This window comes from Anaerobacillus sp. MEB173, assembly GCF_052119505.1.
Taxonomy (GTDB): Bacteria; Bacillota; Bacilli; order Bacillales; family JBJMAU01; genus JBJMAU01.
In genome coordinates, this window is sequence record NZ_JBJMAU010000006.1 from 173,015 (window position 1) to 230,685 (window position 57,671).

Genomic DNA, 57,671 nt, shown 5'->3' on the forward strand with positions numbered 1-57,671 from the left:
GGGTTGCATTGAATAAATGCCGCACTGTCACTATAGAGCAACTATAGTGGAGGACTACTTTACTTGATGAGACACTTTAACGTTACTTGTTTAAGGTAATGGTAGGTCTTGTGCTACTATTACCTTTTTTAGTGAGCAGAGAGAGAAAGAGAAACAGAAAGAGATAAGAAGAGAGAAAAAATGTTAGGGAATTAGCATCTAGCTTATTAGCGATTAGAATGTAGTTAAAAGTTAAAAGTTAATGGCTAAAAGCTAACCGCTAACCGCTAAATAAATCAGGGGGTCGATTATGGAACATTCAGCTTTATCATTAATACCACCAGTACTCGCTTTACTGATGGTTATCGTTACAAGGAGAGTATTGCTGTCACTCGGTGTTGGAATTATTGTCGGGGCATTAATGGTCAATGGCTTTAGTATTACGGAAAGCCTTTCGCAAATCTTTAGTATTGTCGGAGGAATTTTTGTTGCAGATGGGGGATTGAATACGTGGGAACTATATATTCTCTTTTTCCTGCTTGCGCTAGGAATGATCGCGTCACTTGTCTCACTATCTGGAGGAAGCAGAGCCTTTGGAGAATGGGCAATGAAGCGCGTGAAGACGAGAGTCGGTGCGCAGCTAGTTACGATTTTATTAGGGTTTATCATTTTTATTGATGACTATTTTAATAGTTTAACAGTTGGTAATGTTAGTCGTCCTTTAACGGATCGTCATCGTATCTCCCGTTCTAAGCTTGCATATTTGGTCGATTCAACAGCAGCTCCTATCTGTATCGTTGCACCTGTTTCAAGCTGGGGTGCGTATATCATTACAATTATTGGGGGAATATTAGTTACACATAATGTGACCCAATATGAAGCGCTTCAAGCATTTTTACTGATGGTACCAATGAATTTTTATGCAATTCTTGCACTATTAATGGTTTTTGCAGTTGTCATTTTTAAGCTGGATATTGGATTAATGAAGAAGCAGGAAATTCATGCGATGAATACAGGTGAACTTGTTGACTTAACAAAAGGACCGGTTCCTGGAGATCAACAAAACGTAACTGTTTCTGATAAAGGAAAAGTTGGCGACTTATTATGGCCAATTGCTACGTTAATTTCTGCGACTGTTTTCTTTATGATTTTTACTGGAATTCAAGGAACAGAAGGCGAAGTTACAATACTGTCGATTTTTGAAAATACCGATGTTGCTGCAGCACTTGTTTACGGAGGACTTTTAGGTCTGGCCGTTGCTATTGTTCTTGTATTAGTAAAAGGCGTATCAGGTCGTCAATTTGGAAGTGGATTATGGGCTGGTATAAAATCAATGCTTCCAGCGATTTATATTCTAATTTTTGCTTGGACAATCATTGAAATTATTAGTGAATTAGGAACTGGAAAGTATTTAGCCGGTTTAGTTGATGCGCATATGAATATTGCTTATTTACCAGTTGTATTGTTTATAATTGCTGGATTTATGGCATTTTCAACAGGAACGTCGTGGGGTACATTTGGAATTATGCTTCCGATTGCTGGTGAAATTGCAGCTGCGACAGATGTTACAATGATGTTGCCAGTACTTGCAGCAGTATTAGCTGGAGCGATATTTGGTGATCATTGTTCACCAATTTCTGATACAACGATTCTTTCATCAACAGGAGCAGGAAGTCATCATATTGATCACGTGATGACACAATTGCCTTATGCGTTAATTGTTGCGGCGATAACGATCATAGGTTATTTAGTATTAGGTTTTACAGGAAGTGTTCTGTTCGGTTTACTCGTTTCCATTGCAACTTTCGTGTTAACGGTATTTGTGTTGAAAAAAGTGGCATCAGCCAATTGATTGTAATAAAATAGAAAATGCTTGGAAAGTTTAATTTTCCAAGCATTTTTTGTTTGTATTTAGAGTCACTTTTGATAAAAAAATTTTCGACAAAATCCTGCATTTTTCGAAAAATATTTTGACTTTAACGTTGAAATTAATTATAATAAAATAGTGAATTGTCAGAAAATTGGGCGATTTGATAGGTGTTTTATACGTTTGGAAAGGACAAACTATCTTTTTTACTTTGGTACTTTAGCGTTAGACCGCGTTAAAATGTATATTCCACATGGAAATGACAAAAATATACTTTTGACAAAGACAAGCTAAAACTATATACTAAAACCAAAATATTCAGAATAAAATAAATAGTAAGACGAGTGCTTACTATTTAAAGAGAGAAAGGGGTTAAAAAAATGAATAATCGCGAGCAATGGGGGACGCGAGCCGGCTTTATATTAGCAGCAGTGGGCTCGGCAGTAGGATTAGGGAATATTTGGAGATTTCCATATGTTGCCTATGAAAATGGAGGAGGGGCATTCTTCCTGCCATATTTATTTGCACTTTTAACGGCGGGTATTCCGCTACTTATTATGGAGTTCACGTTAGGTCATAAGTATCGCGGCTCAGCACCATTAGCCTATGCAAGATTAAATCGAAAATCTGAATGGATTGGCTGGTGGCAAGTAGCAATTTCGTTTGTTATTGCTACATACTATGCTGTAATTATCGCTTGGGCCATTTCGTATACGTATTTTGCAGTGGGACAACAGTGGGGAACAGATACAGCAGGATTCTTATTCGGAGAGTATTTACAATTATCAGTTGATCCTGGTCAAACAGGTAGTTTAGTACCAGGCGTATTTATTCCGTTAATTTTAGTTTGGATTATTGCGTTAGGTGTTTTATTTAAGGGTGTTAAGCGTGGAATTGAAGTAGCAAACCGTATCTTCATTCCAACACTTGTTGTTGTCTTTTTAATTATCGTTATTCGTGCTTTAACACTTGAAGGCGCGTCAGTTGGTTTAAATGCGTTCTTTAAACCAAACTGGGAGACGATTATGGATGGAAAAGTTTGGGTGGCGGCATACGGTCAAATTTTCTTTAGTTTATCAATCGCCTTTGCCATTATGATTACGTACTCAAGTTACTTACCAAAGAAATCGGATATAAATAACAACGCATTTATCGCAGGTTTTTCTAACTCGAGCTTTGAGTTATTAGCGGGTATCGGGGTTTTCGCAGCGATTGGTTTTATGGCAACATCAACAGGTGTAGGTGTAGATGAAATTGCTGGTGCTGGTGTAGGATTTGCTTTCGTTGTCTTCCCTGAAATCATTAATACATTCCCTGGAATGAACGGATTGTTTGGGGTACTATTCTTTGGATCCTTAGTATTAGCGGGACTTTCATCACTTATCTCGATCGTTCAAACGTATATAGCAGCCCTGCAAGATAAGTTTGGGATTTCTCGTACGAAGGCGGTTGCATTTGGTGGCGGTCTATCAGCTCTTATCTCGATTCTTTTTGCAACACAAGGTGGTTTATTCTTCTTAGATGCAGTGGATTATTTTATTAACAGCTTTGGGGTAGCCTTTGCAGGGTTAGTAAGTGTAGTTGTTGTTTCTTGGTTCCTTAAGCAGCTTACACCATTACAAAAACATGCTAATGATATTTCAGATATTCGAACAGGTACATGGTGGAAAGTATGTCTAGGTGTAATTACGCCAATCGTCCTAGGTTATATGATGTTCGATAATATTAAAAAGAATCTAACAGAGAACTACGAAGGGTATGCAACGAGCTTCATCATTCCATGGGGCTGGATGGTTGCCATAGGAGTGATTGTTGTTGGGATTATCTTCTCAATGATCAGTTGGAAACCTGGAATGTTAGAGGAAGAGCAAACGGAAGCTAATAAGGAGGTTGGTCAGTAATGGAAGCAAGTGCTATCGCAATGATGGTCATCGGAATCGCAATTATTTGGGGTGGTTTGGGAGCAAGTATAATCCATGCTGTCCGTGTCGCAAAGCAAAATAAGTAATAAGAAAAGCGCAGGTGCGACCGTGCTCCTGCGTCTACGAGTAACGCTTCGAAGCAAGCTTCCTCGTCGCAAAGCAGCAAAGAGGTATTGCAAGTAGTCGCTTCACTGGAGGGCCGCCAATAAGTGTCTTGCTTTTTGGACACGTTTGTCGGACCGAAGTGACCTCGAGCGACTAGGCGCCGGAGCTAGACAATAAGAAAAGGCAAAGAGAATTATCTTCTCTTTGCCTTTCTTCTTTCTTGACGATCTTTCTTTTCCCAATTTTTCAACGATGGATAAGGATCAAATGACCATTCTGTAAAGCCGTTGTCACGATACATGCCATAATGCAAGTGGGGAGGGAATTTGCCTTGGGTCCCAGGCTTTCCATACCCAGAGCTTCCTACATAGCCAATGACTGTACCTGGTTCTACAACCTTACCAACCTCAATATCCTTTTCAAAACCGGATAAATGAGCAAAATAGTGGTAGATATTGTCTATATCCCGGATGCCAACACGCCATCCGCCATATTTATTCCAGCCCTTCAATTCAATGATCCCGTATTTTGTAGCACGAACCGGAGTGCCATGTCCGGCGAAAATATCAGTTCCTTCATGAATGCGACGGCCACCCCAACCTCTGGCATCTCCCCATGTGTTTTTGTAGCTGTAATTAAAACGGAGAGGAACAGGGAAAGCTGTTTTTGTTAAATGGATCGTGTCATAGGTTTTAAATACCTTTGCATGGCCTATGATTAAGCCAACTGCTTTATCTCGTTGATAGTACTTCCATAAGCCGATTTTGATATTTTCTTCATCGAATCCATACGTTTGTAAGTAATTCGCAAATGTATAAAGAACATCCTCACTATCATTGCGACTAGCAATACCGTCACCATTCCCATCTAGCCCTATTCCTCCAAAAAGACTAATGGAAACCGGATTATCGTCCTCTAAATTCGGATTAAGGGCACCTACCCATTGCTTTGGAGAATAGTAAATTCCAATAAAACCATCTTCTTTGGGAAGGTCTCTGCGTGCTCTTCGTAAACCTCTTTCATAATAATCAATGCCGGCTAAATAATACCAAGGTATGTTCGTTAATGTTTCAGTTTTCTTGTATAAATCCATTCTCTTTTCCAAAATTTGTTCGTATGTTAGTTCACCTGTTGATTCAGCAGCGGCTGGAATCGCAGTAAAGACGATACTTAAAATAGTAAGCAGTATCATCATTTTTTTTATTCCCATGAAGCTAACCCCTTTCTACATGCTCATAACTATAGTTTGTTGCGATTAACTAAAAACATATATGTTAATTGATGGAAATGTTCAAGAGTATTTGTTCAATTTGGATAACGGATCTAAACATGATACATTAAACTAAAGAATTAAATTTTATTAATATAAAAAAAGAGCTCAGTACGTTATAATATAATTGGCTATTTTTGATTGGAGTGGTACTATGTCGAATAAAGAGCAATATATACGAAAACCTGACTGGTTAAAAATAAAGTTAAACACAAATGAATCGTATACTGGTCTGAAAAAATTAATGAGAGAGAACAATCTTCATACGGTTTGTGAAGAAGCAAAATGTCCGAATATCCATGAATGCTGGGCTGAAAGAAAAACAGCTACATTTATGATCTTGGGTGGGACGTGTACAAGAGCATGCCGTTTTTGTGCGGTAAATTCTGGCCTGCCGACTGAATTAGATTTGCAGGAGCCGGAACGCGTGGCTGAATCCGTCGCCTTAATGGGACTCAAGCATGCAGTTATTACAGCGGTTGCCCGTGATGATTTAAAGGACGGCGGGGCAGCAGTATTTGCGGATACAGTTCGTAAAGTTCGTAAGCGTAATCCATTCTGTTCAATTGAAGTTTTGCCTTCGGACATGATGGGTGTGTATGAAAACTTAAAGACATTAATGGATGCCCGTCCGAATATTCTTAATCACAATATTGAGACAGTCCGTCGCTTAACACCAACAGTACGTGCAAGAGCGACATATGAACGTTCTCTGGAGTTTTTACGTCGTGCAAAAGAAATGCAGCCTGACATTCCTACAAAATCAAGTATCATGGTTGGGTTAGGTGAGACGAAGGAAGAATTATTGGAAACAATGGATGACCTACGCGCAAATGACGTCAATATTTTAACTATCGGTCAATACTTGCAACCAACAAAAAAACACATCAAACTAGAAAAGTATTACACACCGGAAGAGTTTGCTGAGCTAAAAGACATTGCGATGTCCAAAGGCTTCAGTCACTGTGAATCAGGGCCACTCGTGCGTTCTTCATACCACGCTGATGAACAAGTCAACTCAGCCCAAGCTGAAGAAGCGAGGAGAGCGAATTAATTCATTTTTAGTTTAGAGTTTAGAGTGTAGAGTTGTTTTTGTGAAGATTGTAAAGAGAAGTTAATTAATTAAGAATTTAGAATGTAGAATTTAGAATTGTATGTTAGGGTTTCAAGGAAGAATTCTTCTTTGATTAGCCCTCAATAATTCTAAATTATTAATTCTAAATTCAAAGAAGAGACTTGCCTCTGGCTAGTCTCTTTTTGCGTTGTCAGCGATTTCCCGTTTCATTTGACGGGATTCGTTGTCTCGGTCTCCTAGGTTCCGTCCTTGTGGGGACTTCTTCATTTCTTTGATCGTTTCGTCTAGGTCGCCTTTAATTGTGTGATCATTACTGTTGCTTAATCCACTGTAGCGTTCAATGCTTTGAATCATACCTTGTTTATCGGAAACATGTACATTATAAAATCTTGGGACTAGTGAGAAGGCTGTTTGTTTCACTTGATCTGCTGTATCTGCACGGTCTTTAGTATTCGCGAGATAGGCAACTAAGACTTCACTATCTGTCACTAATGTGGCCACGTCATAAACACCTGGAACATTTAAAGCTAATCGGCTAATTTCATCGGCAATTAATTCGCGGTCGTAGATCATTGTTTCATTACTGCGCTCGGCTAATGCGGTAGTTCCACTTTGATAACGTACATACCCAAAACGCTGCCGGTGATTTTGTCCATGCTCAGAGTAGTTAAGGATGTTATAATTTTCATTATCTTCGCGAACATTATAGTGATCGTGATTTTCAACAGCTAATGGTGATTGATTGTCCATTTGACAACCAGTAAGTATACTTATCACACTTAATCCTAAAGCAAGGCCTAATTTTTTCATCTGCTAAAACCTCCTTATGCTTAGAATCACCAAAAAGGAAAGATGTTTGCTTAGAAATTGTTGGATCACAATTGGTTTAAAATCACATCGATGTGTCATTTATGGTAAAATACGAATAAGTCCATTGGGTATAAATAATTGTTAAATAAGGTGGGGCTGAAGATGATTCGCGTACAAGGAGTAAGTTTTGAAGTAGTTGAAGATGTAAAAAGTGCCTGGAATGAAGAAGAATTTAAAGCACGTTATAGTGATGTTTTGAATAAATATGATTATATTGTTGGAGACTGGGGATATAGTCAGCTTAGATTACGTGGATTTTTTAACGATGAAAACCGTAAATCAACGTATGACACCAAAATCAGTACATTGCCTGAATATATTTATGAATATTGTAATTTTGGCTGTGCCTACTTTGTATTGCGAAAAGTAAAGGACATTCAGTCTAAACAGAAGAAGGCCAGCGAGTAATAAAAAGGAAGTTTACAGATGAAAACTCTGTATCAATGATGATACAGAGTTTTTTTGTCTAGCTCCAGCGCCTAGCCGCTCGAGGTCACTTCGGTCCGTCAAACGTGTCCAAAAGGCGAGACACTTATTGTCGGCCCTCCAGTGAAGCTGCTCCCTTGTAGCTTTGCTCCTGTGTCTACAAGTAAAGCTACGTAGAGAATTCCTCGTCGCAAGCCAGCATAGAAGAGAATCACAGGATGTAGGCTGGCTTAGCAAGGCGCTTGCGCTTTTCTTTGTTATGGTCGCTGATATGGAGGGACACGGTCGGCATCAGGGTCATCATGGGGTTGATGAGCACCTGGGAATTGACGTGGAATATCCTCATGAAAGGATTTGAATTCATAGTTGAAAGCACTGTATGGACGTTGTCCTTCCTCCCAGTTGCTTTTCCCTAATTCATGATTAACTGGTGATCCATATGGTCCATCAGAAAATTCCTCAGGAATGAAGAAGTTATGCATAGTCTCAGCATTTGAAAAATCACCATACAGATCTCGACCTTCATGATCTTTTTTTCGATTCATGAAAAACACCTCCTGAACGTATTTTGTCCGTTGGAGGTGCTGTTCATGCTAGTAAGTGATTGTTAATCAAGAAAGTTCAGAAAATGTCCACAATTCCATCCGTTCACACTTGGATAGGTTTATACGATTTCCCGTAAATAGGATCGAAGTTCTTCCGCATCCTCTTCATCGAGTTTATAGACATATTCTAAGTAACCTGGTTCATCAAGGTCATCCGTACCAATAATTGCAAAACGGTTTGATTGCATATCTAAGATGAGATGTTTACCGTAATGACGAGATGTTGATGTGATCGCTAAGTCAAAGCGTTGTTTTTCACCCATAAAACTGACAAAGCGAGTTCTCGTGTCTTCGGTATCGTCATATAAATAAAAACGATCAGTCATGATACCATCCTTCCTTTTACAGTCATTTTTTAAGCATTGAACATAATAAAATACAATTATAGTATAAGTGCTCCTTCAAGTCATGTAACATGCTCACAGTACAGTGATATTATTCCATGACGAGGTGAGGTTTATGTTCAAGATGATGGTGTGCTTTAATATATCTGACTGTTTTTGTCTTTGCCCGCATCACAATTGAATCGGTTTGAGCAACATCCCCGCCTAGGAAACGGACTCCTTCTAATAACTCACCTGAGGAAACCCCTGTAGCTGCAAAGATAGCATCGTCCCCACGCACGAGGTCATCTAAATATAAGATTTGTCTAGGGTCTTCAAGCCCCATCTTCTTACACCGTTCAAATTCTTCATCTGTATATGGGACGAGACGTGCTTGCATGTCACCACCTAGGCATTTCAGTGCTGCTGCAGAAATAACCCCTTCAGGAGCTCCGCCAGTACCGATAAAAAGGTCAACTCCGGTATGAGGAAGGGCAGTTGCAATTGCTGCACCAACATCGCCATCTCCAAATAATTTCACTCGCGCTCCCTTGGCACGAATGCGCTCGATTAATTCCTGATGACGCTCACGTTCTTGAATAATCACGGTCACATCGTTCACACGTTTGTTTGTCATCTTTGCTACAATATCAATGGTTTTTTCAATTGGATCATCAAGACGAACTAAACCAGCTGCTTCCGGCCCAACAGCTATTTTTTCCATATACATATCCGGAGCATGCAATAATGTTCCGCGATCGGCAACAGCTACAACTGCCATAGCATTTGGATGTCCTTTGGCAACAATACTTGTACCTTCTAATGGATCTACGGCAATATCAACATCTGGACCATTACCGATCCCTAATTTCTCACCAATATATAGCATAGGAGCTTCATCAAGCTCACCTTCACCAATAACAACAGTTCCTTTCATATTGACCGAGTCAAACATCGCTCGCATCGCACTTGTCGCAGCTTGATCTGCTTCATTCTTAAGACCTCTTCCCATCCATTGTGCAGATGCAAGAGCTGCTGCTTCAGTTACTCGAACAATCTCTAAGGCTAATTCACGTTCCAAAACTCTTCTCCTCCAGTTCATGTTGTGTAATAATGTAATAAGTTAAGAGTTGAGTTAAGTGTAGAGTGTAGAGTTTAGAGTATAGAGTTATTTTTGGGTACTCTGTGAGGTTTAAAAAGATCTTCTTAGAAAAGCCTTCAAACAACTCTACACTCTACACTTTAAACTCTAAACTAATTCCAACCTACTATATCATAACAAAGTTAAGCACATTAGGGAATTAACTATAATTAGTAAATCTGATTTCTAAATAAAAACCCTGAATGTGTTATACTAATTAAAACTAATTGGAGCAGGTGATGACCATGTATTTTGTTGATCGAAAAAAAATTGAAAGTTCTCTTACATATATGGAAAAATGTTTGCAAATTTATGCGGAGCAGAGCAGTTGGTCAACGGAAGTAGAAAAATTAGGGTTAGAGCGTTTAATTCATTCTGTCATTGAGTCGATCATTGATGTCGGCAATAGCATGATTGATGGTTTTATCATGCGCGATCCAGGAAGTTATGAGGATATTATTGAAATATTACAGGATGAAAAAGTGTTGGCAGAAAATGAGGCTGAAGGAATTAAGGCGGTTGTTCGTTATCGAAAAGCCCTCGTACAATCGTATACAGAAATGGAACATGAACAATTAAACGAAGTATTAAAGAATCAATTTGAGCAATTGCAGCAATTCCCTGTGTCTGTTAGAAAATACCTGGAGGATGAGTTAGGACCTGTGTCAGCATTTTTACCGTAAACATCTCAGTTTATGAGGTGTTTTTTCTTTTGATCAAGTTTAGAAAAATTCGAACTTAAACTACTTAATAAACATATTTAATGATAAAATATAATAAAGAAGATAATTTAAGTAAGGATGGTCATTTAAATGAGCAAACAAACCACCTCTACTCGAGATGAAATTCTAGGCCTATTGAAAATGAATAAGCAAATGACGGTTGCTGAAATGGCTGAGAACCTGGGGATTACTGAAATGGCAATCCGTCGTCATTTAAATTCGTTGGAACGTGACCATGTAGTTGAAACAACATTAGTAAGGCAAGCAATGGGTAGACCTTCGAATGTATATAGCCTCTCAAAAAAAGGTGAGGAGCTGTTCCCGCGTAATTACGCGACGCTGACAGTTGATTTCCTTAAAGATATTGAAGAGTTAAACGGTCCAGAAATGGTGGAGGCGTTATTCGAACGACGAAAAGAGCGCTTTAAAGAACAATATTCAAAGCGAATTGAAAACAAGTCATTTGAAGAAAAAATAGAAGAACTTGCTAAAATCCAAAATGAACATGGGTATATGGTTGAATGGGAAAAGGAAGAGGATGGAACGTATATTTTTAAAGAATACAATTGTCCGATCTCACAAATTGCTGAAGAATACCCAGTTGCATGTAAGTGTGAGCTTTCATTGTTTCGAGAAATGCTAGGTACAGATGAAATTGAATGTAGTTCAAGCCTAGCCATCGGTGACGGTCCTAACTGTTTTTACCGAATTAAAAAACCGAAAGATACGTGAAAGACTGCCATCCTGCATTTTGTTGGGTGGCACTTTTTTTGAGTGTAGAATTTAGAGTGTAGAGTTTAGAGTGATTTGAAAGGAGTGCTTCGAAGATTTTCCCACAGCCCTTAACTCTAAACTCTACATTCTAAACTCTAAACTAAAACAGGTTTTTAGAATTGTTTAGTAAGATTCAGGGAAGTTTTTAGTTAGGACAATTAATTCTTGGGGTGATTTTTTGAAAAAGTATGAGGGATTTTTAATTGATTTGGATGGGACGATGTTTCGGGGGACTGAGGTTATACAGGAAGCGGCAGATTTTGTTCATCAGTTGGAGGAGCGGAAGCTGTCATATTTATATGTAACAAATAATTCGTCGAGAACGAGAGAGGAAGTATCTGATAAGCTTGTACAAATGGGAATACCGTCAACGCCTGATCATGTGTTTACAACGAGCATTGCTACCGCTAATTATATTGCCGAAGAAAAGGAAGGAGCTTCAGTATATGTCATTGGTGAGAACGGGATTAGAACAGCACTTGCAGAAAAGGGTCTTACATTTCAGGATGAGAATCCGGATTATGTTGTAATGGGAATTGATCGTGATATTAATTATGAGAAATTAACTCTCGCTTGTTTGGCAGTCAGAAATGGTGCTACCTTCATTTCAACAAATGGTGATATCGCTTTGCCAACAGAACGAGGACTGCTTCCGGGAAACGGTTCACTGACATCAGTAGTGGCTGTTTCAACAGGTGTTAAACCAACATTTATCGGTAAGCCCGAAGCTGTTATCATTAATCAGGCACTGGATGTTATTGGCACACCAAAGGAAAAGACGTTAATGATTGGTGATAATTATGACACCGATATTTTAGCGGGAATTCACGCAAATATGGACACACTTATGGTACATACAGGTGTGACGTCAAAGGAACAATTAAAAACGTATTCAAAACAACCGACATATGTGTTGGATTCTCTAGCACAGTGGGAGTTTGAATAGAACAATTACAAGTTTTAATAAAATAAAGGCCTAGATGTCCGCTACTTAATAATCGGATATCCGGGCCTTATTTTTTTATCTAGTTTCAGTCAACATTGACATTTGCTGCACTATGAGCAAGTCGGCTTGATGCTGCTGCGGCAATCGCTCCGACAATGTCATCAAGAAAAGTATGACATGTATTAGAAGATTTTTTATTTAATTGCTCCAAGACGCCTGGTTTCTGTTTGTCAATATAACCGTAGTTTGTAAAGCCGATCGATCCATACACGTTGACGATGGAGAGAGCGATAATTTCATCAACCCCATACAAACCTTCATCACGCATGAGCATGTCTTGAAGTGGCTCTTCTAATAAACCTTTTTCGGCAAGGATATCTAATTGTATGCCAGTCAAAATGGCGTTTTGTACTTCTCTTTTCGATAAAACCTTCTCAATATTTTCCTTGCATTGTTCAATTTCCAAATCAGGGTAATATTTTACTTGTAAATAATAAACAAGATCGGCAATATGATCAATTGTCACCCCTCGATCAGCTAGCCATTTACGTGCAGTTTCTTCAACAATATCTATTTTCCGTTCAGTCATCTATATCACCTTCTCCTTCAATTTAACGTATTAGGGCATCTGCTTGTTCAAAAAAAGTGATCTTTTTAAAATTTATGCGGTCAAAGTAGTAAATATGTTCTGCTCCTACAACAGTTTTTGTACCTTTTTAATAAATTATTCCTGACAAATTGCTGTTACGTTGAACGTACACCTTTCTATATAACGGTCATAGACTATAGTGGAGAAAGGATGTGGATGTACTGTGTTTGAACGGCATTTGTTTGAACATTACCGTTTATTTTGTAATGAAAGAGCAATGATTGGTGATTATGAGGGTTTTGTCACAGAGGATGGTATGTATATAACGGTTCCTTGTGATGAGATTGAACAAGAAAGCATTGCGGAAGTGACAAATTATGCAAGGCACTTAGCGGCAATGGGAGAGACAGGTATTCCACAGCTTGTTTCAACAATTAATGGACAGATGAGTGCATCAATTGATGGCCAAGAGGTATTTTTATTTAAGGTGCCTGAAAATATTGAGATGGATAGACTATATAATGAAGATGAAACAATAGGAATGAAACTGGCTCATTTTCATAATCGCGGTAAAAATTTGGCAGCGCAAACGAAACAGCAGAATTATTTAGGGCAGTGGAAAGTATTCTGGGAACGAAGACTAGAACAAATGGAACAGTGGTATGACTATATTTTACGGCAGAAAAAAAAGTCACCATTTGATGAGTCTTTCTTGCTAACTTATCCTTATTATATGGGATTAACCGAAAATGCAATTCAATATGTTGTTGATAGTGAAATCGATGAACAAAATGCAAAGTTTGAGCGAGGAACAATATGTCATAAACGGTTTACAAATGCAACATGGCTAACACTCAATGAGAGGACATTATCGAATTTGAAACTGCCAACAACTTTTGTCTATGATCATCCAAGCAGAGATCTGTCTGAATGGATACGGCAGACCGTAAGAGACGATGGATTTCAAAATGATAAGATTATGACCTTTATCTTGGACTATCACAATACAGCCCCTTTAACCAAGTATGCGTGCCGATTGATCTATGGACGGTTGCTGTTTCCCCTTTCCTATTATGAGAGTGTGGAAGGATATTATCGTAGTAAGACCGACTGGGGGAAACAACAATATCATGAGTTGTACTTACGAGTGCTGGAAACTGAAAAAGAAAATACGAGAGGTTTAACAGAGTTGTCAAAGGATTTAATGATCCCGCCTGTAGATTGGCTAATTTAGACATTTAAAATTTTAGGAATGTTCACGCATTTTGTGGTAATATTAAAATATTGTTTAAAGATGTGCAAAATTTTGATAAATCAAAGCAAGGTGTTGAAATGGGTAATAAAGTAGAGTGTTGTCAAATGAATCGTTGGAATGGGTCAGACCACGTGTTTGAACAGTTAGAAAAAGAAGCAGAAATACAGGTTGTCACATTTACCTGCATTGGTAATTGCCATGTATGTAAGGATCAGTTCCACGGTGTGGTGAATAATCGACGGATAGCATGTTCTACACCGGAGCATCTTTTAGAAACGATTTACTCGATGACAGGCCTTGGATAACCTCCTTCCGTAATAAGGATTTGGAGGCTTTTTCGCTATAAAAGGACAAGCTTATTTTATTTTTGTTACCTTTTTTATAAAAATAGGCGGCTAACAACAATGAATAGTAAAAATAATCCTTGTAAATAACGGAGATTCATTCTATAATGTCCTTTATAGAAAGACAGATGTATTCTCAGGGAGTACATATAACTTTAAGGCTATTGAGGGAGTGGAAGCTATGAATAAAGGAATTTCAGTAGGATTATTAGGATTGGGGACAGTGGGCACTGGAGTTATTCAAATTATTCAAGCTCACCAGCAAGAATTACAGCATCAAGTCGGTTGCCCTGTATCAATTGGAAAAGTTCTCGTTAAAAATCTCCAAAAAGAACGTGATATAGATATAGATGCTTCATTGTTAACTGATCAGCCAGATGATGTTGTTTTAAATCCCGATATTGATGTCATCATTGAGGTAATGGGTGGCGTTGAAGAGGCAAAAGGGCATATTGTGAAAGCTCTTCATAATAAAAAGCATGTGGTTACGGCGAACAAAGATTTAATGGCGTTATATGGTGCAGAACTTATCACAGTTGCCTCTAAAAATGAGTGCGATTTATTTTATGAAGCAAGTGTAGCTGGAGGAATTCCAATTATCCGGAGTCTTGTCGAAGGACTATCTTCAGACCGGATTACGAAGATGATGGGAATTGTCAATGGAACGACGAATTACATTCTTACTAAAATGAGTAAGTATGGCAGCTCTTATGCAGATGTACTAAAAGAAGCGCAACAGTTAGGTTACGCTGAAAGTGATCCGACTGCCGATGTAGAAGGTTTGGATGCAGCTAGAAAAATGGCAATTCTGGCAACATTAGGATTTTCAATGAGTGTTGCGTTAGAAGATGTTTCGGTTCGCGGAATTTCAAGTGTCAGCGATGATGATTTGAAATATGCGAGTCAAATGGGCTATACAATGAAATTAATTGGGCTTGCTCAGCGTGATGAAGGCCGTGTTGAAATCAGTGTCCAACCAACATTATTACCAAATGAGCATCCATTATCATCAGTAAATGATGAATATAATGCTGTATATGTATACGGTGAGGCGGTTGGAGAAACGATGTTTTACGGACCGGGTGCCGGCTCATTACCGACAGCAACAGCTGTTGTTTCTGATTTAGTAACTGTAATGAAACATATGCGGTTAGGTGTAACGGGTCGAAGTGCATTGCCGCCGCTTTATGATAAACAGTTAAAGACGGATGAGGAGATGGAATCAAAGTATTTCCTGCGCCTTCATGTTGAAGACCGAGCAGGGTCATTTTCAGCGATTACGTCTTTATTTGCGGATCATCTAGTCAGCTTTGAAAAGTTACTGCAGCTTCCAATTAAAGGCGAAAATGATATGGCGGAAATCGTTATGATTACACACAAAACAAACAAAAAAACGTACGAAGAGATTTCTCAAAAGTTACGTGACTTAGATGTAGTTAAAGAAGTAAAGAGTAGTTACCGAGTTGAGGGAGGACAATCGAAATGAGCAGTTGGAAAGGATTATTACATCAATATAAAGAGTACTTACCAATCAATGATAACACACCAATGTTATCACTGAATGAGGGGAATACACCGCTTATTCCATTAGAACATCTTTCAAATGAGTGGGGAGTAGACATTCACGTTAAGGTCGAAGGAGCTAACCCTACAGGATCATTTAAAGATCGCGGGATGGTTATGGCTGTCGCTAAAGCAAAGGAAGAAGGAAGCAACACAATCATTTGTGCATCAACTGGAAATACATCAGCAGCAGCGGCTGCTTACGGAACGCGTGCAGGTATGCGTTGTATCGTTGTTATACCGGAAGGAAAGATTGCTCTTGGTAAATTAGCTCAAGCGGTAATGTACGGAGCAGAGATCTTTGAAATTAAAGGAAACTTTGATAATGCATTATCCATCGTTCGCAGTATTGCTGAGAAAGAGCCAATTGCTCTCGTAAACTCTGTCAATCCATATCGTATTGAAGGGCAAAAAACAGCAGCATTCGAAATTTGTGATGCGCTTGGTAAAGCGCCGGATGTCCTTGCGATTCCAGTTGGGAATGCAGGTAACATTACTGCGTACTGGAAAGGCTTCAAAGAATACAATGAGAAGCACCAAACAGGCTTACCGCAAATGCGAGGTTTTGAAGCGGAAGGAGCAGCAGCAATTGTAAAAGGGGAAGTGATTGAAAATCCTGAAACGATTGCAACAGCAATCCGTATCGGAAATCCGGCAAGCTGGGATTATGCTGTAAATGCAGCAAATGAATCAAACGGAAAAATTGATTATGTAACAGATGAAGAAATCGTTTCAGCTTACAAACTATTGGCAAGCCGCGAAGGTATTTTTGCTGAACCGGGTTCATGTGCATCAATTGCCGGCTTGAAAAAGCAAATTGAATCAGGAGAAATTGCCAAAGGTTCTAAAGTTGTTTGTGTACTCACTGGAAATGGATTGAAAGATCCAAATACGGCGATGGATTCAATTACAGTGAAGCCAATTGTTTTACCAAATAACGAGGAGGCATTTTTAGAACACATTAAAGGTGGTGTTCGCTAGTGCTTACGGAGAAAGTGGTCATTTCAGTACCGGGAAGCTCAGCAAACCTGGGACCAGGATTTGATTCAATTGGGCTTGCTGTGAATCGTTATTTAACGATCACAGTAACGCCAGCAGAGAAGTGGACTTTTCATATTGACGAGTCGAAAGAATTAGAAGGAATTACAGGTGATGTTGAAGATAATTTGATTTATCAAGTAGCCACACATATAGCGGGGGAGTATGGGAAAGAGTTGCCGCCGTGTGATGTTGCAATGGAAAGTACAATCCCATTATCAAGAGGATTAGGAAGTAGTGCAGCAGCCATTATTGCCGGAATTGAACTAGCCAATCAAGTGCTTGGGTTACAGCTAACTGATGATGAGAAGCTTCGTCATTCCAGTCTATGGGAAGGTCACCCTGATAATGTATCAGCATCGTTGTTCGGTGGTTTAGTCATTGGAAGTCATCGTGAAGACGCTACGGATGTGATTCGTGGTGGTGTTCCTGAAATTGATATCGTAATGATGGTTCCACAGCAGGAATTAAAGACAAAGAAAGCGCGTGGAGTGCTTCCGGAAACGATTTCTTTTAAGGAAGCAGTGAAAGGAAGCAGTATTAGTAATGTTCTTACAGCAGCCATTTTGCAAGGAAACTGGGAATTGGCGGGGAAAATGATGGTTGAAGATATTTTCCACCAGCCGTACCGGTTTGAACTTGTTCCTGGACTTGAGAAGGCGTTAAAAGAAGTGCGTGATCTTGGGGCATATGGAGTCGCTTTAAGCGGAGCAGGACCAACGGTTATTTGTTTTACAGCGATCGGGCAAGGTGAGTCATTACGGGAAAAACTTGCCGAACGTTTTCCTGAGTTTTCTTTTCAAATTGTTAAACCGGATAGTAATGGGGTTACTGTTTCAAAAGTAACAATTGAAGCCAATGTATAAACGGGAAAGTTGAAAGTTGATGGTTACAAAAAAAAGCAAAGGTCGGTGACCTTTGCTTTTTTGGTACTGTAATGTTTAAACAAACGTTTAATTAAAAAACTTGTTCTAATTCTTTTACACCAGGAACTTCTTCAAGTAAAGCTCTTTCAATTCCTGCTTTCAGTGTAATTGTAGAACTTGGGCAAGATCCGCAAGCACCCATTAGGCGCACCTTCACAATACCGTCTTCAATATCTACAAGCTCAACGTCGCCGCCATCACGAAGTAAGAACGGACGTAGCTTATCTAATACTTCTTGTACTTGCTCTTGCATAGTTACATCTGCCATGAAAAAACACTCCTTTCTTTACTTTCATTATAATATCCTAAAATTAAAAAATCCATTATTGGAACTCGCAATTTCTAATGATAACCGATGCAATGGAAACACTATACTTAAAAAAATGTTGATTTAAAGGCTTTTTTTAAAAAACTTTAATGTATAAAAAGTTAAAAAATAGTAAAATAACCTAAGTAAATGAATACAAAATAATTGCTAATCCTAAGAAAGAATAATAAGATGTAAACAGCTAGATATTTGTTTTTATGGCAGATTAGCAATGTGGAGGAACTTAAGATGGAACATGGGATAACAATAAAAGTATATGGAGCTGAAGAGAAATGTGCGAGTTGTATTCACTTGCCTTCAGCATTAGATACGAAGGAATGGCTTGAGGCTGCTGTTCAGAGAAAGTATCCTGATAGACAATTCCGGTTTGATTATGTCGATATACATCAGCCACAAACAGAAGAGGAGAAGCAATTTTCCCAACGGGTGATTGAGGAAGACTTGTTTTATCCTGTTGTTGTTATAGATGGAGAAATTGTTGCGGAAGGGAATCCAAAGCTTAAGGATCTTTATGATAAAATCGAGCGTATGAATTGATCAATAAAAATAGTGTGTAAGTGATAACAGAGGTGAATATGATTGAAGCCGATTATCGAGTTTTGTTTAAGTAATTTGGCGAGCGGTACACAAAGGGTTAAAGAACAATTAGAAAATGATCCTAACCTTGATGTGATTGAATATGGGTGCTTAGGACATTGCGGGAAATGTTACTCAGAACCATTTGCCCTTGTAAATGGTGAGTATGTTTCAGGACAGACAAATGAGGAACTGCTTGAAAACATTTATACATTTCTAGAAGAAAATCCGATGTTTTAATTTGGACAAGTTATTTTACACTCCCGAGTCTTTCGGGAGTTTTTTTTGTGTTAGGATAGCGCAATACGATGATAGTGTATTATACTGTAAAAAATTGCGTTTGAGAATTTACGAAGCATTCACCAAGGAAGAGAGGGGATTCTGTGATTCCATTTGAAAACACTTGGCCTTATGAGCGAGTGGTAAATGATATTTATATTGATCAATGCCCTTATTGTGAACAGGAAAGTATTCTGACACCAATGAAAAAAAGTGACTTAGAAAGGGCAAAGGAAGGGATCAAAACAATATTAATTATGCCGTGTTGCCATCATAGGATGACTATTCTAGAAGCAGATGATGATTATTTTTGGACGGATGAAAAACTACGGAAGTAAGGAGTATGGCGATGAAGTTTACAAAAATGCATGGACTAGGAAATACGTATATTTATATTAACTTATTTGAAGAGAATCTTGCTGAAGAACAATTATCTGATTTAGCTGTAAAAGTGTCAAACGTGAATACCGGAATCGGTTCAGATGGAATGATCCTCATCTGCCCTTCAGAACAAGCCCCGGTTAAGATGAGAATTTTTAATAATGATGGATCTGAAGGGAAGAACTGTGGCAATGGACTGCGCTGTGTTGCCAAATATGCATATGAGCATGGAATTGTTAAAGAAGAGGTTTTTAAAATTGAAACATTAGCTGGTCTTGTCGAGGCCAAAGTTCATGTTACAGACGGAAAAGTTGACGTTGTAACCGTTGATATGGGAGAACCAAGATTATTAAGGAAGGAATTGCCTATGGTTGGTAACGGCGAAGAGAAAGTCATTAACGAACCAATTGATGTTAATGGCCAAAGATGGGAGATGACCGGCGTTTCGATGGGGAACCCTCATGGAGTCTTTTTCGTCGAGGATATTGAATCAGCACCTGTAACAACATTAGGTCCTGTACTTGAAAAGCACGAGTTATTTCCAGAATGGCTAAACGTCGAGTTTGTAGAAGTCGTTTCAGAGGACGAATTACATTTTCGCGTATGGGAAAGAGGATCAGGAATCACCCAAGCATGTGGTACAGGTGCCTGTGCAGCCGCAGTTGCCGCCATATTAAACGAAAAAGCAAAAAGAGACCAAAATATCACCGTCCATCTATTAGGCGGAGATTTAACAATCAATTGGACGAATCAAGGCAACGTCCTCATGACCGGGCCAGCAGAAACGATATGTGAGGGGAAGTTCTTACTTTAGTTTAGAGTTTAGAGTTTAGAGTTATTTTTGAAAAAAGCGATTCACGAAGCATAGCTTCGATGAATCGCTTTTCGCTTTTATGTGTTGTTTTGTTAAAGCTTTTTAACTCTAAACTATCTATTAGTACTCTTTAATCACATTATAAAAAGTATCACGTTCTACTGGTTTTTTGTTGGCGCCTTTGATGAGGTGAATAAGCTCGTCCCTTGTTAAGCCTTGGGATGTTAGAGCACCTACAGCGTGGGAGATACGTTCTTCAATTAATGTACCGTGGATATCATCTGTTCCGAATGATAATGCCATTTGTGTTAATTGTGGTCCGATATTAATCCAGTAGGCTTTAATGTGATCAAAGTTATCTAGCATTAAGCGGCTAATCGCTAATGTACGTAAATCATCATAAGCGGATGTACGGCGCTTTAAGCTGGCATTGACGCTTTTAGGCTGCATTGCAAGCGGAATGAAGACCATATAACCGTTCGTTCGGTCTTGCAACTGACGAACGCGATCCATATGAATCAGACGCTCTTCTTTTGATTCGATTGATCCGTAAAGCATTGTCGCGTGGGTTTTTAATCCTAAGTTGTGAGCTGTTTCATGAGCTTCCAGCCATTTATCAGTTGATGCTTTATCAGGGCTCATTTTTGCACGGTATTCTTCTGTTAGAATTTCCGCACCACCGCCAGTAAGGGAACTTAATCCAGCTTTCATTAATTCCTGGATAACTTCTTTCATTGAAATCCCGGCAAGGCGAGAGAAAAATTCAATTTCGGCACCTGTATATGCTTTTACAGTAGCTTGTGGGTAATGCTTCTTTAACGTGCGAACAGTATTGACATAATAATCAAAAGGTACTTCGTTATTGTGACCGCCGACAATGTGGAATTCACGAATGTTATCGTTCCAGCGCTCAGAAACATATTTTAATAATGCTTCCTCGTCCATTGTATACGCACCTTCTTCACCCGGTTTGCGCTTAAATCCACAGAATGAGCAACTTGCTTCACAGACGTTTGTTGGATTAATGTACATGTTTTCAATAAAATAAACGTTATCACCATTTTTTCGTTGGTTGACCATATTTGCTAACTGAGCAACAGTCAGAAGATCAGTTGTCTCATAAAGCTTAAGACCGTCCTCAATCGATAAACGTTCACCATGTTTCACTTTCTCGGCTATTTCTTCTAGCTTAGAATCAAAAATCATTGTAGCCATTTCATTGCCTCCGTTCATTGTTATCATAATATAGTAATGCCATCGCAGCATAATAGAATAAAAAATTCGGAAAGTTATTGTTTAACATACCATTCTATTATAGTTCTATTCTGATAGAGTAGCAACAATAGTGAAACATATGGATATTTTTATAAGTTCCTATTATATCGACAAAAGATGTCAAAACTAGTGGAAATATATGTTTGTCAACATAGATCGGTTTAGGTAGAATGTTATTAAGATAGAAAAATGGACAAGGGGTGAGAATCTTGATTAATTTTAATGAAAGTAATGACTGTTTAGAACAAATTGAAGTTCTCAGAAAGCGTATGATATCAGCAGCATTGCTTTATGGAATGAATCACCCAACCGTGTTAAAATACAGCCAAGAGATTGATCAGTACCATAATCAAATGCTATTTGTAACAAAAAATATAGAAAGTTGTCCCACTTATTAGCAAGACGAAAAATAAATAGTGAATAAGTGATCTAGTCGAAGGTAGAGAAAGCAGTTTTCTTGTACTTTCGATTTTTTATTTATATACTGACACTATATGAACAGTGTTAATATTATATTAGTGTAAAATGTAAAACTTGGAAGAAATGACCGTGAAATGGGAACGCTAATTATTAATTATCAAATTATCAATTATCAAGGAGGTAGATGATTTTGTTAACGATAACTGAGTCTGCTGCTGACAGAATTAAAGAGATGATGAAAGAAGAAGAGCAACAAAATCTCTTTTTACGTATTGGTGTAAAAGGTGGAGGATGTAGTGGGCTTTCTTACGGAATGGGTTTTGACGCGGAAAAAAAAGATGATGATCTTACATTTGAACAGCATGGTATCCCAGTAGTAGTAGACAAAGAGAGTGAAGGGGTACTAAGAGGTGTTATTATTGATTTTAAACAAAACATGATGGGCGGAGGATTTTCAATTGACAATCCGAACGCAATTGCATCCTGCGGCTGTGGTTCCTCATTTAGAACAGCGGATAACACAGGGACGCCGAGTGACTGTTAAAAAGACAATTTAAAATTTAGAATGTAGAATTTAGAATTGGTCTAGTTAATTCAAAGATGCTAAATCATTAGAGCATCTTTGAAAAGCTTACAATAATTCTACATTCTAAATTATCAATTCTAAATTATAAGAGAGAGCTAAGCGGCGGGCTTAGCTCTTTTATTTATTTCTTTTTCGGGAGTTTTTAGAACATGCTTGAACTGTGGCCTGGTTGGAGTTTTGAGTTTGGGTCAATATAGGCTTTGGCGTTGTTAACAGCAGTTGGTGCTTCACCGAATCCAGCAGCAATTAACTTTACTTTACCTTCGTACGTAGCTATATCTCCAGCTGCATAGATGCCCTTGATGTTTGTCTCCATTTTGGAGTTAACGACAATATTGTTCTTTGCAATTTCAAGACCCCATTCTTTAATGGGTCCTAGTGAAGAGATAAATCCAAAGTTAACAATGACAGCATCGACATCGAGTGTTTCTTCTGTATCACCTTTTATTTTACCGATGATTACTTTATCAATTTGTTCACCATTACCGATCAGTTCTTTTATCGCATAAGGTGTTTTTACATCGACTTTCGAGTTCATTAATAATTCAATACTGTGTTCATGGGCGCGGAACTTGTCACGACGGTGAATGAGGGTTACTTTTTCAGCGATAGGCTCCAACATTAACGCCCAGTCAACAGCTGAGTCACCACCACCGCTAATCACGACCTTTTGGCCGGCAAACATGTTTAAGTCATTGACAAAATAGTGGAGGTTCTTACCTTCATACTGTTCAGCACCATCTACTTCTAAACGCCGAGGCTGGAATGCGCCAACACCAGCAGTAATGATGACGGTTTTTGAATAATGGACTTCTTTATTCGTAGTAATTTCAAAGATGTCATGATCATCTTTTTTTACTTTTTGGACAGACTGCTCCAGAACAATTGTTGGACTAAACTGATTTGCTTGTTCGATAAGATTATCAATAAGTTCTTGGGCACGAACTTTTGGGAACCCAGCTACATCATATATGTATTTTTCTGGGTATAGAGCAGAAAGTTGGCCACCTAATTGGGGCATTGCTTCAATAATCTTTACTTTGGCCTGACGCATACCACCATAAAAAGCAGTGAAAATTCCAGCAGGTCCTCCACCAATTATTGTAATGTCATATACATTCTTTTCTTGTGTCAAGTAGTCCACCCCCGTAAAAGAATTGATTATGCATTTTTCATCTTTATAACTAAATTATAAGCGCAATAATTTTGAATTGAAAGGATAATTATGACTTTTATACATTTTATTAGAAAAGTAGATAGGAAAATGTATTCAAAAATGGATTAGAATCATAGTTTGTATAAGACGAATAATAATATGTTATATAAGGGTTGTTTAGCTTTCAAAAAATTACTATAGAATATCTTTTTAAAGTATTCTCATAGTATTTAATAAAAATAGTAAAAAGTAGTTGAAAAAAACTAACGAACGCAATATTATAGATGTAGATAAGTTGTGAATTTTTTGCGACAATTTCTTTAACGTTGTATATATTTTATACTCATTATTTTTTTCTTACAATTCGTGAAATACATCACAAATTTTTTTATCGTCATTAGTGAAATACATCACAAGTTTTTTTATCATCATTAGTGAAATTTATCACAAAGTATTGGAAAAAAGATTCAGTTTTATATCGATTTCAGAGGAAAAGCTAGTAAAAAAAGAAAAATCCGGACTCAAAAAAAAAAAGAAAGTGGAAGTGATTGAAATGAAAAAACCTAAAATTTTAATTCTTGGTGCAGGATATGGAGGAATGATGACTGCAACAAGATTATCTAAAGAATTGTCTTATAATGAAGCGGAAATTACGTTAGTAAATAAGCATAACTATCACTACCAAACAACATGGTTACACGAGCCAGCTGCTGGAACTCTTCACCACGATCGTACACGTATTCTAATCGATGATGTGTTAGATACAAACAAAATTAAATTCATTAAAGATACGGTAGCTAAAATTAATAAAGACGATAAAACAGTAACACTTGCAAACAATGGTGAACTTAGCTATGACTATTTAGTGATTGGTTTAGGTTCAGAGCCAGAAACATTTGGTATTCCTGGTGTTAAAGAGCATGCTTTTGCGATTCGCAGTGTAAACTCTGTTCGTCAAATCCGTGAGCATATTGAGTACATGTTTGCAAATTACAACAACGAAGAAGTAAAAAGCGAAGATTATCTAACATTTATCGTTGCTGGAGCTGGGTTTACAGGGATCGAATTCGTTGGTGAGTTAACGGAACGTGTTCCGGAATTATGTGAGGAGTTTGACATCGATCGTTCAAAGGTTCGCATTATTAATGTTGAAGCATCACCAACTGCATTGCCAGGTTTTGATAGTGAGCTTGTAGAATATGCTGTTGATTTACTTGAGAGCAGAGGCGTTGAATTTAAAACAAACACGCCAATTAAAGAATGTACTCCAGATGGTGTTATTTTAGCTGATGGTACAGAAATTAAATCAAAAACTGTCATTTGGACGACTGGGGTACGCGGAAATTCTCTTATTGAAGAATCAGGTTTTGAAGCAATGAGAGGTCGTGTAAAGGTTGATCCTGATTTACGTGCACCGGGTCACGATAATGTTTTCATTATTGGAGATTGTGCATTAATTATCAATGAAGAAATTAATCGTCCTTACCCACCGACAGCTCAAATTGCGATTCAGCAAGCATACACTTGTACTCATAACTTAAAGGCGCTTATTACTGGTTCTGAGCTTAAGGCATTTAAACCAGAAATTAAAGGAACAGTTGCTTCATTGGGCGGTGACGAAGCAGTTGGAGTTGTAGGGAAGAAGAAACTCTACGGTACTTCGGCTTCAGCAATGAAGAAAGTGATCGATAACCGTTACCTTTATTTACTAGGCGGTATTCCACTTGTTCTGAAAAAAGGTAAGCTAAAATTATTCTAAAAATAAACAATTAAAAAGAACAATGGCAATGCAATTCCGCCATTGTTCTTTTTCTCTATATATGCTAACTACGAGAGAGGGAAGAAGGTCATGAAAACAGAACGAGGGAATGTTTGGCTGGCTGCTGCCGGTATTGTAATCAAAGATGGAAAATGGTTAGTGGTCGAAAAAAAATATGGCGGTCTTAAAGGCAAATGGTCGTTTCCGGCTGGATTTGTCAATGGAGATGAAACAGTGGATGAAGCCGTTCAAAGAGAGGTCTTAGAGGAAACGGGGATCAAAACGTCAATTATAGACATTGTCGGTGTTCGTACGGGAGTGATTAATCATTCGATTAGCGACAATATGATTGTTTTTCTGTTAGAAGCAAAGAGCGACACTATTTCGATTCAGCCTGAGGAAATTGAGTGCGCAGTCTATTTATCACCCGAACAGTTAAAGGGTGACCCAAAAACATCAACAATGATTCATTTTTATTTAGAGAAATTGTCTGAGAAGAGGTTCAATATCCAAAAGGGTGATCCTGGAGCCGTCTTTGGGTACACAAAGTATAAATTATTTTATTAGAAATCTCTTCTAGATAAGTCAGAAACATCGGAAAAGTCTGCAATTTTTAGAAAAAACGGGATGATTGCGCTTACATAGGTCGCTAAGGCATAAATCTATACTTTCCTATTTTTAAATAGCCTGATATAATTATCTGAAAGTTTAGATAATTAAACAAGGGGGCTAATACGATGACATTCAAGAATAGTATCTTAAAGAAGGACGATTGTCCCTACTGTGCTGGAAAAGGATATTTTCAATTAGTACTCGGTGGTTCTGAAACGTGTGAAAAATGTGAAGGAACTGGAAAAACTAAAGAAGAAGAAAAAGTGTACCAATAATGGTACGCTTTTTTTCATGGGGAATAAATGGTTAGTTAGAAATTTTTCATAAACTCTAAATTCTAAACTCTAAACTCCCTATTATTGACGCTTGTTCTATATTTAAAGTAAACTAACTATAGTACATGGGGGTGATTGAGTGAGTTTACCACAACTTCTTATTTCAATGCTATTATTTCTAGTTTTGTTTTTTGGCATTGGATTTTTATTAAATATGATCTTGCGTTCAACGTGGGTAATGGCGATTATATATCCGATTATTGTAATTATGATTATTGATGATGTAAAGTTTTACGAATATTTTCTTGCGCCTGGAACAACACTTCCTGCCTTAGGAGAAAAATTTATTTCACTGTATGTTCCTGACATCATCGTTTTAACAACAGGCTTAGTAGGGGCCATTTTGGCCGGCATTGTCATTCGGATGCTAAGAGTTCGAGGCTATCAAATGTTTTAAATCCTATGCTGCATGCTTCTTAAGTTGCTTCTCTGTAAATCAGGGGAGCTTTTTTAATTAATAATTAATAATTAATAATTAATAATTAATAATTAATAATTAATTGAGATCTTCCTAGAGGGTTTTAAAGCTTCTTTGAAATGGGTAAAACCAATTATTAATTACTAATTATAAATTATTAATTCGCCTTTAGTTATCTAATTATTTGAATATTCTTTCCTCTTTTTTGAATAATTTCTCTTTTTTTTGGGGATGATTCAAGTTGAGAGGAGTGAAAGAATGGAAATTGTAAAAACGAGTGTAAAACGAATATCGATGACAACTTTGTTTGTTATTGCTCTATTTACAACATTTCAATCAATTTCTGGTGTTAGCGCAAAGGATCTTTCCTTTTGGATGTATACTAACAATTGGTTCAAAAATTTTCAGTCTCAAACGTTTGATGGTGATGAACTAATTACAAAAGGTTCATCATTGTCATTAAAATCGTTACCAATGGTGAAAACTGAGCACAGGGCGATGTCTTATGAGGCAGTTGAGTCACCTGCCGTCTCACTTGAAGAATCAGTTGACTGGAGTAGATATCCAGCAAAAAAAGTGATAGCCACAGGGTATACAGCTGGATATGAGTCGACAGGGAAAAGCTCTGATCATCCAGCATACGGCATTACATATTCTGGTGTCCGTGTAAAACGTGACTTATACTCAACGATAGCAGCGGATCCACAATTGTATCCGATTGGAACAATTTTGTTTATTCCTGGTTATGGTTATGGTGTGGTTGCCGATACGGGTTCTGCAATAAAAGGAAATAAGATTGATTTGTATTATGATACAGTAGAAGAAGTCTATGAAAACTGGGGTAAGCAAGAAATTGAAGTTTACGTTGTAAAAGAGGGTAATGGTAAATTAACTGAAGATGAACTAGACGCCCTAAATGAAAACGAGGCAATGCAAGTATTCAGGCAGCAAATTCAATCTAGTTAATGGCAATGTAAAATTAAAAATGTAAAATGTAAAAAGACAAAAAGAATGACTGCATTTTATTTGCAGTCATTCTTTTTTCTTTATGAGGGTTTTAATTTTACATTTTACATTTTCAATTTAAAGTAGCGGGTCTTCACCATCAAATGCTGGATATGCATTTGGGTGGATGATAGAGGCGATTTTTGTTAGGCCTGTAATTAATTTTGGTGATGGGCGGCAAAATAACGGTTCATCTAAGACATAGATTTTGTTGTCCTTGATAGCTTGTAATTCAGTCCAACCTGGGCGTTGCTTTACAAGTTCTGGCTTTACTTTTTCTTGTTGAACACCGACCCAAACAAGACATATATGATCAGGGTTACGCTTACGAACATCTTCCCAATTGGTTTGAACACTCGCTTGCTGGTGGTCACTATAGATATTCGTTCCGCCTGCAAGCTCACTAATGATCGTGAGCCAGTTTGACTCTCCTGGAGTGAAAATTGGTTTTGGCCACCATTCCCAATATAAGCTTGTCGGAGCAACACTCTTGGCAATGTCGCGATACTGCTCGATGATTTCGTTGTAGCGGGCAGCGACTTGTTTTGCTTTATTTTCACTATTTGTCATTTTCCCTAACTCAAGCAGGTTTGCCGCTATTTCATCAAGGCTGTTCGGATTAAATACAACATGTGGGATGTTTCTCTCTTTTAATGCTTCTACATTCTTCTCCATTCCAGGTACGCTTAATGAAGCAACAACTAAGTCAGGTTGAAGTGACTCGAGTTTGTCCATATCAATATCTAGATCAGGACCTAATCGAGGCAAGTTATGTACTTCCTTTGGCCAATCAGAATAATCATCAACAGCAACTATTTGTGAAGTTAAGCCTAAATAACCAAGTAATTCGGTATTACTAGGACAAATCGATATAATACGCATAACGGTTCCCCTCTCAAAATGTTTCTTTTTCTGATTTATATTTTAATGAAGTAAAGCATGGAGGATGAGTGTCAAGATAATCCCTAGTAATCCACCAAAGAAAACTTCAATTGGCTGATGACCTAGCAGCTCTTTTAACTCTTTTCTTTTTTCCTGTTCTTCCTTTTCTGGCCATGTCTTTACTTGTTCAGCTAACTTATTAAAATCCGTGACAAGTCTGTTAAGGACGGTTGCTTGTTCTCCTGCATGCCAGCGAACCCCAGTCGCATCAAACATGACAATAATTCCAAAGATTGCTGATATCGCAAAAAATGGAGATCCTAACCCTTCTTCAAGCGCAATGGCAGTTGATAAAGCTGTAACAGCACCTGAATGAGAGCTTGGCATCCCGCCAGTACTTGTTAATAATGTCCAATCTAACTTCCTTGAGGCAATGAATTGCAGTGGAACTTTAATAAATTGAGCAAAGCCAATGGCGAATAATGCGGCCCACAAGGGAAAATTAGTGAATAATTCCATAATGTTATGTGCTTCCTTTCTTATTCTAAGAATTTATACGCTACAGGGTCTAGTTATTATTATTCTTTGTCAGATGTATTTTTCCTATCATAAATTGTTTGTTATACTTATCAAAATGTTTTTAATATTCCTATAATAAAATGTAATTAGGAGAGGATTCGTTTATGAGTTACTATCCCCTGGAGTATTATCAGTTTTTTGTTTCTTTTAATGAAGGTGATTATTATACATGCCATGATTTGCTGGAAGAAATCTGGATGACCGATAAAGATAATTTCTTTTAAAAGGTATGCTCCAGATGTGTGTGGCCATTTATCATTACGAATATGGGAATGTAAAAGGTGCCAGGATTATGATGAAAGCCGCATCTGAATATATTCAGCCATATCGTCCATATTATTGGGGAGTCGACCTTGAGCAAATCAATGCATTTATTTTGAATTGTTTAAAGATTATACCACAGGATATTGAACGAGTACCATTTGAAAATGTGTCTGAACTTCCAAGATTACCACAACTTGCTCTTTATCTGCATGAATGATCAATCATCAATCGATATACAATTAGAAATGGTTGCTAAAAGTAGGTTATAGTAGATAGTGCCCCTTGCTTGTGTAAATAAAGGTGCAAAATAAGTGTTAGGAGTTGTGATGGAGAATGTATACAGTATTAAGTCATAGTCCTTTAAAGGATGAGCATGAAGCGCTGGTTATTGGTGTTTTTGAAGATGAAAAAAAGCCAGTCGATTTTGTGAAAGAATTGGATGATTTACTTGACGGCCATATAACAGAGCTTATTTATGAAGAGCAAATTTCAGGAAAGAAAAATAAATTGTCAAAGCTATTTCCTTTTGGAAAGGTTAAAGCAAAACGCCTCTATTTTATTGGACTAGGGAAGAAGAAAGATTTTTCATATGAAAAGGCGCGTGAAGCATTTGCTACTGGAGTGAAACAGCTGAACAAAGATAAAACAAAACAAGCTTCATTTGTGCTATCTACTTTTTCTGCGGTAAGACTTGAGGAAGAACAATTTGCTCATAGCTTGGCAGAAGCGGTTTCACTTGCATGTTACAAGTTTGACGATTATAAGGAAAAGACAAATGAAGTTGAGAAGAAGCTTGAAACAATTAACGTCTATAGTTCTGAAGAGAAAGATGAAATTGAAGCAGGTCTGCATGCTGGGCAAGCCTATGGTGAAGGAACCAACTTGGCAAGAACGCTTGTTAATACGCCCGGCAATCTAATGACGCCAACTGATCTTGCTGCTCAAGCTGAAGAAATCGCCAAGCGCTACGGAATGGAATATGAAGTGCTTGAAAGAGAAGACATGGAGAAATTGGGAATGGGTGCGCTTCTAGCCGTTGCTCAGGGGACAGATCAGCCGCCAAAGATGATCGTCTTAAAATACCGTGGTCAAGAGAAATGGGAAAATGTCTTAAGCTTTGTCGGAAAAGGACTAACATTTGATGCTGGAGGAATATCGATTAAACCTGCGGCAAATATGCATGAAATGAAGATGGATATGGGTGGATCTGCAGCAGTGCTCGGAGCGATGGAAGTCATCGGTCGTTTGAAACCGAATGTCAACGTCCTGGCCGTTATTCCTTCATCTGAAAACTTACTGAATGGTTCTGCTCTGAAGCCAGGAGATGTGATTACGTCAATGGCCGGAAAGACGATTGAAGTGCGAAATACAGATGCTGAGGGACGATTAATTTTGGCAGATGGAATTACATATGCAAAACAGCTAGGTGCAAATTATATTGTTGATATTGCGACATTAACAGGAGCTGTCCTTGTTGCATTAGGAACGTGTACAACGGGTGCAGTGACTAACAACGAAGAGTTTATGGAGGATGTCCTTCTTTCAGCGAATGAGGTTGGAGAATTAATGTGGCGTCTACCAAACTTTGAACCATATAAAGAGTTATTAAAAACAAGTGATGTTGCCGATTTGAACAACTCTCCAGGTAGAAATGCCGGAAGTATTACAGCTGGTTTATTTTTAGGTGAATTTGCGGGTGATACACCTTGGGTTCATCTTGATATTGCGGGTACGGCATGGAGTGACAGTGAAACAGCATTAAGTCCAAAAGGGGCATCCGGTGTCATGGTCAGAACATTAGCGACATTAGCACGCCACTTTGAAAAATAAATAAATTCTCATTAAATAAGGTCTCTTGTGGGCGTAAAAGCTTTGTACACGAAACTAAGCGGTCACGAGAGACCTTAACTTGTTGAAAAACCCCATTTTAGAAGGTTCGTGGCCATGAGCGCTCTTATTTTGTTATTTCAAGCAAACAAGTAGATGCAAATACTAGAATAAGGTCTCTCAAGGCCGCGTAATGTCAAAAACCAATCAAAATAATGTAAATAAGGTCCCCTATGGCCGCGAGGCACCGCACATAAAACTAAGCGGACATAGGGGATCTTAATTTTCTAAAAAAGCCTATTCCTAAAGCTTTCACGGCCATTGTAGCCTCATTTCCATAAATCTAGCTCTATCCCCAAGACCTCCAACTACAACCTATTATCTCTCTGTAAACATTTTGTCTATAAAATTCTCTTAATTTCATACATTTTTGCAATTGTTGAAAAATTCACTTTTAAACTATAATGAAATCACATCAAACAACAATCGTTTTATTTTTCAGAATTTAATGTCAACTTAATAAGTGGCGATAAGGAGGATCGATTCAATGTTATCGTTTGAACTTGCTGAATATAAGCAAAGAATTTTAAAAACAAAAGAGAAAATGGTTTCTCAAGGTATAGATGTTTTACTGATTACTGATCCGGCGAACATGAATTATTTGTCTGGATATGATGGTTGGTCATTTTATGTACATCAAATGTTAGTTTTGATTCTTGATGAGGAACAGCCGCTTTGGATCGGGCGTGCCCAGGATGCAAACGGAGCAAAAGTAACAACTTGGCTATATCACGAAAATATCATCTCTTATACTGATGACTACGTTCAATCGACAACGAAGCATCCAATGGACTTTGTCGCTAACATTTTAACTGAAATAGGGCAGGCAAATCGTACGATAGCCGTTGAAAAGGATGCCTATTATTTTACAGGGATGTGCGGTGAGCGTCTCAAAGCAGGCTTACCAAATGCTACGTTTAAGGATGGAACGAACCTAGTCAATTGGGTTCGCTTAATAAAATCAGATCAAGAAATAGAATATATGAGAAGAGCAGCAAAAATCGTTGAAAGAACAATGCAAACCGCAATTGATTCGATCGACGTTGGAGTAAGAGAATGTGATGTTGCTGCCAATATCTATCACGCACAAATTTCAGGGACTGAGTTCTTTGGCGGAGATTATCCGGCTATAGTGCCGCTAATGCCTGCGGGTATTAAAACATCTACGCCGCATTTAACATGGTCAGATGATCGTTATAAGGAAGGCGACACGGTCATTTTAGAGCTAGCAGGCTGTTACAAGCGATACCACTCTCCACTAGCAAGAACATTAGTCCTTGGTCAACCGACACAACAAGTTAGTGACCTGTCAAAAGTGGTCATCGAGGGATTAAACACAGCTTTAGAGGCTGTTAAGCCAGGTATTACTCTAGAGGAAGTTGAATTGGCATGGCGCAAGTCGATCGAGAAAAGCGGATTTAAAAAGGAGTCACGGATTGGTTATGCGATGGGGCTGAATTATCCACCTGACTGGGGTGAGCATACAGCGAGCATCCGGCCAGGGGACAAAACAATCCTGCAGCCGAACATGACATTCCATATGATTCCTGGAATCTGGTATGACGATTTTGGAGTAGAGCTAAGTGAATCGTTTAGAGTGACGGAAAATGGCTGTGAGATTTTAGCGAATTTTCCAAGAGAGTTGTTTATCAAACACTCAAGTATCAATACTGCATCATAATTAGGTGCTGAAATAAAGCAGCGTATTCGGCTATAAAGGGGGGAATTTTACAATGAAGATTTTTACAGAAGAGGAAATTAGACAGCACGTCCAAATCAATGTAAGTGCAATTGATGTTGTGGAGGATGGATTTAATAGTTTAGCAGAAGGTAAAGTCTCCATGCCTCCGATTATGAGGGTCGATATCCCTGAAAATAATGGTGAGGTTGATGTGAAAACCGCCTATATAAAAGGAAAAGAGATGTTTGCAATCAAAATCTCTACAGGCTTCTTCAATAACTATCAACTCGGCCTGCCAAGTGGAAATGGAATGATGATTCTGATTAACACAACAACAGGTAAGCCAGAGGCTGTGTTATTAGATAATGGCTATTTAACTGATGTAAGAACAGCGGCGGCTGGAGCCATAGCTGCAAAACATCTAGCAAAAAAGAATGTTCATACCGTTGGTGTCATAGGTTCAGGAAGTCAGGCACGTTATCAGCTTCAAGCATTAAAGGAAGTTCGCGATTACAAGCAAGTGCTCGTCTATGCGCGCTCAAAAGAACGCGTGCAAAAATTTATCGAGGAAACTAAGGCTGCATTAGGTGTAAATGTAATTGCTGCTGAAACTACAGAGGAATTAGTCAAACAAAGTGATGTTGTCATTACGACAACCCCATCTGAAACCCCAATCATTCAAGCAGAGTGGTTGCACCCAGGATTGCATATCACCGCAATGGGATCAGATGCAGAGCATAAACAAGAGTTAGCGGCTGATGTATTAGCTGGTGCTGACCGACTTGTTTGTGACGTGAAGTCTCAGTGCTTCCGTCTTGGTGAATTGCATCATGGCCTCAAAGCAGGTGTCATTACTGAGAATTCTCTAATTACTGAACTAGGAGAAATTACTTCAGGAAAAGTTGTTGGAAGAGAAAATGATGAACAAATCACCGTTTGTGATTTAACGGGAACCGGAGTGCAAGATACTGCAATTGCGTTGTACGCATTTCAAGCAATGTTAGCTAAAAAATAATATTCAGATCGGAAAAATAAAACTAATAACTAAGAGGAGTGTTGAAAATGAATTATCATGAAAACGCAAAAATCGGAACGAAAGCTGTATGGGGCGGAGAAAAAGAATATTTAGTACACGGTGCATCTCAAGTACCGATTATTCCAAGTGTAGCCTATACGTATGAAGATATGGATCACTGGTATGATGTAGCAGTAGGCAAAGCAAAAGGACATATCTATGGACGTAATACAAACCCGACAGTTCAAGCATTCGAAGACAAAGTAAAGGTTCTTGAAAGTGCAAAAGCAGCAACAAGTTTCTCAACTGGTATGGCTGCAATCAGCAATATCTTTGATACATTCCTGCGTCCGGGGGACAAAGTTGTCACAATTAAAGATACGTACGGTGGAACAAACAAAATCTTTACTGAATTCTTACCTCCAAAGCAAATTGAAGTTGTCTTCTGTGAAACAGGTAATCACGAAGAAATTGAAGCAGCGGTTGCTAAAGGATGTAACATGCTTTATCTTGAAACACCAACTAATCCTACTGTAAAAATTACAGATATTGAGCGTATGGCAAAAGCCGGTAAAGCTGTTGGGGCATTAGTTGTTGTAGATAATACGTTTGCTACACCAGTCAACCAAAACCCACTTGCATTAGGGGCTGACTTAGTACTTCACAGTGCAACAAAATTCTTAGGCGGACACGCAGATGCTCTTGGTGGAGTTGTCGTAAGTAATGATGAAGAATTAATCGAAAAGCTATATCATTATCGTGAAATCAATGGAGCAACAATGGATCCATTTGCAGCATATTTATTACTGCGCGGGATGAAAACTCTTGACCTGCGTGTAAAACGTCAAGCAGAAAATGCTATGAAACTAGCGACTTATTTACAATCAGTCGATATGGTAGATGTTGTCTTCTATCCAGGATTAGAGACTCATCCGAACCATGATATTGCCAAGAAGCAAATGCGCGGATTTGGTGGAATGCTAAGCTTTGCAGTTGCTGGCGGAGTAGATACAGTAAGAGAATTATTACCAAAACTTCAATATGCAAACCGTGCAGCTAACTTAGGGGCAGTTGAAACAACTGTAGGTCCGGCAAGAACAACAAGTCACGTTGAATGTACTCCAGAAGAGCGTGCAGCAATGGGAATTCCTGAAGGCTTAATCCGTGTATCTTGCGGAATTGAAGATGCAGAAGATATTATCGCAGATTTCGAGCAAGCTTTTGCACACGTTAAAAGTCTTGTAAAAGCATAATCTAATTTAATAGTTTAATTCAATGGCGCGCTTGGTGAGTACCTTCACCAAGCGTTCCCTCTCCATAAGAGGAGAATGTCTAGGAGGTAGCAAGATGTCAGAACAAAAACAAATCAAAGTAAAGAATGCATATGACATATCTGATAAATTAACGAAGTGGCGACGTCACCTTCATAAATTTCCTGAACTTAGCTTCAATGAATATAAAACGGCTGAATATATTAGTCGGCAATTACGAAGCATTGAGGGGATGAGTGTTCAAACAGGAGTTGCAACAACCGGTGTAGTTGGAACGTTATCTATTGGAGATGGACCAACAATCGCGATTCGTGCAGATATTGATGCTTTGCCAATTCAAGAAGAAAATGATCATCATTTTTGCTCTGAGAATGATGGTGTGATGCATGCGTGTGGTCATGATGCACACCCAACGATCGCATTAGGAGCTGCCACCCTCCTAGCTGATGCTTTTAAAAATGGAGAAGTACGCGGAACAGTGAAGTTTATCTTTCAGCCAGCGGAAGAAAGTACAGATGAACATGGACTTTCAGGTGCACCATACATGATTAAAGAAGGAGTTCTTGAAGGCGTGGATGCGGTGCTCGCCTTGCATATGTGTCCTTGGCTTCCGGTTGGAGAAGTTCAAGTAAATGATGGCTACAGTATGGCCAACGTCGATGTTTTTTCAGGAAAAATCTTTGGAAGTGGAGGACATGGAGCATATCCGCATTTAGGGACAGATCCGATTTGGATGTTAGGTCCTGTGTTGCAGGCCCTACACGGTGTTGTCGCACGAAGGGTATCTCCTCTTGAACCAGCTGTGATCAGCATCGGGCAAGTACATGCGGGTACAGCTAGTAATATCATTCCGACGGAGGTTTCAATTGAAGGAACGATTAGAAGCTATAGTGATGAGGCAAGAGAGTTATTAGCAGCCGAGCTTAGGAAAGCGTTTTCGATAACTGAAAATTTTGGAGGCCAGTATGAGTTAAGTATAGAAAATGGCGAACCAGCACTCAATAATGATGCAACGGTTAACCGCTGGCTTGTTACTACAATGAATGATCTCTATCCTGAAATGAAGATTCATAGAGAACCGTTTGGATTAGGTGGCGAAGATTTTGGTTACATGACAAGAGAGGTACCTGGAGCGATGTTTTTCTTAGGTTGTTCATTGTCTGACGGGGTTAACAGAGACCTTCATACACCTATCTTTGATATTGATGAGCGTTGTTTACCAATCGGTGTTTCGATTTTATCGGAAACCGTTAGACGGTATTTACAAGGGAAATATAAAATGTAAAATGTAAAATTTAAAATGGAAAATCAATTTCGAAATCCTTCGACGTAATGCTACGGAAACTTAATTGAAGGATTCACGAATGGAGGGAACAAAAATATGACTCAAAAGCTAGCACTTTTAGGATTTGGAGTCGTTGGGCAAGGGCTTGCGGAGATTATTTTAAACAAAGCAGAATCATTGCGTAATGAAACTGGGTTTGAAGCAAAAGTAGTGGCCATTTCGGATTTTATCAAAGGATCAATCTATCATCCGGAAGGTCTTGATATAAAGACGGCGCTAAAGTTAGTAAAAGAAACAGGAAAACTCGATGATTATCCAGAGTCACCAGGATTAATTCGCGGCTGGGATGCGTTAACAACGATTCGTGAAAGTAATGCAGATACGATCCTGGAAGCGACGTTTACTGATGTAAAAACAGGTCAGCCGGCAATTGATCATTGTAAGGCGGCCTTTGAAAATGGCAAAAACGTTGTGATGAGTAATAAAGGTCCAGTTGCGTTAGCTTATCAAGAGTTGGCACAGTTAGCGAAAGAAAACAATGTTCGCTGGGGCTTTGAAGGAACGGTGATGAGTGGAACACCAGCGCTAAGGATGCCATTAACATGCCTAGCTGGAAATGAAGTAACGGAAATTCGTGGGATTCTTAACGGAACAACGAATTATATTTTAACAAAAATGGAAGAAGGGTTAGCTTATGAGGATGCACTTGCTGAGGCGCAAAGCTTAGGCTATGCAGAAGCAGATCCGACGAGCGACGTAGAAGGATATGATGCCCGTTATAAAATTGTCATTCTTTCAAATACAGTGATGAATGCACCTCTTAAAGTTGACGATGTTGATTGTAAAGGGATTACAGCGATTACATTAGAGGATATTGAAAAGGCGAAAGCGGAAGGCAAGAAGTGGAAACTGTTAGCAAGAGCGAGAAAAGAAGGAGACCGTGTGATTGCGACAATCGCACCCGAAATGGTAGAGATCACCGATCCATTAGCATCCATTACAGGTGCTACAAACGCGGTGACTTTTGATTGCGATTTAGCTGGACCAATTACATTAGCGGGTGCAGGAGCAGGACGTATTGAAACTGGCTATTCTCTCCTTATTGATTTGATTAATATTCACCGTGGGCAAATTTAAATAGATTTATCAAAAAATAGTAAGAGAAAGGTGGTTATTTTATGCAAATGGAGATGAAAATTACTCGAACAAAGATGTTTCTTGCCGGAAAGTGGTTAGACCGTGAACAAACGATTGACGTACGTAACCCGCAGGATAATAGCTTAATTACGACAGTACCTGCAGCATCGAAAGAGGATATGCTTAATGCAATTGAAGAAGCGAAAGAAGGATTCAACATTGCAGCGGCAATGCCTGTTCATGAACGGATCAGTATTTTAAATAAGGCTGCCGATTATATCGAAGCGAATCATGAAAAATATGCAACGACAATTGCGAGAGAAGGAAGTAAAACGATCCGTGAAGCACGTAAGGAAGCTAGTCGTTGTATTCAAACACTTCGAATCAGTGCTGAGGAGGCTAGAAGAATCAATGGGGAAACGATTCCATTTGATCAAATGCCGGGCAGTGAAGACCGTGTCGGTTACTATTACCGCTTTCCAATTGGTATTATTGCTGCAATAACTCCTTTTAATGATCCATTAAATTTAGTTGCTCATAAAGTAGGTCCGGCAATTGCCTCAGGAAATGCGATTATTGTTAAGCCGGCGACGGTTACACCGTTAAGTGCAATATTGCTGGCAGAAGCCTTTGAAGCAGCAGGACTTCCGGAAAAAGTTCTAACGGTCATTACTGGACGTGGCAGCGAAATTGGAGATGTGTTAGTGACACACCCGGATGTGAGAATGATTTCTTTTACAGGCGGATTAGAAGCTGGTCTTGAAATTAGTAAAAAAGCAGGGTTAAAAAAGCTAGGAATGGAACTGGGTTCAAACTCTCCGGCGATTGTATTAGATGATGCGGATCTTGATGAAGCTGTGGAATCAATCGTATCTGGTGCATTCTGGGCTGCTGGTCAAAACTGCTTAGGTGTACAACGTGTCTATATTCAAAAGAATATCTTCAACACCTTTAAAGAGAAGTTTATTTCCAGAACTGAGCAATATAGTATCGGTGATAAATTATCCGAATTCACAGATATGGGCCCTTTAATTAATGAAAAAGAAGCCATTCGTGTTGAAGGTATTGTCAATGAAGCTGTTGGTTTAGGTGCAAAAGTTCTTTGCGGCGGTAAACGAAACGGAGCCTTTTATTTACCGACAGTGTTAACGGATGTACCAAGTGATTGCACTGTTGCCAAGGAAGAGATCTTTGGTCCTGTTGTAAGTCTTTTCCCTGTAGATGATTTAGAAGAAGCGATTAAAAAGTCAAATAGCGTAAACTTTGGCTTACAAGCAGGAATTTTCACAAGTGATCTAAATAAAGCTTTTTCAGCGATTGGAAAAATGGATGTCGGAGGAATTATGATTAACGACAGTAGTGACTACCGTATCGATGGTATGCCATTCGGCGGTGTAAAAGGCTCAGGTCTTGGTCGTGAAGGAGTTAAATTCTCAATCCATGAAATGACTGAACCAAAAGTAGTTTGTTTCAAATTACCTAAAGCATTATAATGTTTAATTTTTCTCTCTATTATTAATATAGAATTTTCTTAGAGCGGTAATGCGAAGTTCTCCTATCCTTCGTATTACTGCTCTCTTAGAAGGAGGACGATTGCGGATAATTAGTGTAAAAGACAAAACTATGAATATCGTTATATAATCTACTAATATATATTCTCTTACAGAAAACAAGACCTACAATAGTTTATAAAACAACATCCTAAAGAAGGCAGGGAGAACGAACGATGTTTGCAATCGGCGAATATAAAGAGAGAATTCAAAAGACAAAAGAACGAATGGTGAATCAAGGAATTGATGTATTACTCATTACAAACCCAGCAAATATGAATTATTTAACAGGCTATGATGGATGGGCTTTTTATGTCCACCAAATGATTGTTGTCACTCTTGATGGGGACATGCCTACATGGATTGGCCGTGGAATGGATGCAAATGGAGCAAAAGTAACAACATGGTTAGACCATGACCATATTATTCCTTATACTGATGATTATGTTCACTCAACAATTAAACATCCAATGGATTTTGTGTGTGATATTTTAGCAGCGAAGAAGTTAACGAACAAAAAGATCGGTGTCGAAATGGACACATATTATTTTACTTCGTTATGCTTTGAACGATTACAGTCAGGGTTACCAAATGCAACATTATTAAATTCAACTGGATTGGTCAACCATGTCCGTATGATTAAATCAGATATGGAAATCGAGTTTATGAAGAGAGCAGGTAAGCTTGTTGAGCTGGCAATGCGTGCCGGAATTGACTCGATTGAACCTGGAGTAAGAGAATGTGATGTTGCAGCAAAAATCTATCATGCTCAGCTCTCTGGGACAGAAGAGTTTGGTGGGGATTATCCATCGATTGTCCCGTTAATGCCAGCTGGCAAAAAAACATCAACACCTCATTTAACTTGGACAGATGATAAGTATAAAGATGGCGATACAGTTATCTTAGAGCTTGCAGGCTGCTACAAACGTTATCACGCTCCGTTAGCCCGGACGATCGTTCTTGGTCAACCGTCTGCACAAGTAAAGGAACTTTCTGATGTTGTGATTGAAGGACTAAATGAAGCATTAGCCATTGTTAAACCAGGTGTTACATGCGAGCAAATCGAAGAAAAATGGAGAACGACGATTGCTAGGTATGGTTATGTAAAAGATTCTCGCATCGGTTATTCAACGGGGCTAAACTACCCGCCTGATTGGGGCGAGCATACAGCAAGTCTTAGACAAGGGGACAAAACGATCCTTCAGCCAAATATGACGTTCCACTTAATTCCGGGAATTTGGTTTGATGACTTCGGTGTAGAGATCAGTGAATCATTTAGAGTCACTGAAACAGGCTGTGAAACGCTTGCTGATGTGCCAAGAAATCTTATCACAAAGATTGCCGACATTCCAAATATTCCATTTGCTACGTAATTTAGAAACTATATACTATGTTTTTTAATAAAATGAACTTCTGCAATCAACCACATGTGGAAGTTCATTTCTTATGTAAAGACAAGTTAATTAAGTTAATGTTTGATGTTGAGTTTGGGCTCGTTCGTGTGAATTATTAAATTCACACGCCTTTCAGGTACTGAAAGGTTGCAGATTTGAATGAAAAGAAATTAGAAAATGCATTTTCTAATTTCTTTTCATTCAAATCTGCATAAAACGATCCCAAACTCAACATCAAACATTAACTTACTACATTAATAATTTAATAAGTTTAAAGGGGACGAGAATGAGTTGAGTATAAAAGCAAAGGCCAGTATTGAGTTAATTACGGCGATGATTTTCATGGGTAGTTTTGTAGTTGTCGGGAAGATGATTGTTGAAGTTTTTCCTATCTATTTAGCATCAGGATTACGTCTAATGTTTGCTTTACTTATTTTACTTCCTTTGTTATTTGTTGTTGAAAAAGGATTCCCAAAGATCTCGAAAAATGATATGTGGATTCTTTTTGTTGAATCATTTACTGGTATCTTTCTGTTCAGCATCTTTCTGCTGTACGGACTAAAATACGTATCAGCAGCTAGCGGGGGTATTATTATTAGCACGACTCCTGCAGTTATTGGTATCATTGCATACCTTTTTTTAAAGGAAAAATTATCTTGGAAAAAGGGAGCGGGGATATCAATCGTTGTTATTGGTTTAATTTCGATTCATGTATTAGACCACTTTACGGGCGTTGAAACGAGTGCAAGTATTTGGATCGGAACACTCTTTATGATTGGTGCAGTATTAGGTGAAGCATTAATGACGATTTTTGGAAAAGTGTTAACTTCCCGTTTATCTCCATTGGCGATTACAACATGGCTATCAATTTTTGGTTTTCTTTTATTTCTTCCTTTTGCTGTTTATGAAGGGATAACGTTTGATTTTTCTACTGTTAAATTAACTGAATGGCTTCAGTTATTCTATTATGGGGCATTTATTTCAGGGGGCGTTGTTCTCTTATGGCATCAAGGTGTCTCGAGGATTCCGGCAAGCTCAGCAGGTGTTTATTTAGGAATACTACCGATTAGTTCAGCATTCTTAGCTTATGTTTTTCTAAAAGAATCGATTTTCCTATCGCAAATCATCGGAATGGTCTTTGTTATTGTTGGAATTATGGTTGTGACGAGGGATTCTGAACAACCGCAATCGATTGTTAAGGATGTAGAAGTATAGTTACATAAAAGAAGAAGGGGCTGTCTCATTAGTGACAGCTCCTTCTTTATGATTGAAACAAAGATCAATTTGTTAATAAAAAGCGTGCACCGGAAATTCCAGGTGAGGTCATTTCATATGGATTCAATATTTCATCCAGTTCTTCTTTTGTCAGTAATCCTCGTTCAAGGCAAATTTCAACTAATGATCTCTTTGTTGCAACTGCTTCTTTGACGAGTTGGGCCGCTTTTTCATAACCAATATGCGGGTTCAATGCTGTAACAATTCCAAAGCTATTGTCAACATAGGATTGACATACATCTGCGTTTGCCTTCAAATCTGCTAATGCATGTTTGCAAAAAACATCGATCGCATTTTTATAGATTTTCAGTGACTGAAGTAAATTAAATGAAAGGACTGGGACCATTACATTCAGTTCAAACTGTCCACTTTCAGAAGCCATACTGATCGTTTGGTCATTACCGATAATTTGAAATGCAGTTTGATTGACTACTTCGGGCATAACAGGGTTGACTTTACCTGGCATAATCGATGATCCTGGTTGTCTGGGCTGTAAGGAAAGTTCATTAAAGCCAGTAAAGGGACCTGAGGCCATCATCCGGATATCGTTACAGATTTTTGATAGATTAACAGCACTCACTTTTATCGCCGCGGAAAGGGCTGTGTATACATCCGTGTTTTGTGTACTATCAATAAGGTTGGATGCAGATTGTAACGGAATGTATAATTGTGATGACAAATGGTGAATAACACTTTTTATATAGTCAGGACTAGCATTCAATCCGGTTCCGACAGCAGTTGCACCTATATTAATCGAAAGGAGATCCTGGGCTGCCATAGTAATTCGTTTAAGGTCTCGTTCAAGTACACTTTTATAAGCACCAAATTCTTGGCCTAAACGAATTGGAACGGCATCTTGTAAATGTGTTCTTCCCATTTTAATCACATGATCAAACTCGATTTCCTTTTGAGCAAAACAAGCAATCAACTGTTCAATTGTTTTAATGAGCTCTTCTGTCAGTCGATATGCAGCGATTTTCACAGCGGTTGGCACGGTATCATTTGTTGATTGGGACATGTTGACATGGGTATTTGGTGAACAAAAGAAGTATTCTCCTTTTTCTTTATTCATCAATTCAAGGGCACGGTTGGCAACAACTTCATTCATGTTCATATTGATTGACGTTCCAGCGCCGCCTTGAATACTGTCAACAATAAATTCGGAGTGGAATTTTCCTTCGCTCAACTCTTTTGCAGCTTGTACGATCGCATTCCCAATCGTATCGTTTAACAGCGTTGCTTCCATGTTTGCCTTAGCGCAAGCAATTTTTACTTCTGCTAAAGCGACAATAATCTCTTGCTGAATAGGTATGCCGGTAATAGGAAAATTTTCAACTGCTCGTAATGTTTGAATTCCATAATATGCCGAAGTGGGTACTTCTTTTACACCAAGTGAATCTTTTTCAATACGTAAAGACATTACATCACCTACTTTTAGGAAATATATACAAATTATGCTGTGTGTATAAAGAGTAGTTTAATAGTATAGCGACCGTTTAACACAAACAATCATCAAATTGTATGAAAAACATAGGTTATTTTATTTAATTTTGCGAATAGATTAACAATTTTGTTTCTTATATAATCCAATTATGATCAAGGGAATTTGAGATTAGTATTTCAATAACACTATGAAAATGGTACATAGCTTTGATATTTAAGTGAATTGTAAAGGTGGGATATAGTTATGGGAGAGTCTCATAAGAAAATATCGATACGTGATGTTTGGGAAGCAAGGAAACGAATCTCATCTATTGTTGCCAAAACTCCATTGATTTCATCTCCGGTATTATCCGAGCAGTTTGGTGCTCCAGTCTATCTTAAACTAGAAAACCATCATGAAATAGGCGCATTTAAAGTAAGAGGGGCAGCAAACAAGATTTTAAGTTTATCCCTTGAAGAGCAGCAAAGAGGTGTGACGACTTTTTCAACTGGGAACCACGGGATGGCAGTCGCCTATGTCGCTCAAAAATTGGGAATTCGTGCAGTGATTTGTATTTCTAATCGTGTACCGAAAGTAAAAGTAGACAATATTAAGCGATTTGGTGCGGAGGTGGAGATATATGGTAATAGTCAAGATGATGCGGGAGTTCGTTCATATCAACTACAAAAAGAAGAAGGATTAACAGTAATAAAACCATTTGATGATCCTTATGTTATTGCAGGACAAGGAACAATTGGTTTGGAGCTGTTAGAGGATTTGCCAAGTATCGAAAATGTTGTCGTACCGTTATCAGGTGGAGGCCTTCTCTCCGGTGTTGCTTTAGCGTTGAAAGAAACGGATCCATCGATTCATGTTACAGGTGTTTCAATGGAACGAGCGGCAGTGATGTATGAAAGCTTACAAGCTAGAAAACCAGTCATTCTTAAAGAAGAACCGACTCTCGCAGATAGTTTGCTAGGTGGGATTGGCTTAGACAATCATTATACGTTTAAAATGGTTTCTACGTATATGGATTCAGTCGTCCGAGTATCTGAGAAGAGCATAGCAAAAGCAATGGGTTTCATGGCTGATAAGCATCGGATGATTGTTGAAGGTGCTGCAGCTACAAGTGTAGCTACAATTTTAGATAATAAAATTAGCCGCCCTAAAAAAAATATTGTCCTCATCATCAGTGGTTGTAATGTTGATCTATCCGTGATCCACGATGCGATAAAAAATTATTTTTAAAAAATAACTAGCAATAATTTTCATAACATTCTAAAATGGAAATTATGAAACGGTCAGTATTGATTTACAAAAGGTGTGATCACAAGATGTTATTAACGATGAAGGATATAATGGGTTTAGATATTATGAGAAGTGCGATTATCAAAACTCCTGCTGACTTTTTGAAAGAGCGAAGTGTGGAATGGGTATCTATTACTGAGGCACCAGTTGAAAACTTCGTTCGTAAAAATGAGTTAGTCTTAACAACTGGAATGGGGACGGGTGACGACCCTAAGTTATTTAATGAATTTGTCCATGATGTGATTAAATCAAAGGCATCAGCACTGGCGATTGCGACCGGTCGCTATATTTTTGATATTTATGAAGACAGTATTAAACTCGCGGTAGAACATCAATTTCCTATTATTGAGATCCCCTGGGAGATTCGCTTTGCCGATATTACGCAAGCGGTAACACAAAAAATAAATGAAATACAGCAAAAGGAACTTGAAGATTCGCAAAAAGCGCAACAATACTTATTAAATTTAATTTTGCAAGGATCAGACTTAAATGATGTTACAAAATTTTTAAGTCAAAAACTATCAAATCCAGTGATTCTTATTACGAATCGACATGGGAATATTAAAGGGATTAGCCGAAGTACGAGAAAGTTTCTAAATGAATGGAAAAATCTATTAGACTCAAACATTGTTCCTAAAGAATCCGAGATTATTGATGCTTCCCGTGACCCGTTTCGTACTAAAGTTTTAAGGATTGCAACACCTGATAGTTCAACATTACTGCAGCTGCCAATCATTCAAACAACAAACAAAATTACGGGTTATTTATATGTATTAATTGAAAAGACAAAGTCTGCTGATGATTTTTTAAACCATCGTAATTTAATGGTATTAGAACATGCAGTAACTGCTTCTGCTCTCTGGTTTTTACGGGAAAGTGCAGTGGAAGAAACAGAAATAAGACTTCGTGATGATTTTGTTTGGAACTTAGCAAATGGTCAAATGGGATCATGGCACAACATTCTTTCGCGCTCTAAGTCATTAGGCTATGATGTAACATTACCGTATCTATGTATTGTTGGTGTTCCTGAAAATCTTGAAACGATTTATAAGAAAAGCGGTCAGTCTAAAGAGTCTTCCTACAATAATTGGTTGCGCAGCATGATCCACTACATTGAAGAGGAAGTCTATTATGTCGGTGAATCACTTCATCGGAAAACGATGCTGACATATCAAGAAAATAAAGTTGTTATTTTCTTAGAAGTTCCGATAGAAGGCAGTAAAGAATCTGTAAATAATTTCTTGAACCTGATTGATCGCAGGTTAACAAGCTTATTACCAGATGTCATCATCTCCTGGGGAATAGGTGGTGTACATGAGGGTGAGGAGCGTTTTCATAAGAGTTATGAGGAAGCGCAAATGGCTCTTGAAATAGGGAAGAAAAGAAAAGGAATCGGGCAACGAGTTTCTTTTTCAGAGACGAGGATGGACCGTATTTTACTAAGCCTCTCAAAAAATGAAGAATTAAGATCAATTACGCTTTCAACAATTACCCCATTACTGCAATATGATGAACAGCGAAATATGGATCTTATTGAAACGTTTGTAGCGTATCATCAAAATCAAAGTAAAGTAAGTCAAACAGCAAGATCTCTCAATCTTCACAGGCAATCGTTATTATATAGATTAAGGAAAATTGAGGCGTTAACAGGTCTGTCATTGGCTGATCCTGATGATATGTTTTTATTAGATTTAAGTATAAAGATTTGGAAAATAGGTATTGATCCAAATTAATATGAGACAACAGGAGGAGAAGGACATGGTAAGAAATGGAACAGATCGAGTAAAACGTGGAATGGCAGAAATGCAAAAGGGTGGCGTCATTATGGACGTTATTAATGCTGAGCAAGCAAAGATTGCTGAAGAAGCTGGTGCTGTTGCAGTTATGGCACTAGAGCGTGTTCCAGCTGATATTCGTGCTGCGGGTGGTGTAGCACGAATGGCTGATCCAACAATTATTGAGGAAGTAATGGGTGCGGTGACAATCCCTGTTATGGCTAAGTGTCGCATCGGCCATATTACAGAAGCAAAAGTGTTAGAGGCGTTAGGTGTCGATTATATTGACGAGAGTGAAGTATTAACACCGGCTGATGAAGTGTATCATTTGGACAAGCGTGATTATACTGTACCGTTTGTGTGCGGGGCGCGTGACATTGGAGAAGCATGCCGCAGGATTGGTGAAGGAGCTTCAATGATTCGTACAAAAGGTGAACCAGGAACAGGAAACATTGTGGAGGCTGTTCGTCATATGCGAATGATGCAATCACAAATCCGTAAAGTAGTATCAATGTCTACCGATGAATTAATGACTGAGGCAAAGAATACTGGTGCTCCTTTTGAATTATTATTACAAATAAAAGAAAATGGAAAACTACCTGTTGTTAATTTCGCTGCGGGTGGCGTTGCAACGCCTGCTGATGCTGCCCTAATGATGCAGTTAGGTGCAGACGGTGTCTTTGTAGGTTCAGGGATTTTTAAATCGGACAACCCTGAAAAGTTTGCTCGTGCCATCGTAGAAGCAACAACACACTATGAAGACTATGCGCTTATTGCTGAACTTTCTAAAGGATTAGGCACTGCGATGAAAGGGATTGAAATTTCAACGCTGCATCCTTCTGAGCGTATGCAAGAACGCGGGTGGTAGGAAAATTTAATCAGACTTCAGAACAGAAGTCTGATTTTTTTCACCAAATGAATGAAGTAATACTTTCCAAGTGAGGAAGTTAAACAGAATTGAAAATCGGCTGATGTGGAAGTATTTTTTTCGCTTGAAAAGACGGAATACTCAAAACATTATGAGGGGGTGAGCTGTATTAGAATGATTAATAGTATGTAAGACTTCATTGCTACTATACATTCTAGTGCACCGTTTATGAAAGAACAGTTAAATGTGAAACCTAAGATTGGAAGCGTATTCATTATCTCTACCATCCTTGTTGGTCTCTTTGTCTTATGGGGAGTTATCAATCCAGATTCATTAGGTACAATGGCCGGAAAAGCGTTAGACTTTACGATTTCTCGCTTTGGCTGGTTTTATATGATCGGCGGGGCATTTTTTGTCGGGTTGATCATCTTTTTAGGGATAAGTCGTTTTGGGAAAATTAAATTAGGAAAAGATGATGAGGCTCCGAAGTACTCTTATCTATCTTGGATTGCGATGCTTTTCTCAGCAGGAATAGGAGCTGGTTTTGTCTTTTGGGGAGTTGCTGAACCAATTCTTTATTTTAAAGACCCACCAGTAGGAATTACAGCTGAAACATCTGAGGCTGCCCAAGCAGGATTACTGTATTCTGTTTATCACTGGGCTTTTCATCCTTGGGCATTCTTTGCTTTAGCTGGGTTAGCTTTAGCAATTGCGCAGTATCGGTTAAATCAGCCTGCATTAGTTAGCTCGGCTTTTTACCCTATTCTTGGTGACCGGATAAAAGGTTGGAGTGGAAAGAGTATTGATACCCTTGCTGTTATTTCAACGGCAACTGGGGTTGCAACAACATTTGGTTTAAGTGCTATGCAAATTACAGGCGGTTTATCACATTTAACAAGTATACCGAATACAACAATGACACAGTTAACGATTATTGGTATCGTGACCGTTTTATTTCTATTCTCAGCCGCATCAGGCCTTGATCGAGGAATTAAAATATTAAGTAATGTCAACATGGCTCTCGCGGGTTTATTACTGCTTTCTATTATGATGGTAGGGCCTACTTTATTTATTCTAGAGAACATTGTTACATCGATAGGTGGTTATGTTTCGAGTGTTCTCCCAATGAGTTTAACGATGACGCCATTTTCTGATAGTGCTTGGCTTGGATCCTATACAATCTTCTTTTGGGCATGGCATATGAGCTGGGCACCATTCATGGGAATCTTTATTGCCCGTATTTCTCGTGGACGTACAATTCGAGAGTTTGTCGGGGGAGTATTACTCGTTCCTGCAGTTCTTGCCGCTATTTGGTTTACAGCATTTGGGGGAACAGCTCTCTATTTGGAAAGTATTTTAGGTATTGATATTTCAACAACTGTTTTTGGAAATGTTGAATTAGCATTATTTACAGTATTAAATCAGCTTCCTCTAAGTGGAGTAACAAGTCTCATTGCGATAACTCTAATAATGGTTTTCTTTATAACTTCAGCTGACTCTGCTTCCTATGTATTAGGATCGATGACGACGAATGGAAGTATCAATCCACCTATGTCTGTTCGGTTGATTTGGGGTTTACTAATTGCAGCAACAGCAAGTGTTCTTTTATTAAGTGGTGGTTTAAAAGCGCTTCAAACAGCTTCAATTGTTGCAGCGTTACCTTTCACTATGATCATGGTTGGTATCGCATATTCACTAGTGAAAACATTGAGTAAAGAATCAGCAAAAGATCAGGAATCACAGCAACAGCTATTAAAAGAACAATTAAAAGAGGAATTACGTGAAGAAATGATAAAAGCTAATGAAAATTTAGACCAGGATCAACGGAAAAATATTAGTTAATAGTTAAGGCGGTGCAGCATAGCTGCATCGCTTTTCAACTTTCAACTTTTATCTTTGTAGTTATTTTGACTAGAAAGATAAAATATTTTCATACAGTTTAATAATTGTAGGAAAATTCAGTATTATTTACAATAAGTATATAAAAGAAACTGATGACGTTAAGCTTAATTGATTTGTAATATGACAAAACAAAAGGGGGAAAGCGCTTACAATTTTTTTAAAAATGATTGAAGGGAATAGCAACATTTGGGAGTTTGTTGGAGGAAATGTAAAAACATACCTTGTTATCTAATATAAGCCTTCTATAAACATTAATATGAGCTTATATAGTCACTGAGGAGATTTGTAGGGCCAAATGTCTTTAATGTATAGTAAATAGGAGATATCCATGCATATAACATACAATGTCGTAGGTTTGTACGAACATTATAGAAAAAGTACAATAAAGTGGATTTACTCAGTATAAATCCGAGTAAACAGAGTTGTATTGTTATATTTTCTGACGAAGAGGAGGATTTGATCGACTGTGATAGCCAAAATAGATCATTTTATTATGAAGCTGGAAGAAATCATTCTTAGCTATTCAATCATTGTTATAGCCATTATGGTTGTTGGAAATGTATTAAACAGGGCCATTACAGGTGCCAGCTGGGCTTTTGCTGCTGAAATAAGTGGGTTTGCAGTAATCATTGCAACATTTATGGGGATTAGCTATGCGGCTAGAAAAGGACGGCACATTAGTATGTCAGCGTTTTTTGATATTGCTCCACCAAAGGTTAGAAAGTTTTTAGCGATTTTAATTCCGGTGCTAACAGCTGTTTTCCTATTCATTCTTTCTTATTACGCCTTACAATACACAATAACTTCATTTGAAAGAGGAAGAGTAACTCCTGCTTTACAAATCCCAGTTTATTATATTTATCTTTTTGCCCCCCTGGGTCTCTTTTTGGGAGCACTTCAATTCGTACGTAATGCATGGATCAATATTGTTGAGAAAGAAGTCTATCTTGCTACTGATAAGAAAGATTATAAGTCTGACGGTGAACTTGAACAAAAAATAATTTAATAGAGAGGAATTAGTATATGTTAACAACATTATTAGCCATCATGGTTATCCTGCTTGTACTAGGGCTCCCAATGATGATTCCTTTAATTGTAGCTCCACTCGTTGTAATTATCCTATTCTTCCCTAACATCGGTCCGGCAGTTATGGTTCAGCAAATGATTGAAGGTATTTCTGCTTATGTATTACTCGCGGTTCCATTATTTATCTTTGCTGCTGATATTATGTCGACTGGAAAGACATCGAAACGGCTACTCGATTTCGTAGGCGCTTTTATTGGTCACATTCGTGGAGGATATGCAATTACAACTGCAGCTGCTTGTACACTGTTTGGCTCTATTTCAGGCTCAACACAGGCAACTGTAGTAGCCATTGGTAAACCAATGAGACAAAGGCTTTTATCTGTAGGTTATAAAGACTCTAGCGCTATTGCCTTAATTATTAACGCAAGTGATGTGGCATTATTAATTCCTCCAAGTATCGGCATGATTATGTATGCCCTTGTTACCGGAACTTCGCTAGGTGAGTTATTTATTGCTGGGATTGGACCGGGGATACTAATCTTCTTGTTCTTTGCGATTTACAGCTATTTCTATGCAAGTATGAAGAAAATCCCATTAGCTGAGAAAATTAGCTGGCCAGATCGTTTTAAGATTACATATAAAGCGCTTCTGCCATTAGGGTTTCCAGTGATCATTGTTGGTGGAATTTATTCTGGGATGTTTACGCCGACAGAAGCGGCGGGGATATCAGTCCTTTACGCTTTAATTCTGGAGGTAATCATTTATCGGACAATTACCATGAAACAAATTCCGCGAATTGCCTTATCAACTGGACTTGTAACTGCTGCTGTTTTTATTCTAGTGGCAGGTGGACAGGCATTTTCTTGGGTTATCTCGTATGCGAGAGTACCGCAAATGATCTCTGCAGCTGTGTTAGGAACTGATCCCTCGGCATTATATGTACTCTTTATCGTAGCGATCTTTTTCTTTATCGGCTGCATGTTTGTGGATCCGATCGTCGTTATCTTAATTTTAACACCGATTTTTTATCCGCCAGCTATGGCAGCGGGAGTTGATCCAGTTCATTTGGGTGTTATCATTACGTTCCAGGCAGCGCTTGGATCGGCAACTCCGCCATTTGGTGTTGATATCTTTACCGCCAGTGCCGTCTTTAATCGGTCTTACTTAGACGTCATTAAAGGAACACCGCCTTACATTGTCATGCTGTTAATTATTTCGGTATTAGTCATCTTTTTTGAGGAAATCTCACTATTCTATCGCTATTTGTTGTGATAGGCAGTGATGAATTATAAATAAAAATTATAGGGGGAATTTGATGTTTTTAAAGAAAAAGAAACTGTTAATGTTAAGTCTTTTGTTAGGATTCAGTATGATTTTGGCAGCTTGTGGTGGTGGTTCATCTGAACAAACGGGATCAGAATCAGATACTGGTGATAGTGGAAGTGGCGAAGAAACGTATCATTGGCGTTTTGTTACTGAGGAGATGCAAGGACAAGTTCAATATGAATATGCTGTTGAATTTGCAAATCGTCTTAATGAAAAGTCTGATGGAAGAATTACAATGGATGTCTTTGAATTTGGTGGACTTGGAAGTGAAGTAAACCAAGTAGAACAGCTTCAAGACGGACTTGTTGAATTTGCGATTGTTTCACCAGGGTTTACAGGAACAATGGTTACAGAAGGACAATTGTTTGCCCTGCACTTCCTATTTACTGAGGATTTAGAATTAAATCAACAAATTTTAAACACGAGTGAAGCCTTGAATGTTCATTTAGCTGAAAAGTATAAACAGCATAACATTCAGCCATTAGCATTTTGGCATGAAGGGGCAATGCAGTGGACTGGAAGCCGTGAGCTGCGTACACCGGACGACTTCACTAACTTAAAATTTAGAACTCAAGAATCTCCGCTAATCCTGGAATCGTATAAAGCATATGGCGCTAACCCGACAGCAATGAGCTGGGGAGAATTATACACTGGATTACAACAAGGTGTAGTTGAAGGGCAAGAAAACCCAATCTTCTTTATTGAAGATGCTAAGTTCCATGAAGTTCAAGACCATATGACAATTTCAAATCATAACATTTACGTAGCAATGACAACTGTTAATACAGATTTCTTCGCAGGACTTCCAGAAGACATTCAAGCATTAATTCTTGAAACAGTTGAAGAAATGCGTCCAGTTGCTTATGAAATTCAAAAAGAGTTAAATGAGTCTTTACTAGATTCAATTGTTAATAATGAAAAACATCCAACGGCAGTAATTGAGCTGACAGATGAAGAACGTGCCGCATTTAAAGCAGCAGCTGAGCCAGTAAAAGAATTCTTCGTTTCTGAAGTTGTAGACGAAGACGGAAAAATGATTTTAGAAATGCTTGAGGAAGAAATCGAAGCAGCAATGAAGTAATATACTCATCGAGAGAGGTTCAAATCTTGTATTGGTTTGGGCCTCTTTTTAGTTTAGAGTTTAGAGTTTAGAGTTTAAAGTTGGTGTGGGTTTATCAATGAAGTCTTTTACGTAATCCTTCGCTGCATAAGCATAAAACAACTCTACACTCTAAACTCTACACTCTAAACTAAAAATTTATAATTATTTCCAAATATTATTGACTTTTACAATTGAAGCGCTTACAATAAAAGTAGATTAATGATTAATAGATCATTAAATAGTTATTAGAAAATAGAAAATGAAAGAGTTGTTTTTATGTCATCGAGTGTAGAGCGTAAAATTGGTAAGATGGCAATTCTTCTTCTCCTAAATGAAACTGAATCTGACATGCAAGATCAGATTAAACGGTTAAATTGGAAAAGTTGTACTGGTAAAGTTGGTTCGATGGAATCCCAGAAAGTGGTTGCCGCAATTGAAACGGCAGCTAAAAAAACAGGGGTTATACAAGCTGATTTATACCGTGAAAAACACGCGTTGTATCATGCAATTCTCGAGGCTTTAAGCGGTGTTACGAGAGGGCAAGTACAAATCGGCTCAGTCCTTAGAACCGTAGGGTTAAACTTTTCGATTGTCAGAGGGAGACCCTATGAAAATAGTAATGAAGGTGACTGGATTGCTGTTTGCTTATATGGTACGATCGGCGCTCCGATAAAAGGATCAGAGCACGAAACGATTGGATTAGGAATCAACCACATTTAAATAGGTAATGCCCATAGGTATTTAGTTTATTAGGGGGCTATATCACTGAAATCTTTGCGATTTCTTGATATAGCCCCCTTTTGATTTTTAACTTTAGTGAAGTGAAGGGAGAGTTTTTTTTATGGTGGTATTAACGGGTCAATCATTAACATTTCCAGAACTTAAAAGAGTTCTGTTAGACAATGAACAAGTATCGGCTTCAGAAGAAAGTATGAACAAAGTGAAGGCCAGTCGAAAAGCGGTTGAGAAAATCGTTGCTAACGAAAAGGTCATTTATGGGATAACAACGGGGTTTGGTAAGTTTAGTGATGTGTTCATCAATAAGGATGATGTTGAAGCATTACAGCTTAATTTGATTTATTCTCACGCTTGCGGTGTTGGTGATCCTTTTCCGGAGATTGTTTCACGAGCGATGGTCGTTCTTCGTGCGAATGCCCTTCTAAAAGGCTTTTCAGGCGTTAGACCAGTAGTCATTGACCAGTTATTAAAACTAGTGAATGCCGGAATTCATCCAGTTATCCCGCAACAAGGCTCTCTTGGGGCAAGTGGGGATTTAGCGCCATTATCACATTTGGCTCTTGTTCTGATTGGTGAAGGGGAAGTGTTTTATAAAGGTGAGAGAACAAATGCGATGAAGGCACTAACGAGTGAAGGAATTTTTCCAATTACGTTAACAGCAAAGGAAGGATTAGCGCTTATTAATGGTACACAAGCGATGACAGCGATGGGGGTTGTTGCCTATCTTGAGGCTGAAAAGATGGCCCTTCAATCAGAAATGATCGCTGCTCTAACGCTAGAAGGATTACAGGGAATTATCGATGCATTCGATGAAGACATTCACCTTGCCAGAGGATATCAGGAGCAAGTTGATGTCGCAAAACGAATGCGTGCTTATTTAGCTGACAGTGAACTGACGACAAGACAAGGGGAAATTCGAGTACAAGATGCATACTCGCTACGTTGTATTCCACAAGTGCATGGTGCGACATGGCAAACATTGAACTATGTGAAGGAAAAGTTAGAAATTGAAATGAATGCGGCAACGGATAACCCACTCATTTTCGATGATGGAGAAAAAGTCATTTCCGGTGGTAACTTTCATGGTCAACCGATTGCTTTTGCAATGGATTTCCTGAAAATTGCGATGGCCGAACTGGCCAATATTTCGGAGAGACGAATTGAAAGGTTAGTCAATCCGCAATTAAATGATTTGCCACCATTCTTAAGTCCGGAGCCAGGTCTCCAGTCTGGAGCGATGATTATGCAATATGTGGCGGCATCACTTGTCTCAGAAAACAAAACATTGGCACATCCAGCAAGTGTCGATTCAATTCCGTCATCAGCAAATCAAGAAGACCATGTAAGTATGGGAACGATTGGTTCACGGCATGCTTATCAAATCATTCAAAACGTTCGCCGTGTATTGGCGATTGAAGCGATTTGCGGAATGCAGGCTTGTGAAATTAGAGGGAAAGAGAAAATGTCTACGGCAACAAAAGTCTTTCTTGAGGAAGGACGAAAAATTACTCCGTTTATAGCTGCGGACCGTGTCTTTGCCAATGATATTGAGGCAATTACTACGTGGTTAAAAGAAGGAACTTTTACCTTTGAAAATACATTAACTATTACAAATTAAAAGGAGAGATTGATAATGACTGAAGTGAAAAAACGTATTATTCGTGCAAATAGAGGCGTAGAATTAGAGTGCAAAGGCTGGGAACAAGAAGCAGTGTTACGAATGCTTCATAACAATCTTGACCCAGAAGTGGCGGAAAAGCCTGAAGACCTAATTGTCTACGGGGGAATTGGAAAAGCAGCTCGCAACTGGGAGGCGTTCGATGCAATCGTTCATCAACTAAAAAACCTTGAAGCAGATGAGACGTTACTCGTTCAGTCTGGTAAGCCTGTCGGACGTTTTAAAACTCACACACATGCGCCAAGAGTCTTGCTGTCAAATTCAGTATTAGTGCCGAAGTGGGCAAACTGGGAGCACTTCAATGAGCTAGAGAAAAAAGGGCTAATGATGTACGGACAAATGACGGCTGGAAGTTGGATTTATATTGGTACACAAGGTATCTTGCAAGGAACGTATGAAACGTTTGCGGCGATTGCGAAAAAGCATTACAACAATAGTTTAAAAGGAACATTGACACTGACAGCTGGCCTTGGAGGAATGGGTGGAGCACAGCCATTAGCCGTTACAATGAATGATGGAGTTGTAATTGCTGTTGATGTTGATGAAGAACGGATTCAAAAACGGATCGAAACGAGATATTGTGACCGAATGACAAAATCGTTAGATGAAGCGCTTGAGTGGGCCGGTGAGGCAAAGAAAAATGGTGTACCACTTTCAATTGGACTTGTCGGAAATGCCGCTGAGGTTCATCATGAAATTTTAGAGCGTGGAGTGACAATTGATATTGTGACTGACCAAACTTCAGCGCATGACCCACTAAACGGCTATATTCCAGTAGGGTACACATTAGAAGAAGCGGAAAAGCTTCGTCAGCAAAATCCAGAGCTCTATGTACAACTATCAAATCAAAGTATGAAAAAGCATGTGGAAGCGATGCTTGCGTTCCAACAGCGTGGCTCGATTGTTTTTGATTATGGAAATAATATTCGCCAAGTAGCAAAAGATGAAGGACTCGAAAATGCATTTGATTTTCCAGGGTTCGTACCTGCTTATATTCGTCCGCTTTTCTGTGAAGGAAAAGGGCCTTTCCGTTGGGTTGCATTATCGGGAGATCCAGAAGATATTTATCGTACAGACCGACTAATTAAAGAATTGTTCCCGGAAAATGAAGCGTTAAATCGTTGGATTGACATGGCTCAAGAAAAAATAGCTTTCCAAGGTTTACCTTCTCGTATTTGCTGGTTAGGATACGGTGAACGAATGAAAATGGGTCTGGCGATTAATGAACTAGTGAAAAACGGAGAGTTAAAAGCACCGGTTGTTATCGGACGTGATCATTTAGATTGTGGTTCTGTCGCATCGCCAAACCGTGAGACAGAGGCAATGTTAGACGGTAGTGACGCAGTGGGGGATTGGGCGATTTTAAATGCTCTTGTGAATACATCAGCAGGCGCAAGTTGGGTGTCTGTTCACCATGGTGGCGGTGTAGGGATGGGTTATTCACTTCATGCGGGTATGGTCGTCGTTGCCGATGGAACAGATGTTGCAAAAGAGCGTCTTGAGCGCGTTCTAACAACGGATCCTGGAATGGGTGTCATTCGTCATGCAGATGCAGGGTATGAGCTGGCGGCAGAAGTTGCTAAGGAGCGTAATGTTGCAATACCAATGAACGAAACAAAATAGGGGGATAAAAATGATACAACAGGTAGACCTTTTACTAACGAATATTGGTCAATTGCTTCCAATGACGTCAACCGGTCCCCGAGCTGGTAAAGCGATGCAAGAGCTTACAATCATTGAGGATGGGGCAGTTGGCATAAAAGACGGTACAGTTGTTTTTGTTGGAACGAGCGATGCTGTTACAGACATAAGAGCCGATAAAGTAATTGATTGTGAAGGGAAATTAGTAACACCAGGATTAGTCGATCCACATACTCATGTCGTTTTTGGAGGATCCCGCGAACATGAGATGGCCTTAAAACAACAAGGAGTTCCTTATTTGGAAATCTTAAAGCAGGGCGGTGGTATACTTTCGACGGTTGAAGCAACACGAAAAGCAACGGAAGAAGAGCTTTACAAGAAAGCGAGCTTTTATCTTGATCGAATGATGACCTTTGGAACAACAACAGTGGAAGTGAAAAGCGGCTATGGTCTTGACGCAAAAACAGAGATGAAGCAGTTAAAAGTAGCGAAACAACTGCAACAACATCACAAAATGGACTTAGTCTCCACGTTTTTAGGAGCTCATGCGATTCCAACATCACATAAGGAAAATCCAGAACAGTTTTTAGACGAAATGCTTGCGATGCTAGACGATATTAAGGAAGAAGAGTTAGCGGAATTTGTGGATATTTTTACAGAAACAGGTGTGTTTACTGTCGAGCAGTCACGTGCCTATTTACAAAAAGCGAAAGAAAAAGGTTTTCAATTGAAGATTCACGCTGATGAAATCGATCCGCTTGGTGGCACAGAGATGGCCGCATCATTAGGAGCAACTTCCGCAGATCACCTTGTTGGTGCATCAGATGAAGGGATTAAAAAGCTGGCAGAATCAGGGACAATTGCGGTATTACTGCCAGGGACAACATTTTATTTAGGGAAACATACTTTTGCCAGAGCAAGAGAAATGATAGAACAAGGCGTCACTGTTTCATTAGCAACTGATTTTAATCCTGGCAGTT

At 38.6% G+C, this 57,671-nt stretch carries 56 protein-coding genes, 1 pseudogene and 1 riboswitch (2 of these 58 running past the window's edge); of the genes and pseudogenes, 45 read left to right on the top strand and 12 right to left on the bottom strand.

What is annotated here, in order from left to right; all coding sequences use genetic code 11:
• Positions 1-65: riboswitch (Lysine riboswitch) on the top strand (it extends 114 nt beyond the left edge of the window).
• A 224-nt stretch (positions 66-289) separates the two neighbouring features.
• The 3 genes from ACJ2A9_RS14270 (at position 290) to ACJ2A9_RS14280 (ending at position 3,854) form a co-directional block, all read left to right on the top strand.
• Entirely contained in the window at positions 290-1,831 is a 1,542-nt protein-coding gene (locus tag ACJ2A9_RS14270) for a Na+/H+ antiporter NhaC family protein (protein WP_441422340.1), read from the top strand.
• Positions 1,832-2,226: 395 nt separating this feature from the next.
• Positions 2,227-3,747: a sodium-dependent transporter gene (locus tag ACJ2A9_RS14275; RefSeq protein ID WP_441422341.1), complete on the top strand. Its 1,521-nt coding sequence runs from the start codon at positions 2,227-2,229 to the stop codon at positions 3,745-3,747.
• Positions 3,747-3,854: a methionine/alanine import family NSS transporter small subunit gene (locus tag ACJ2A9_RS14280; protein WP_441422342.1), complete on the top strand. Its 108-nt coding sequence runs from the start codon at positions 3,747-3,749 to the stop codon at positions 3,852-3,854. Before ACJ2A9_RS14275 ends, ACJ2A9_RS14280 begins: the two co-directional genes overlap by 1 nt.
• Positions 3,855-4,066: 212 nt before the next feature.
• Here ACJ2A9_RS14280 and ACJ2A9_RS14285 read toward each other — a convergent pair whose 3' ends face one another.
• Positions 4,067-5,077: a M23 family metallopeptidase gene (locus tag ACJ2A9_RS14285; RefSeq protein WP_441422437.1), complete on the bottom strand. Its 1,011-nt coding sequence runs from the start codon at positions 5,075-5,077 to the stop codon at positions 4,067-4,069.
• Positions 5,078-5,297: 220 nt separating this feature from the next.
• On the opposite strand from ACJ2A9_RS14285, the gene lipA reads away from it, so the two are divergent.
• Positions 5,298-6,197, top strand: a complete 900-nt coding sequence (lipA, locus tag ACJ2A9_RS14290; RefSeq protein ID WP_441422343.1) for a lipoyl synthase — start codon at positions 5,298-5,300, stop codon at positions 6,195-6,197.
• A gap of 192 nt (positions 6,198-6,389) precedes the next feature.
• Here the strand turns inward: lipA and ACJ2A9_RS14295 are convergent, their stop codons facing one another.
• Complete coding sequence (locus ACJ2A9_RS14295; protein WP_441422344.1) at positions 6,390-7,028, bottom strand: YhcN/YlaJ family sporulation lipoprotein; 639 nt, start codon at positions 7,026-7,028, stop codon at positions 6,390-6,392.
• Positions 7,029-7,190: 162 nt separating this feature from the next.
• On the opposite strand from ACJ2A9_RS14295, the gene ACJ2A9_RS14300 reads away from it, so the two are divergent.
• Positions 7,191-7,496, top strand: a complete 306-nt coding sequence (locus ACJ2A9_RS14300) for a YutD family protein (protein WP_441422345.1) — start codon at positions 7,191-7,193, stop codon at positions 7,494-7,496.
• 275 nt (positions 7,497-7,771) lie between these two features.
• Here the strand turns inward: ACJ2A9_RS14300 and ACJ2A9_RS14305 are convergent, their stop codons facing one another.
• The 3 genes from ACJ2A9_RS14305 to glpX all read right to left on the bottom strand — a co-directional run bounded on the left by ACJ2A9_RS14305 (position 7,772) and on the right by glpX (position 9,523).
• The gene (locus tag ACJ2A9_RS14305) at positions 7,772-8,059 is read right to left on the bottom strand and encodes a cytosolic protein (protein WP_441422346.1); all 288 of its coding nucleotides are present in this window, start codon (positions 8,057-8,059) and stop codon (positions 7,772-7,774) included.
• A 119-nt stretch (positions 8,060-8,178) separates the two neighbouring features.
• Complete coding sequence (locus ACJ2A9_RS14310) at positions 8,179-8,445, bottom strand: DUF3055 domain-containing protein (RefSeq protein WP_441422347.1); 267 nt, start codon at positions 8,443-8,445, stop codon at positions 8,179-8,181.
• Between the two features lie 109 nt (positions 8,446-8,554).
• Positions 8,555-9,523 (bottom strand): class II fructose-bisphosphatase, encoded by a 969-nt coding sequence (gene glpX / locus ACJ2A9_RS14315; RefSeq protein WP_441422348.1) that lies wholly within the window; start codon positions 9,521-9,523, stop codon positions 8,555-8,557.
• Positions 9,524-9,828: 305 nt separating this feature from the next.
• Here glpX and ACJ2A9_RS14320 point away from each other — a divergent pair, with 305 nt between their 5' ends.
• The 3 genes from ACJ2A9_RS14320 (at position 9,829) to ACJ2A9_RS14330 (ending at position 12,025) form a co-directional block, all read left to right on the top strand.
• Positions 9,829-10,266, top strand: coding sequence for a DUF86 domain-containing protein (locus ACJ2A9_RS14320; protein WP_441422438.1), 438 nt, complete (start codon positions 9,829-9,831; stop codon positions 10,264-10,266).
• Positions 10,267-10,395: 129 nt separating this feature from the next.
• Positions 10,396-11,037 carry a helix-turn-helix transcriptional regulator gene (locus tag ACJ2A9_RS14325; RefSeq protein WP_441422349.1) on the top strand — a complete coding sequence of 214 codons (642 nt, stop codon included), beginning with the start codon at positions 10,396-10,398 and terminating at the stop codon, positions 11,035-11,037.
• Positions 11,038-11,257: 220 nt separating this feature from the next.
• Positions 11,258-12,025 carry a TIGR01457 family HAD-type hydrolase gene (locus tag ACJ2A9_RS14330; protein ID WP_441422350.1) on the top strand — a complete coding sequence of 256 codons (768 nt, stop codon included), beginning with the start codon at positions 11,258-11,260 and terminating at the stop codon, positions 12,023-12,025.
• A gap of 85 nt (positions 12,026-12,110) precedes the next feature.
• On the opposite strand, the gene ACJ2A9_RS14335 is transcribed toward ACJ2A9_RS14330, so the two are convergent.
• Positions 12,111-12,614 carry a phosphatidylglycerophosphatase A family protein gene (locus ACJ2A9_RS14335; protein ID WP_441422351.1) on the bottom strand — a complete coding sequence of 168 codons (504 nt, stop codon included), beginning with the start codon at positions 12,612-12,614 and terminating at the stop codon, positions 12,111-12,113.
• Positions 12,615-12,837: 223 nt separating this feature from the next.
• On the opposite strand from ACJ2A9_RS14335, the gene yutH reads away from it, so the two are divergent.
• From yutH to thrB, 5 genes are all read left to right on the top strand, one after another.
• Positions 12,838-13,848: a spore coat putative kinase YutH gene (gene yutH / locus ACJ2A9_RS14340; RefSeq protein WP_441422352.1), complete on the top strand. Its 1,011-nt coding sequence runs from the start codon at positions 12,838-12,840 to the stop codon at positions 13,846-13,848.
• Between the two features lie 62 nt (positions 13,849-13,910).
• Positions 13,911-14,174, top strand: a complete 264-nt coding sequence (locus ACJ2A9_RS14345) for a DUF1450 domain-containing protein (RefSeq protein ID WP_441422353.1) — start codon at positions 13,911-13,913, stop codon at positions 14,172-14,174.
• 220 nt (positions 14,175-14,394) lie between these two features.
• Positions 14,395-15,699 (top strand): homoserine dehydrogenase, encoded by a 1,305-nt coding sequence (locus tag ACJ2A9_RS14350; RefSeq protein WP_441422354.1) that lies wholly within the window; start codon positions 14,395-14,397, stop codon positions 15,697-15,699.
• Positions 15,696-16,757: a threonine synthase gene (gene thrC, locus ACJ2A9_RS14355; protein ID WP_441422355.1), complete on the top strand. Its 1,062-nt coding sequence runs from the start codon at positions 15,696-15,698 to the stop codon at positions 16,755-16,757. Before ACJ2A9_RS14350 ends, thrC begins: the two co-directional genes overlap by 4 nt.
• Positions 16,757-17,680 (top strand): homoserine kinase, encoded by a 924-nt coding sequence (thrB, locus tag ACJ2A9_RS14360; RefSeq protein WP_441422356.1) that lies wholly within the window; start codon positions 16,757-16,759, stop codon positions 17,678-17,680. The genes thrC and thrB overlap by 1 nt, the downstream gene beginning before the upstream one ends.
• Positions 17,681-17,771: 91 nt before the next feature.
• On the opposite strand, the gene ACJ2A9_RS14365 is transcribed toward thrB, so the two are convergent.
• Positions 17,772-18,008 carry a NifU family protein gene (locus ACJ2A9_RS14365; protein ID WP_441422357.1) on the bottom strand — a complete coding sequence of 79 codons (237 nt, stop codon included), beginning with the start codon at positions 18,006-18,008 and terminating at the stop codon, positions 17,772-17,774.
• A gap of 288 nt (positions 18,009-18,296) precedes the next feature.
• Here ACJ2A9_RS14365 and ACJ2A9_RS14370 point away from each other — a divergent pair, with 288 nt between their 5' ends.
• The 4 genes from ACJ2A9_RS14370 (at position 18,297) to dapF (ending at position 20,118) form a co-directional block, all read left to right on the top strand.
• Positions 18,297-18,605 carry a YuzD family protein gene (locus ACJ2A9_RS14370; RefSeq protein WP_441422358.1) on the top strand — a complete coding sequence of 103 codons (309 nt, stop codon included), beginning with the start codon at positions 18,297-18,299 and terminating at the stop codon, positions 18,603-18,605.
• Between the two features lie 42 nt (positions 18,606-18,647).
• Positions 18,648-18,884 carry a YuzB family protein gene (locus ACJ2A9_RS14375; RefSeq protein ID WP_441422359.1) on the top strand — a complete coding sequence of 79 codons (237 nt, stop codon included), beginning with the start codon at positions 18,648-18,650 and terminating at the stop codon, positions 18,882-18,884.
• A gap of 143 nt (positions 18,885-19,027) precedes the next feature.
• The gene (locus ACJ2A9_RS14380; RefSeq protein WP_441422360.1) at positions 19,028-19,261 is read left to right on the top strand and encodes a hypothetical protein; all 234 of its coding nucleotides are present in this window, start codon (positions 19,028-19,030) and stop codon (positions 19,259-19,261) included.
• Positions 19,262-19,266: 5 nt separating this feature from the next.
• Positions 19,267-20,118: a diaminopimelate epimerase gene (gene dapF, locus ACJ2A9_RS14385; RefSeq protein WP_441422361.1), complete on the top strand. Its 852-nt coding sequence runs from the start codon at positions 19,267-19,269 to the stop codon at positions 20,116-20,118.
• Between the two features lie 120 nt (positions 20,119-20,238).
• On the opposite strand, the gene mqnE is transcribed toward dapF, so the two are convergent.
• Positions 20,239-21,333: an aminofutalosine synthase MqnE gene (gene mqnE / locus ACJ2A9_RS14390; RefSeq protein ID WP_441422362.1), complete on the bottom strand. Its 1,095-nt coding sequence runs from the start codon at positions 21,331-21,333 to the stop codon at positions 20,239-20,241.
• A gap of 269 nt (positions 21,334-21,602) precedes the next feature.
• On the opposite strand from mqnE, the gene ACJ2A9_RS14395 reads away from it, so the two are divergent.
• Entirely contained in the window at positions 21,603-21,791 is a 189-nt protein-coding gene (locus ACJ2A9_RS14395; RefSeq protein WP_441422363.1) for a Spo0E family sporulation regulatory protein-aspartic acid phosphatase, read from the top strand.
• A 206-nt stretch (positions 21,792-21,997) separates the two neighbouring features.
• Positions 21,998-22,357, top strand: coding sequence for a HesB/IscA family protein (locus ACJ2A9_RS14400; RefSeq protein WP_441422364.1), 360 nt, complete (start codon positions 21,998-22,000; stop codon positions 22,355-22,357).
• 184 nt (positions 22,358-22,541) lie between these two features.
• Here ACJ2A9_RS14400 and ACJ2A9_RS14405 read toward each other — a convergent pair whose 3' ends face one another.
• A complete protein-coding gene (locus ACJ2A9_RS14405; RefSeq protein ID WP_441422365.1) occupies positions 22,542-23,534 on the bottom strand; it encodes an NAD(P)/FAD-dependent oxidoreductase in 993 nt (330 codons plus the stop codon).
• 574 nt (positions 23,535-24,108) lie between these two features.
• On the opposite strand from ACJ2A9_RS14405, the gene ACJ2A9_RS14410 reads away from it, so the two are divergent.
• The 5 genes from ACJ2A9_RS14410 (at position 24,109) to ACJ2A9_RS14430 (ending at position 27,645) form a co-directional block, all read left to right on the top strand.
• Complete coding sequence (locus ACJ2A9_RS14410; RefSeq protein WP_441422366.1) at positions 24,109-25,314, top strand: NAD(P)/FAD-dependent oxidoreductase; 1,206 nt, start codon at positions 24,109-24,111, stop codon at positions 25,312-25,314.
• Positions 25,315-25,404: 90 nt separating this feature from the next.
• Positions 25,405-25,881 (top strand): NUDIX domain-containing protein, encoded by a 477-nt coding sequence (locus ACJ2A9_RS14415; protein ID WP_441422367.1) that lies wholly within the window; start codon positions 25,405-25,407, stop codon positions 25,879-25,881.
• A 170-nt stretch (positions 25,882-26,051) separates the two neighbouring features.
• Complete coding sequence (locus ACJ2A9_RS14420; protein WP_441422368.1) at positions 26,052-26,201, top strand: YuiA family protein; 150 nt, start codon at positions 26,052-26,054, stop codon at positions 26,199-26,201.
• 139 nt (positions 26,202-26,340) lie between these two features.
• On the top strand, positions 26,341-26,658 hold the full coding sequence (locus tag ACJ2A9_RS14425) for a YuiB family protein (protein WP_441422369.1): 318 nt from the start codon (positions 26,341-26,343) through the stop codon (positions 26,656-26,658).
• Positions 26,659-26,937: 279 nt separating this feature from the next.
• Positions 26,938-27,645, top strand: coding sequence for a 3D domain-containing protein (locus tag ACJ2A9_RS14430; RefSeq protein WP_441422370.1), 708 nt, complete (start codon positions 26,938-26,940; stop codon positions 27,643-27,645).
• 117 nt (positions 27,646-27,762) lie between these two features.
• Here the strand turns inward: ACJ2A9_RS14430 and ACJ2A9_RS14435 are convergent, their stop codons facing one another.
• Both ACJ2A9_RS14435 and ACJ2A9_RS14440 read right to left on the bottom strand, forming a co-directional pair.
• Positions 27,763-28,566: a cobalamin-binding protein gene (locus tag ACJ2A9_RS14435; RefSeq protein WP_441422371.1), complete on the bottom strand. Its 804-nt coding sequence runs from the start codon at positions 28,564-28,566 to the stop codon at positions 27,763-27,765.
• Between the two features lie 42 nt (positions 28,567-28,608).
• A complete protein-coding gene (locus tag ACJ2A9_RS14440) occupies positions 28,609-29,085 on the bottom strand; it encodes a divergent PAP2 family protein (RefSeq protein WP_441422372.1) in 477 nt (158 codons plus the stop codon).
• 164 nt (positions 29,086-29,249) lie between these two features.
• Here ACJ2A9_RS14440 and ACJ2A9_RS14445 point away from each other — a divergent pair.
• The 10 genes and pseudogenes from ACJ2A9_RS14445 (at position 29,250) to ACJ2A9_RS14490 (ending at position 41,844) form a co-directional block, all read left to right on the top strand.
• Positions 29,250-29,626, top strand: a pseudogene (locus tag ACJ2A9_RS14445) (DUF309 domain-containing protein).
• Between the two features lie 116 nt (positions 29,627-29,742).
• On the top strand, positions 29,743-31,239 hold the full coding sequence (locus ACJ2A9_RS14450) for a leucyl aminopeptidase (protein ID WP_441422373.1): 1,497 nt from the start codon (positions 29,743-29,745) through the stop codon (positions 31,237-31,239).
• A 544-nt stretch (positions 31,240-31,783) separates the two neighbouring features.
• Positions 31,784-32,977, top strand: a complete 1,194-nt coding sequence (locus tag ACJ2A9_RS14455; protein ID WP_441422374.1) for a M24 family metallopeptidase — start codon at positions 31,784-31,786, stop codon at positions 32,975-32,977.
• A 52-nt stretch (positions 32,978-33,029) separates the two neighbouring features.
• The gene (locus ACJ2A9_RS14460) at positions 33,030-33,992 is read left to right on the top strand and encodes a cyclodeaminase (protein ID WP_441422375.1); all 963 of its coding nucleotides are present in this window, start codon (positions 33,030-33,032) and stop codon (positions 33,990-33,992) included.
• A 47-nt stretch (positions 33,993-34,039) separates the two neighbouring features.
• Positions 34,040-35,245, top strand: coding sequence for a cystathionine gamma-synthase family protein (locus ACJ2A9_RS14465; RefSeq protein WP_441422376.1), 1,206 nt, complete (start codon positions 34,040-34,042; stop codon positions 35,243-35,245).
• Positions 35,246-35,339: 94 nt separating this feature from the next.
• Positions 35,340-36,548, top strand: a complete 1,209-nt coding sequence (locus ACJ2A9_RS14470; RefSeq protein WP_441422377.1) for a M20 metallopeptidase family protein — start codon at positions 35,340-35,342, stop codon at positions 36,546-36,548.
• 96 nt (positions 36,549-36,644) lie between these two features.
• Entirely contained in the window at positions 36,645-37,685 is a 1,041-nt protein-coding gene (locus ACJ2A9_RS14475) for a homoserine dehydrogenase (RefSeq protein ID WP_441422378.1), read from the top strand.
• 47 nt (positions 37,686-37,732) lie between these two features.
• Positions 37,733-39,178, top strand: coding sequence for an aldehyde dehydrogenase family protein (locus ACJ2A9_RS14480; protein ID WP_441422439.1), 1,446 nt, complete (start codon positions 37,733-37,735; stop codon positions 39,176-39,178).
• A gap of 233 nt (positions 39,179-39,411) precedes the next feature.
• Positions 39,412-40,608, top strand: coding sequence for a M24 family metallopeptidase (locus tag ACJ2A9_RS14485; RefSeq protein WP_441422379.1), 1,197 nt, complete (start codon positions 39,412-39,414; stop codon positions 40,606-40,608).
• 312 nt (positions 40,609-40,920) lie between these two features.
• Entirely contained in the window at positions 40,921-41,844 is a 924-nt protein-coding gene (locus tag ACJ2A9_RS14490; RefSeq protein ID WP_441422380.1) for a DMT family transporter, read from the top strand.
• A 64-nt stretch (positions 41,845-41,908) separates the two neighbouring features.
• Here the strand turns inward: ACJ2A9_RS14490 and ACJ2A9_RS14495 are convergent, their stop codons facing one another.
• Positions 41,909-43,324 (bottom strand): aspartate ammonia-lyase, encoded by a 1,416-nt coding sequence (locus ACJ2A9_RS14495; RefSeq protein ID WP_441422381.1) that lies wholly within the window; start codon positions 43,322-43,324, stop codon positions 41,909-41,911.
• Positions 43,325-43,591: 267 nt separating this feature from the next.
• Here ACJ2A9_RS14495 and eutB point away from each other — a divergent pair, with 267 nt between their 5' ends.
• The 11 genes from eutB to hutI all read left to right on the top strand — a co-directional run.
• Positions 43,592-44,575, top strand: coding sequence for a hydroxyectoine utilization dehydratase EutB (eutB, locus tag ACJ2A9_RS14500; RefSeq protein ID WP_441422382.1), 984 nt, complete (start codon positions 43,592-43,594; stop codon positions 44,573-44,575).
• Between the two features lie 86 nt (positions 44,576-44,661).
• On the top strand, positions 44,662-46,368 hold the full coding sequence (locus ACJ2A9_RS14505) for a PucR family transcriptional regulator (protein ID WP_441422383.1): 1,707 nt from the start codon (positions 44,662-44,664) through the stop codon (positions 46,366-46,368).
• Between the two features lie 25 nt (positions 46,369-46,393).
• Complete coding sequence (pdxS, locus tag ACJ2A9_RS14510) at positions 46,394-47,278, top strand: pyridoxal 5'-phosphate synthase subunit PdxS (protein WP_441422384.1); 885 nt, start codon at positions 46,394-46,396, stop codon at positions 47,276-47,278.
• 228 nt (positions 47,279-47,506) lie between these two features.
• Positions 47,507-49,120, top strand: a complete 1,614-nt coding sequence (locus tag ACJ2A9_RS14515) for a BCCT family transporter (protein ID WP_441422385.1) — start codon at positions 47,507-47,509, stop codon at positions 49,118-49,120.
• Positions 49,121-49,646: 526 nt separating this feature from the next.
• Complete coding sequence (locus tag ACJ2A9_RS14520) at positions 49,647-50,186, top strand: TRAP transporter small permease (RefSeq protein WP_441422386.1); 540 nt, start codon at positions 49,647-49,649, stop codon at positions 50,184-50,186.
• A 17-nt stretch (positions 50,187-50,203) separates the two neighbouring features.
• On the top strand, positions 50,204-51,478 hold the full coding sequence (locus ACJ2A9_RS14525) for a TRAP transporter large permease (RefSeq protein WP_441422387.1): 1,275 nt from the start codon (positions 50,204-50,206) through the stop codon (positions 51,476-51,478).
• 43 nt (positions 51,479-51,521) lie between these two features.
• Positions 51,522-52,613: a DctP family TRAP transporter solute-binding subunit gene (locus tag ACJ2A9_RS14530; RefSeq protein ID WP_441422388.1), complete on the top strand. Its 1,092-nt coding sequence runs from the start codon at positions 51,522-51,524 to the stop codon at positions 52,611-52,613.
• 297 nt (positions 52,614-52,910) lie between these two features.
• The gene (gene hutP, locus ACJ2A9_RS14535; RefSeq protein WP_441422389.1) at positions 52,911-53,354 is read left to right on the top strand and encodes a hut operon transcriptional regulator HutP; all 444 of its coding nucleotides are present in this window, start codon (positions 52,911-52,913) and stop codon (positions 53,352-53,354) included.
• Between the two features lie 121 nt (positions 53,355-53,475).
• A complete protein-coding gene (gene hutH, locus ACJ2A9_RS14540) occupies positions 53,476-54,990 on the top strand; it encodes a histidine ammonia-lyase (RefSeq protein WP_441422390.1) in 1,515 nt (504 codons plus the stop codon).
• A gap of 15 nt (positions 54,991-55,005) precedes the next feature.
• Positions 55,006-56,673, top strand: coding sequence for a urocanate hydratase (gene hutU, locus ACJ2A9_RS14545; protein ID WP_441422391.1), 1,668 nt, complete (start codon positions 55,006-55,008; stop codon positions 56,671-56,673).
• A gap of 10 nt (positions 56,674-56,683) precedes the next feature.
• Positions 56,684-57,671, top strand: the 5' portion of a protein-coding gene (gene hutI, locus ACJ2A9_RS14550; protein ID WP_441422392.1) for an imidazolonepropionase. It continues 275 nt past the right edge of the window; 988 of the gene's 1,263 nt are visible here — the first part of the coding sequence; its start codon is at positions 56,684-56,686; the stop codon falls past the right edge of the window.

What these genes read in the sequence shown, in the direction of transcription:
- ACJ2A9_RS14440 (WP_441422372.1), bottom strand. Translation starts at nt 29,085, where the DNA reads ATGGAATTATTCACTAATTTTCCCTTGTGGGCCGCATTATTCGCCATT.
- ACJ2A9_RS14485 (WP_441422379.1), top strand. Translation starts at nt 39,412, where the DNA reads ATGTTTGCAATCGGCGAATATAAAGAGAGAATTCAAAAGACAAAAGAA.
- ACJ2A9_RS14495 (WP_441422381.1), bottom strand. Translation starts at nt 43,324, where the DNA reads ATGTCTTTACGTATTGAAAAAGATTCACTTGGTGTAAAAGAAGTACCC.
- ACJ2A9_RS14415 (WP_441422367.1), top strand. Translation starts at nt 25,405, where the DNA reads ATGAAAACAGAACGAGGGAATGTTTGGCTGGCTGCTGCCGGTATTGTA.
- ACJ2A9_RS14450 (WP_441422373.1), top strand. Translation starts at nt 29,743, where the DNA reads ATGTATACAGTATTAAGTCATAGTCCTTTAAAGGATGAGCATGAAGCG.
- ACJ2A9_RS14400 (WP_441422364.1), top strand. Translation starts at nt 21,998, where the DNA reads ATGATTTTGTTAACGATAACTGAGTCTGCTGCTGACAGAATTAAAGAG.
- hutP (WP_441422389.1), top strand. Translation starts at nt 52,911, where the DNA reads ATGTCATCGAGTGTAGAGCGTAAAATTGGTAAGATGGCAATTCTTCTT.
- ACJ2A9_RS14280 (WP_441422342.1), top strand. Translation starts at nt 3,747, where the DNA reads ATGGAAGCAAGTGCTATCGCAATGATGGTCATCGGAATCGCAATTATT.
- ACJ2A9_RS14320 (WP_441422438.1), top strand. Translation starts at nt 9,829, where the DNA reads ATGTATTTTGTTGATCGAAAAAAAATTGAAAGTTCTCTTACATATATG.
- ACJ2A9_RS14410 (WP_441422366.1), top strand. Translation starts at nt 24,109, where the DNA reads ATGAAAAAACCTAAAATTTTAATTCTTGGTGCAGGATATGGAGGAATG.
- ACJ2A9_RS14470 (WP_441422377.1), top strand. Translation starts at nt 35,340, where the DNA reads ATGTCAGAACAAAAACAAATCAAAGTAAAGAATGCATATGACATATCT.
- eutB (WP_441422382.1), top strand. Translation starts at nt 43,592, where the DNA reads ATGGGAGAGTCTCATAAGAAAATATCGATACGTGATGTTTGGGAAGCA.
- ACJ2A9_RS14275 (WP_441422341.1), top strand. Translation starts at nt 2,227, where the DNA reads ATGAATAATCGCGAGCAATGGGGGACGCGAGCCGGCTTTATATTAGCA.
- hutH (WP_441422390.1), top strand. Translation starts at nt 53,476, where the DNA reads ATGGTGGTATTAACGGGTCAATCATTAACATTTCCAGAACTTAAAAGA.
- ACJ2A9_RS14370 (WP_441422358.1), top strand. Translation starts at nt 18,297, where the DNA reads ATGGAACATGGGATAACAATAAAAGTATATGGAGCTGAAGAGAAATGT.
- ACJ2A9_RS14430 (WP_441422370.1), top strand. Translation starts at nt 26,938, where the DNA reads ATGGAAATTGTAAAAACGAGTGTAAAACGAATATCGATGACAACTTTG.
- ACJ2A9_RS14465 (WP_441422376.1), top strand. Translation starts at nt 34,040, where the DNA reads ATGAATTATCATGAAAACGCAAAAATCGGAACGAAAGCTGTATGGGGC.
- ACJ2A9_RS14325 (WP_441422349.1), top strand. Translation starts at nt 10,396, where the DNA reads ATGAGCAAACAAACCACCTCTACTCGAGATGAAATTCTAGGCCTATTG.
- ACJ2A9_RS14460 (WP_441422375.1), top strand. Translation starts at nt 33,030, where the DNA reads ATGAAGATTTTTACAGAAGAGGAAATTAGACAGCACGTCCAAATCAAT.
- ACJ2A9_RS14420 (WP_441422368.1), top strand. Translation starts at nt 26,052, where the DNA reads ATGACATTCAAGAATAGTATCTTAAAGAAGGACGATTGTCCCTACTGT.
- ACJ2A9_RS14475 (WP_441422378.1), top strand. Translation starts at nt 36,645, where the DNA reads ATGACTCAAAAGCTAGCACTTTTAGGATTTGGAGTCGTTGGGCAAGGG.
- ACJ2A9_RS14310 (WP_441422347.1), bottom strand. Translation starts at nt 8,445, where the DNA reads ATGACTGATCGTTTTTATTTATATGACGATACCGAAGACACGAGAACT.
- ACJ2A9_RS14270 (WP_441422340.1), top strand. Translation starts at nt 290, where the DNA reads ATGGAACATTCAGCTTTATCATTAATACCACCAGTACTCGCTTTACTG.
- mqnE (WP_441422362.1), bottom strand. Translation starts at nt 21,333, where the DNA reads ATGGCTACAATGATTTTTGATTCTAAGCTAGAAGAAATAGCCGAGAAA.
- ACJ2A9_RS14295 (WP_441422344.1), bottom strand. Translation starts at nt 7,028, where the DNA reads ATGAAAAAATTAGGCCTTGCTTTAGGATTAAGTGTGATAAGTATACTT.
- hutU (WP_441422391.1), top strand. Translation starts at nt 55,006, where the DNA reads ATGACTGAAGTGAAAAAACGTATTATTCGTGCAAATAGAGGCGTAGAA.
- ACJ2A9_RS14480 (WP_441422439.1), top strand. Translation starts at nt 37,733, where the DNA reads ATGGAGATGAAAATTACTCGAACAAAGATGTTTCTTGCCGGAAAGTGG.
- lipA (WP_441422343.1), top strand. Translation starts at nt 5,298, where the DNA reads ATGTCGAATAAAGAGCAATATATACGAAAACCTGACTGGTTAAAAATA.
- ACJ2A9_RS14525 (WP_441422387.1), top strand. Translation starts at nt 50,204, where the DNA reads ATGTTAACAACATTATTAGCCATCATGGTTATCCTGCTTGTACTAGGG.
- ACJ2A9_RS14365 (WP_441422357.1), bottom strand. Translation starts at nt 18,008, where the DNA reads ATGGCAGATGTAACTATGCAAGAGCAAGTACAAGAAGTATTAGATAAG.
- ACJ2A9_RS14505 (WP_441422383.1), top strand. Translation starts at nt 44,662, where the DNA reads ATGTTATTAACGATGAAGGATATAATGGGTTTAGATATTATGAGAAGT.
- ACJ2A9_RS14305 (WP_441422346.1), bottom strand. Translation starts at nt 8,059, where the DNA reads ATGAATCGAAAAAAAGATCATGAAGGTCGAGATCTGTATGGTGATTTT.
- ACJ2A9_RS14435 (WP_441422371.1), bottom strand. Translation starts at nt 28,566, where the DNA reads ATGCGTATTATATCGATTTGTCCTAGTAATACCGAATTACTTGGTTAT.
- ACJ2A9_RS14515 (WP_441422385.1), top strand. Translation starts at nt 47,507, where the DNA reads ATGAAAGAACAGTTAAATGTGAAACCTAAGATTGGAAGCGTATTCATT.
- dapF (WP_441422361.1), top strand. Translation starts at nt 19,267, where the DNA reads ATGGCGATGAAGTTTACAAAAATGCATGGACTAGGAAATACGTATATT.
- ACJ2A9_RS14350 (WP_441422354.1), top strand. Translation starts at nt 14,395, where the DNA reads ATGAATAAAGGAATTTCAGTAGGATTATTAGGATTGGGGACAGTGGGC.
- ACJ2A9_RS14530 (WP_441422388.1), top strand. Translation starts at nt 51,522, where the DNA reads ATGTTTTTAAAGAAAAAGAAACTGTTAATGTTAAGTCTTTTGTTAGGA.
- thrC (WP_441422355.1), top strand. Translation starts at nt 15,696, where the DNA reads ATGAGCAGTTGGAAAGGATTATTACATCAATATAAAGAGTACTTACCA.
- ACJ2A9_RS14300 (WP_441422345.1), top strand. Translation starts at nt 7,191, where the DNA reads ATGATTCGCGTACAAGGAGTAAGTTTTGAAGTAGTTGAAGATGTAAAA.
- ACJ2A9_RS14455 (WP_441422374.1), top strand. Translation starts at nt 31,784, where the DNA reads ATGTTATCGTTTGAACTTGCTGAATATAAGCAAAGAATTTTAAAAACA.
- ACJ2A9_RS14335 (WP_441422351.1), bottom strand. Translation starts at nt 12,614, where the DNA reads ATGACTGAACGGAAAATAGATATTGTTGAAGAAACTGCACGTAAATGG.
- pdxS (WP_441422384.1), top strand. Translation starts at nt 46,394, where the DNA reads ATGGTAAGAAATGGAACAGATCGAGTAAAACGTGGAATGGCAGAAATG.